General features: G+C 62.6%; 46 protein-coding genes and 6 pseudogenes. 30 read left to right on the top strand and 22 right to left on the bottom strand.

Annotated elements, in window-relative coordinates:
- The 6 genes and pseudogenes from LPA44_RS15250 to LPA44_RS15225 form a co-directional block, all read left to right on the top strand.
- A pseudogene (locus LPA44_RS15250) lies at nucleotides 1–106 on the top strand (IS5/IS1182 family transposase); the annotation flags it as partial.
- A 209-nt stretch (nucleotides 107–315) separates the two neighbouring features.
- A complete protein-coding gene (gene acs, locus LPA44_RS15245; protein ID WP_230890379.1) occupies nucleotides 316–2,313 on the top strand; it encodes an acetate--CoA ligase in 1,998 nt (665 codons plus the stop codon).
- Nucleotides 2,314–2,368: 55 nt separating this feature from the next.
- Nucleotides 2,369–2,776, top strand: coding sequence for a DUF4212 domain-containing protein (locus LPA44_RS15240; RefSeq protein WP_230890378.1), 408 nt, complete (start codon nucleotides 2,369–2,371; stop codon nucleotides 2,774–2,776).
- Nucleotides 2,773–4,467: a sodium:solute symporter family transporter gene (locus LPA44_RS15235; protein WP_230890377.1), complete on the top strand. Its 1,695-nt coding sequence runs from the start codon at nucleotides 2,773–2,775 to the stop codon at nucleotides 4,465–4,467. Before LPA44_RS15240 ends, LPA44_RS15235 begins: the two co-directional genes overlap by 4 nt.
- Nucleotides 4,468–4,935, top strand: coding sequence for a universal stress protein (locus LPA44_RS15230; protein WP_230890376.1), 468 nt, complete (start codon nucleotides 4,468–4,470; stop codon nucleotides 4,933–4,935).
- Nucleotides 4,932–5,147 (top strand): hypothetical protein, encoded by a 216-nt coding sequence (locus tag LPA44_RS15225; protein ID WP_230890375.1) that lies wholly within the window; start codon nucleotides 4,932–4,934, stop codon nucleotides 5,145–5,147. Before LPA44_RS15230 ends, LPA44_RS15225 begins: the two co-directional genes overlap by 4 nt.
- Before the next feature lie 19 nt (nucleotides 5,148–5,166).
- Here the strand turns inward: LPA44_RS15225 and LPA44_RS15220 are convergent, their stop codons facing one another.
- On the bottom strand, nucleotides 5,167–5,721 hold the full coding sequence (locus tag LPA44_RS15220) for a DoxX family protein (RefSeq protein WP_230890374.1): 555 nt from the start codon (nucleotides 5,719–5,721) through the stop codon (nucleotides 5,167–5,169).
- Nucleotides 5,722–6,237: 516 nt separating this feature from the next.
- Nucleotides 6,238–7,410, bottom strand: coding sequence for an acyl-CoA dehydrogenase family protein (locus LPA44_RS15215; RefSeq protein ID WP_230890373.1), 1,173 nt, complete (start codon nucleotides 7,408–7,410; stop codon nucleotides 6,238–6,240).
- Between the two features lie 137 nt (nucleotides 7,411–7,547).
- On the opposite strand from LPA44_RS15215, the gene LPA44_RS15210 reads away from it, so the two are divergent.
- The 7 genes from LPA44_RS15210 (at nucleotide 7,548) to LPA44_RS15180 (ending at nucleotide 16,640) form a co-directional block, all read left to right on the top strand.
- On the top strand, nucleotides 7,548–8,336 hold the full coding sequence (locus LPA44_RS15210) for an SDR family oxidoreductase (protein WP_230890372.1): 789 nt from the start codon (nucleotides 7,548–7,550) through the stop codon (nucleotides 8,334–8,336).
- Nucleotides 8,337–8,457: 121 nt separating this feature from the next.
- Nucleotides 8,458–9,864 (top strand): SLC13 family permease, encoded by a 1,407-nt coding sequence (locus tag LPA44_RS15205; protein ID WP_230890371.1) that lies wholly within the window; start codon nucleotides 8,458–8,460, stop codon nucleotides 9,862–9,864.
- Between the two features lie 73 nt (nucleotides 9,865–9,937).
- Nucleotides 9,938–13,003 carry an FAD-binding and (Fe-S)-binding domain-containing protein gene (locus LPA44_RS15200; RefSeq protein WP_230890370.1) on the top strand — a complete coding sequence of 1,022 codons (3,066 nt, stop codon included), beginning with the start codon at nucleotides 9,938–9,940 and terminating at the stop codon, nucleotides 13,001–13,003.
- Nucleotides 13,004–14,211: 1,208 nt separating this feature from the next.
- Complete coding sequence (locus LPA44_RS15195) at nucleotides 14,212–15,087, top strand: ParA family protein (protein ID WP_230890369.1); 876 nt, start codon at nucleotides 14,212–14,214, stop codon at nucleotides 15,085–15,087.
- Nucleotides 15,087–15,509, top strand: a complete 423-nt coding sequence (locus tag LPA44_RS15190) for a hypothetical protein (RefSeq protein ID WP_230890368.1) — start codon at nucleotides 15,087–15,089, stop codon at nucleotides 15,507–15,509. Before LPA44_RS15195 ends, LPA44_RS15190 begins: the two co-directional genes overlap by 1 nt.
- Before the next feature lie 42 nt (nucleotides 15,510–15,551).
- Entirely contained in the window at nucleotides 15,552–15,899 is a 348-nt protein-coding gene (locus LPA44_RS15185; protein WP_230890367.1) for a hypothetical protein, read from the top strand.
- 102 nt (nucleotides 15,900–16,001) lie between these two features.
- Complete coding sequence (locus tag LPA44_RS15180) at nucleotides 16,002–16,640, top strand: NAD(P)-dependent oxidoreductase (RefSeq protein ID WP_230890366.1); 639 nt, start codon at nucleotides 16,002–16,004, stop codon at nucleotides 16,638–16,640.
- Here the strand turns inward: LPA44_RS15180 and LPA44_RS15175 are convergent.
- Nucleotides 16,637–17,395, bottom strand: coding sequence for a potassium channel family protein (locus LPA44_RS15175; protein WP_230890365.1), 759 nt, complete (start codon nucleotides 17,393–17,395; stop codon nucleotides 16,637–16,639). The genes LPA44_RS15180 and LPA44_RS15175 overlap by 4 nt on opposite strands.
- A gap of 210 nt (nucleotides 17,396–17,605) precedes the next feature.
- Nucleotides 17,606–18,613, bottom strand: a complete 1,008-nt coding sequence (locus LPA44_RS15170; protein WP_230890364.1) for an aldo/keto reductase — start codon at nucleotides 18,611–18,613, stop codon at nucleotides 17,606–17,608.
- A 124-nt stretch (nucleotides 18,614–18,737) separates the two neighbouring features.
- On the opposite strand from LPA44_RS15170, the gene LPA44_RS15165 reads away from it, so the two are divergent.
- Nucleotides 18,738–18,938: a hypothetical protein gene (locus LPA44_RS15165; RefSeq protein WP_230890363.1), complete on the top strand. Its 201-nt coding sequence runs from the start codon at nucleotides 18,738–18,740 to the stop codon at nucleotides 18,936–18,938.
- A 35-nt stretch (nucleotides 18,939–18,973) separates the two neighbouring features.
- On the opposite strand, the gene LPA44_RS15160 is transcribed toward LPA44_RS15165, so the two are convergent.
- Entirely contained in the window at nucleotides 18,974–20,035 is a 1,062-nt protein-coding gene (locus LPA44_RS15160; RefSeq protein ID WP_230890362.1) for a zinc-dependent alcohol dehydrogenase family protein, read from the bottom strand.
- 262 nt (nucleotides 20,036–20,297) lie between these two features.
- On the opposite strand from LPA44_RS15160, the gene LPA44_RS15155 reads away from it, so the two are divergent.
- From LPA44_RS15155 to LPA44_RS15145, 3 genes are all read left to right on the top strand, one after another.
- On the top strand, nucleotides 20,298–20,711 hold the full coding sequence (locus LPA44_RS15155; protein ID WP_230890361.1) for a DoxX family protein: 414 nt from the start codon (nucleotides 20,298–20,300) through the stop codon (nucleotides 20,709–20,711).
- 70 nt (nucleotides 20,712–20,781) lie between these two features.
- The gene (locus tag LPA44_RS15150; RefSeq protein ID WP_230890360.1) at nucleotides 20,782–21,747 is read left to right on the top strand and encodes an NADPH:quinone reductase; all 966 of its coding nucleotides are present in this window, start codon (nucleotides 20,782–20,784) and stop codon (nucleotides 21,745–21,747) included.
- Nucleotides 21,748–21,793: 46 nt separating this feature from the next.
- Entirely contained in the window at nucleotides 21,794–24,190 is a 2,397-nt protein-coding gene (locus tag LPA44_RS15145; RefSeq protein WP_230890359.1) for a hypothetical protein, read from the top strand.
- A gap of 96 nt (nucleotides 24,191–24,286) precedes the next feature.
- Here LPA44_RS15145 and LPA44_RS15140 read toward each other — a convergent pair whose 3' ends face one another.
- Both LPA44_RS15140 and LPA44_RS15135 read right to left on the bottom strand, forming a co-directional pair.
- Complete coding sequence (locus LPA44_RS15140) at nucleotides 24,287–24,760, bottom strand: redoxin domain-containing protein (protein ID WP_230890358.1); 474 nt, start codon at nucleotides 24,758–24,760, stop codon at nucleotides 24,287–24,289.
- 613 nt (nucleotides 24,761–25,373) lie between these two features.
- On the bottom strand, nucleotides 25,374–27,701 hold the full coding sequence (locus tag LPA44_RS15135; RefSeq protein ID WP_230890357.1) for a receiver/sensor box histidine kinase: 2,328 nt from the start codon (nucleotides 27,699–27,701) through the stop codon (nucleotides 25,374–25,376).
- Between the two features lie 125 nt (nucleotides 27,702–27,826).
- Here LPA44_RS15135 and LPA44_RS15130 point away from each other — a divergent pair, with 125 nt between their 5' ends.
- Entirely contained in the window at nucleotides 27,827–28,315 is a 489-nt protein-coding gene (locus tag LPA44_RS15130; RefSeq protein ID WP_230890356.1) for an Lrp/AsnC family transcriptional regulator, read from the top strand.
- The gene (locus tag LPA44_RS15125; protein ID WP_230890355.1) at nucleotides 28,312–29,457 is read left to right on the top strand and encodes a pyridoxal phosphate-dependent aminotransferase; all 1,146 of its coding nucleotides are present in this window, start codon (nucleotides 28,312–28,314) and stop codon (nucleotides 29,455–29,457) included. Before LPA44_RS15130 ends, LPA44_RS15125 begins: the two co-directional genes overlap by 4 nt.
- A 24-nt stretch (nucleotides 29,458–29,481) precedes the next feature.
- On the opposite strand, the gene LPA44_RS15120 is transcribed toward LPA44_RS15125, so the two are convergent.
- On the bottom strand, nucleotides 29,482–30,504 hold the full coding sequence (locus tag LPA44_RS15120; protein ID WP_230890354.1) for an NADP-dependent oxidoreductase: 1,023 nt from the start codon (nucleotides 30,502–30,504) through the stop codon (nucleotides 29,482–29,484).
- 190 nt (nucleotides 30,505–30,694) lie between these two features.
- On the opposite strand from LPA44_RS15120, the gene LPA44_RS15115 reads away from it, so the two are divergent.
- The 3 genes from LPA44_RS15115 to LPA44_RS15105 are packed head-to-tail and all read left to right on the top strand — an operon-like array spanning nucleotide 30,695 to nucleotide 33,470.
- Nucleotides 30,695–31,852 (top strand): aminotransferase class I/II-fold pyridoxal phosphate-dependent enzyme, encoded by a 1,158-nt coding sequence (locus tag LPA44_RS15115; RefSeq protein WP_230890353.1) that lies wholly within the window; start codon nucleotides 30,695–30,697, stop codon nucleotides 31,850–31,852.
- A 9-nt stretch (nucleotides 31,853–31,861) separates the two neighbouring features.
- A complete protein-coding gene (locus LPA44_RS15110) occupies nucleotides 31,862–32,947 on the top strand; it encodes a M24 family metallopeptidase (protein ID WP_230890352.1) in 1,086 nt (361 codons plus the stop codon).
- A 52-nt stretch (nucleotides 32,948–32,999) separates the two neighbouring features.
- Nucleotides 33,000–33,470, top strand: a complete 471-nt coding sequence (locus LPA44_RS15105; RefSeq protein WP_230890351.1) for an FKBP-type peptidyl-prolyl cis-trans isomerase — start codon at nucleotides 33,000–33,002, stop codon at nucleotides 33,468–33,470.
- Nucleotides 33,471–33,509: 39 nt separating this feature from the next.
- Here the strand turns inward: LPA44_RS15105 and LPA44_RS15100 are convergent, their stop codons facing one another.
- Nucleotides 33,510–34,259, bottom strand: coding sequence for a pirin family protein (locus LPA44_RS15100; RefSeq protein ID WP_230890350.1), 750 nt, complete (start codon nucleotides 34,257–34,259; stop codon nucleotides 33,510–33,512).
- 119 nt (nucleotides 34,260–34,378) lie between these two features.
- On the opposite strand from LPA44_RS15100, the gene LPA44_RS15095 reads away from it, so the two are divergent.
- Complete coding sequence (locus tag LPA44_RS15095) at nucleotides 34,379–35,065, top strand: hypothetical protein (protein ID WP_230890349.1); 687 nt, start codon at nucleotides 34,379–34,381, stop codon at nucleotides 35,063–35,065.
- Nucleotides 35,066–35,560: 495 nt separating this feature from the next.
- On the opposite strand, the gene LPA44_RS15090 is transcribed toward LPA44_RS15095, so the two are convergent.
- The 4 genes from LPA44_RS15090 to LPA44_RS15075 form a co-directional block, all read right to left on the bottom strand.
- Nucleotides 35,561–37,507, bottom strand: a complete 1,947-nt coding sequence (locus LPA44_RS15090; RefSeq protein WP_230890348.1) for an archaea-specific SMC-related protein — start codon at nucleotides 37,505–37,507, stop codon at nucleotides 35,561–35,563.
- Nucleotides 37,508–37,559: 52 nt separating this feature from the next.
- The gene (gene rdfA / locus LPA44_RS15085; RefSeq protein WP_230890347.1) at nucleotides 37,560–38,168 is read right to left on the bottom strand and encodes a rod-determining factor RdfA; all 609 of its coding nucleotides are present in this window, start codon (nucleotides 38,166–38,168) and stop codon (nucleotides 37,560–37,562) included.
- A gap of 405 nt (nucleotides 38,169–38,573) precedes the next feature.
- Complete coding sequence (locus LPA44_RS15080; protein ID WP_230890346.1) at nucleotides 38,574–39,458, bottom strand: fumarylacetoacetate hydrolase family protein; 885 nt, start codon at nucleotides 39,456–39,458, stop codon at nucleotides 38,574–38,576.
- Between the two features lie 224 nt (nucleotides 39,459–39,682).
- On the bottom strand, nucleotides 39,683–40,921 hold the full coding sequence (locus tag LPA44_RS15075) for a mandelate racemase/muconate lactonizing enzyme family protein (RefSeq protein WP_230890345.1): 1,239 nt from the start codon (nucleotides 40,919–40,921) through the stop codon (nucleotides 39,683–39,685).
- A gap of 202 nt (nucleotides 40,922–41,123) precedes the next feature.
- On the opposite strand from LPA44_RS15075, the gene LPA44_RS15070 reads away from it, so the two are divergent.
- On the top strand, nucleotides 41,124–41,522 hold the full coding sequence (locus LPA44_RS15070) for a hypothetical protein (RefSeq protein ID WP_230890344.1): 399 nt from the start codon (nucleotides 41,124–41,126) through the stop codon (nucleotides 41,520–41,522).
- A 16-nt stretch (nucleotides 41,523–41,538) separates the two neighbouring features.
- Here LPA44_RS15070 and xacR read toward each other — a convergent pair whose 3' ends face one another.
- Nucleotides 41,539–42,294: an HTH-type transcriptional regulator XacR gene (xacR, locus tag LPA44_RS15065; RefSeq protein ID WP_230890343.1), complete on the bottom strand. Its 756-nt coding sequence runs from the start codon at nucleotides 42,292–42,294 to the stop codon at nucleotides 41,539–41,541.
- Nucleotides 42,295–42,452: 158 nt separating this feature from the next.
- On the opposite strand from xacR, the gene LPA44_RS15060 reads away from it, so the two are divergent.
- Together LPA44_RS15060 and LPA44_RS15055 are read left to right on the top strand one after the other, a co-directional pair.
- Nucleotides 42,453–43,034 carry an IS6 family transposase gene (locus LPA44_RS15060; RefSeq protein WP_230890342.1) on the top strand — a complete coding sequence of 194 codons (582 nt, stop codon included), beginning with the start codon at nucleotides 42,453–42,455 and terminating at the stop codon, nucleotides 43,032–43,034.
- A gap of 88 nt (nucleotides 43,035–43,122) precedes the next feature.
- Nucleotides 43,123–44,352, top strand: a complete 1,230-nt coding sequence (locus LPA44_RS15055; RefSeq protein WP_230890341.1) for an RNA-guided endonuclease InsQ/TnpB family protein — start codon at nucleotides 43,123–43,125, stop codon at nucleotides 44,350–44,352.
- A gap of 152 nt (nucleotides 44,353–44,504) precedes the next feature.
- On the opposite strand, the gene LPA44_RS15050 is transcribed toward LPA44_RS15055, so the two are convergent.
- The 3 genes and pseudogenes from LPA44_RS15050 to LPA44_RS15040 all read right to left on the bottom strand — a co-directional run.
- Nucleotides 44,505–44,747, bottom strand: coding sequence for a MarR family transcriptional regulator (locus LPA44_RS15050; RefSeq protein ID WP_230890340.1), 243 nt, complete (start codon nucleotides 44,745–44,747; stop codon nucleotides 44,505–44,507).
- Nucleotides 44,748–44,924: 177 nt separating this feature from the next.
- Nucleotides 44,925–45,560, bottom strand: coding sequence for an RraA family protein (locus tag LPA44_RS15045; RefSeq protein ID WP_230890339.1), 636 nt, complete (start codon nucleotides 45,558–45,560; stop codon nucleotides 44,925–44,927).
- A gap of 161 nt (nucleotides 45,561–45,721) precedes the next feature.
- Nucleotides 45,722–45,898: pseudogene (locus tag LPA44_RS15040) on the bottom strand (copper-containing nitrite reductase); the annotation flags it as partial.
- Nucleotides 45,899–45,946: 48 nt separating this feature from the next.
- Here LPA44_RS15040 and LPA44_RS15035 point away from each other — a divergent pair.
- Both LPA44_RS15035 and LPA44_RS15030 read left to right on the top strand, forming a co-directional pair.
- Nucleotides 45,947–46,936 carry a WD40/YVTN/BNR-like repeat-containing protein gene (locus LPA44_RS15035; protein ID WP_230890338.1) on the top strand — a complete coding sequence of 330 codons (990 nt, stop codon included), beginning with the start codon at nucleotides 45,947–45,949 and terminating at the stop codon, nucleotides 46,934–46,936.
- Nucleotides 46,937–47,825: 889 nt separating this feature from the next.
- The gene (locus tag LPA44_RS15030; protein WP_230890337.1) at nucleotides 47,826–49,340 is read left to right on the top strand and encodes a phosphoenolpyruvate carboxykinase (ATP); all 1,515 of its coding nucleotides are present in this window, start codon (nucleotides 47,826–47,828) and stop codon (nucleotides 49,338–49,340) included.
- Between the two features lie 246 nt (nucleotides 49,341–49,586).
- Here LPA44_RS15030 and LPA44_RS15025 read toward each other — a convergent pair whose 3' ends face one another.
- On the bottom strand, nucleotides 49,587–50,660 hold the full coding sequence (locus LPA44_RS15025; protein WP_230890336.1) for a M24 family metallopeptidase: 1,074 nt from the start codon (nucleotides 50,658–50,660) through the stop codon (nucleotides 49,587–49,589).
- Nucleotides 50,661–50,895: 235 nt separating this feature from the next.
- Nucleotides 50,896–51,309, bottom strand: a complete 414-nt coding sequence (locus LPA44_RS15020) for an enolase C-terminal domain-like protein (RefSeq protein WP_230890380.1) — start codon at nucleotides 51,307–51,309, stop codon at nucleotides 50,896–50,898.
- Here LPA44_RS15020 and LPA44_RS15015 point away from each other — a divergent pair.
- Nucleotides 51,280–51,786: pseudogene (locus LPA44_RS15015) on the top strand (IS6 family transposase); the annotation flags it as partial. The gene LPA44_RS15020 and the pseudogene LPA44_RS15015 overlap by 30 nt on opposite strands.
- A gap of 195 nt (nucleotides 51,787–51,981) precedes the next feature.
- Here LPA44_RS15015 and LPA44_RS15010 read toward each other — a convergent pair.
- Both LPA44_RS15010 and LPA44_RS15005 read right to left on the bottom strand, forming a co-directional pair.
- A pseudogene (locus LPA44_RS15010) lies at nucleotides 51,982–52,254 on the bottom strand (transposase); the annotation flags it as partial.
- A 109-nt stretch (nucleotides 52,255–52,363) separates the two neighbouring features.
- Nucleotides 52,364–52,936: pseudogene (locus LPA44_RS15005) on the bottom strand (transposase); the annotation flags it as partial.
- Between the two features lie 45 nt (nucleotides 52,937–52,981).
- Here LPA44_RS15005 and LPA44_RS15000 point away from each other — a divergent pair.
- On the top strand, nucleotides 52,982–53,614 hold the full coding sequence (locus LPA44_RS15000) for an IS6 family transposase (protein WP_230890335.1): 633 nt from the start codon (nucleotides 52,982–52,984) through the stop codon (nucleotides 53,612–53,614).
- 12 nt (nucleotides 53,615–53,626) lie between these two features.
- On the opposite strand, the pseudogene LPA44_RS14995 reads toward LPA44_RS15000, so the two are convergent.
- Nucleotides 53,627–53,753 (bottom strand): annotated as a pseudogene (locus LPA44_RS14995) (IS4 family transposase); the annotation flags it as partial.

Genomic DNA, 53,753 nt, shown 5'->3' with positions numbered 1-53,753 from the left:
CCACGCACGAGCGCAGGTGTTTCTTGCCCTGTGCCTTCGCCTTGTCGTCGCTATCACCAACTACGAACGCGGAGACAATCCGGGAAGCACGATCATCACGGTGTGAGAAGAGTTCTATGACACCCTCATTTAGTGAGTAATTTCTACGACGCCAGCTGCGGAGTGCTTTGTGGCCGGCGGAATCTCACGTAGAGACGACTAATGGGCCGAGTTGGCGCTCTTTGGCCGGGTTTCCGCGTTGCTCTCTCATATGGCGGGTGTTGGCATAATTAGCGCCGGTACTTAACACGGATGTCGTGAACGATTGTGATGGATATGCCAGACCAAGACGCTGACCCGGAACTCGAAGCCCGCCTCCCCGAGGGCGAGGTCTTCGAGCCGCCGGAGTCGTTCGTCGAACAGGCGAACGTCTCGGACCCCGACATCTACGACGAGTTCGAACAGAACTGGCCGGAGTGTTGGGAGCGCGCCGCCGACCACCTCTCGTGGGACGAGGAGTACGACACCGTACTCGACGACTCGAACCCGCCGTTCTACGAGTGGTTCACGGGCGGCGAGCTGAACGCGAGTTACAACTGCATCGACCGCCACGTAGAGGAGGGCCGCGGCGACGAGGAAGCCCTCGAATGGGTCGGCGAACCAACCGACGAAACGCGCACGTACACGTACGCCGAACTTCAGCGCGAAGTCGAGGAGTTCGCGGCCGCGCTCCGGGACCGCGGCGTCGAGGAGGACGACATCGTCACCCTCTACATGCCGATGATTCCGGAGCTCCCGATTGCGATGCTGGCGTGCGCTCGCATCGGCGCGCCGCACTCCGTCGTCTTCGCTGGCTTCTCCGCGGACGCGCTCGCGACGCGGATGAACTCCGCGGACTCGGAGTACCTGGTGACCTGCGACGGCTACTACCGCCGCGGCGACCCCCTCGACCACCTCGAAAAGACCAACGAGGGTCTCGAAGGCGTCGAGCACGAGGTCAGCGACGTGGTTGTCGTCGACCGCCTCGGTGACGACGGCTTCGGGCACGACCTCGCGGCCAACCAGACCGACTACGACGACCTCGTCGCGGAGTTCGAGGGAGCGGAAGTCGACCCCGTTCCGCGGGACGCCGAGGACATGCTGTTCCTGATGTACACGTCGGGGACCACCGGTCAGCCGAAGGGCGTCAAACACACGACGGGCGGCTACCTGTCGTACGCGGCGTGGACGAGCCACGCTGTCCTCGACGTCAAGCCCGAGGACACCTACTGGTGTTCGGCGGACATCGGCTGGATTACCGGCCACTCGTACATCGTCTACGGGCCGCTCGCGCTCGGTACCACGTCAGTGATGTACGAGGGTACTCCGGACTACCCGGACAAGGACCGCCTCTGGGAAATCGTCGACGACTACGACGTCAACCAACTGTACACCGCGCCGACCGCTATCCGCGCGTTCATGAAGTGGGGTAAGGAGTACCCCGACCAGCACGATCTCTCCAGTCTGCGGCTGCTGGGGACGGTTGGGGAACCCATCAATCCGCGCGCGTGGAAGTGGTACTACACGCACATCGGCGACGAGGACTGCCCGGTGGTGGACACGTGGTGGCAGACCGAGACCGGCGGTATGATGATTACCACGCTGCCCGCCATCAACGACATGAAGCCGGGCTCGGCGGGTCCGCCGCTCCCCGGCATCGACGCCAACATCGTCGACACCACGGGTGAAGAAGTCAGCGCCGGCGAAGCCGGCTACCTTACGGTCAACAATCCGTGGCCGGGCATGCTGCGGACGCTGTACGACAACGACGAGCGCTTCATTGAGGAGTACTGGACGGAGTACTCGGACACCGAGAGCAGCGACTCCGAGGACTGGGTCTACTTCCCCGAAGACGGCGCAAAAATCGACGAGGACGGCTACATCACCGTACTCGGGCGCGTGGACGACGTCATCAACGTCTCCGGCCACCGCCTCGGCACAATGGAAATCGAATCCGCCATCGTCGGTGTCGAGGGCGTCGCCGAAGCCGCCGTCGTCGGCGGCGACCACGAACTGAAAGGCGAAGCCGTCTACGCGTACGTCATCACTGAGGACGGCTACGAGGGAGACGAGGACCTCCGCGAGCGTATCATCGCCGGTGTCGAGGACGCCATCGGCCCCATCGCGCGCCCGGAGGAAGTCGTGTTCACGACCGAACTCCCGAAGACCCGTTCGGGGAAGATTATGCGGCGGCTCCTGGAGGACATCGCCAACGGCGAGGATCTCGGCAACACCTCCACGCTGCGGAATCCGGAGGTCGTCGAAGACATCCAGTCGAAAGTCTCCGACGACTAACGCCACCCCGACTTTTCACAACCGCCACACGGAATGAACTAACAGACCACTAACTATGACAGACAACAACAACCACGATCCGACGGACGAACCGCCCGCCGAACCGGACGGCGGCGCTGTCGCCGGCGTCGCGCAGTCCGAGGACAGCACCGACTACCTCACGTCGGAGGTGAACCTGCTACGGCCGAGCACGCCGTTCATGCGGGATCACCTCCGCATCATCTGGACGGGATTCGCCATTTGGGCAGTCGTCGTCTTCGGCCCGGTGACGCTAACCGCGATTATCCCGGACGTGATGACGTCGACGATGCCCGTTCTCGGCTTCCCGCTGCACTACTTCCTCGTCTCGATCGGTGCGCCCGGCGGCGCGCTGATTCTGGCGTTCTGGTACGCGCGAAAGCGCGACGCTCTCGACGAGAAGTACGGCATCGACCACTCGCCTGACGGGGGTGTCTCGGAATGAGCGCCCTCCTCCCGTACCTGACCGGCGCAGTCGCACAGTCTGGACTGCTTCCAGAAGGACTGAACGTCTCGTTCAAGGCGCTGCCCGCCGTGCTCGTGACGGCGATGCTGCTGTTGTTCCTCGTCATCGGCTTCGTGTTCAAGGTCGCCGATACCGAGGGCATGTGGGTCGCCGGCCGTTCCATCGGGAACGTCGAGAACGGTATGGCAATCGGTGCGAACTGGATGTCCGCCGCGTCGTACCTCGGCATGGCCGCGCTCATCGCCACCTCCGGTTTCTACGGGCTGGCGTTCATCGTCGGCTGGTCGACCGGCTACTTCGTGCTGCTAATCTTCATGGCCGCTCAGATGCGGCGGTTCGGGAAGTACACCGCGCCCGACTTCGTCGGCGACCGGTTCAACTCTGACACCGCCCGCGCCATCGCCGCGCTCACGACGTTCCTCATCGCGTTCGTGTACGCCATCGGGCAAGCCCGCGGCATGGGCCTGGTCGGCCTCTACATCTTCGGCGACCTCGGTATCCTCGGGCTCACCGGCTACCAGTCGATGGTCGTACTCATGATGACCATCACGGTGGGCTACCTCACGCTGTCGGGGATGCTCGGCGCGACGAAGAACATGGCCGTCCAGTACGTCATCCTCATCGTCGCGTTCCTCGCGGGCCTGTACGTCGTCGGGTTCGTGAACGGCTACTCGACGATTATCCCGCAGATCGAGTACGGAGCGCTGTTCGCCGAACTCGGCAGCGAGTTCAGCGAACCGTTCGTCAACGGCGGCTACTACCTCTGGATTGCCACCGCGTTCTCGCTGGTGGTCGGTACGTGTGGCTTACCGCACGTGCTCGTGCGGTTCTACACCGTCGAGAGCGAGCGCACCGCGCGCTGGTCGACGGTCTGGGGGCTCGGCTTCATCCTCCTGCTGTACCTCGCGTCGCCCGCGTTCGCGGCGTTCGGTACCGACCTCTACGCGAACAACATCGGTCCCGTCTACGGTGACCCCGGCATGACGTCCGCAGCGGGCGACGTCATCGTCGTGCTCGCCGCGCAGCTGTCGAATCTCCCAACGTGGTTCGTCGGGCTCGTCGCCGCTGGCGGTATCGCAGCCGCCATCGCGACGACCGCCGGCCTGTTCATCACTGGGTCGTCGGCCATCTCCCACGACATCTACAAGAACCTCATCAACGAGGACGCGACGCAGCGCCAGCAGGTGTTCGTCGGCCGTATGAGCATCATCGCGCTCGGCGTCATCACGACGCTGGCCGCGCTCGACCCGGCAGCGCCCATCGCGGCGCTCGTCTCGTACGCGTTCTCGCTGGCCGGTGCCGTGCTGTTCCCGATGTTCTTCCTCGGCCTCTGGTGGGAGAACACGAACCGTCAGGGCGCACTCGCCGGCATGACCACCGGGCTCGTCATCTGGACGATTCCGATGATCAACGAAGTGGTGCCGAACTACGGGCTGCTCAGCGGGGCCGCGGGCTCGGACGGCATCATCTCCGCGACGCTCGCACAGTGGCTGCCCGCTATCGGCTCCGCGCTCGTCGCCGTGCCTGTCGTGTTCGTGGTGACCATCGTCGTCTCGATGGTGACCGCCGAACCCGACCTCGAAACGAAGAAGCTCGTTCGGCAGTGCCACAGCCCCGAACCGATGAGCCAACAGCAGAGCGCCGAAGACGTCGTGAGCTCTGACGACTAAATGTACGACAACATCCTCGTTCCGACCGACGGCAGCGAAACCGCCCGCAGTGCGGTCGACCAGGCGGTCGACCTCGCGGCGAAGTACGACGCGACGGTCCACGCGTTGTTCGTCTTCGACGTCGACGCGACGACGCTCGCGCTTGGCACCGAGCAGGTCGAACGCATCCGTCGGGGGAAACTCGATGAGATGCCCGAAGTGAAAGCCGAGGCCGACGAGGCCACCGGCTACGTCGCGGACGTCGCCGCCGAGCACGGTGTCTCCGTCGAGGAGCACGTCACGGCAGGCGAGCCCGCGCGTGCCATCCGGAAGTTCGTCGAGGACAACGACATCGACCTCGTCGTGATGGGGAGCCACGGCCGCTCCGGGCTCTCCCGGGTCGTTCTCGGTAGCGTCGCCGAGAAAGTACTCCGGCGCACCCGGCTGCCGGTGCTCGTCGTCGACGCCCACGGGGAAGACGAATCGTGAGCCTGCTCGACGCTGTCCGCGACCACGTCGTCGAACACCACGACGGAATGCTGTTCGACCTCGCGTTCGCGTTCGCGTGGGTCATCGTCGTCACCCTGCTGTTCGAGGCGTTCGGTGCACCGCAGCTGGTGTACTACGGCGCGCTCGCGAGCGGCGTCGTCGCCTACTACGGGTTCGTCTTCTCGCTACAGCACGCGAAAGAATCGCAGTAGCGGTCTCGGACCGCTTCTTCTAGCCGAGCAGGTAGCGCATCCACGGATAGCGCTCGACGAGCGCCTCGCCACCGACCTCGTACTGTTCGATGTACGAGTCCAGCCCGAGGATGCGGCCGGCACCGAACGCGGCGACCGCGAGGAACACGAGCATGTACGCGAAGTCGCCGTTGATGTAGCCGTGGCTGATCTCCCAGTTCCCGAGGTAGAACATGAGCATCATGAACGCGCCCCAGAACGCGGCGAGACGGGTGAGACAGCCCACGAGCAGGCCGAGACCGATGAGTACCTCACCCCACGGGACGGCGATGTTCACGAAGTCCACGAACCACGGTGTCTCCCCCATCGCAACGAAGAGGTCGGCGACCGGACTGTTGTTCGCGGGCGGTGCGTTCTGGAGATAGCCGGCCGCGCTGAAACTCCCGGAAAGAACCTTATCGACGCCGCTCTGGAGGAACGCTAGTCCCATCATCAGGCGTAACGCGAGGATGAACCAGACGCTCAGCGAGTGGAGCTTCCCGACGGCAGTGAAGCCGGCAACGGTGCTTTCGAGACGGTGTTCTTGAGTGGACATACCTACCGTCAGAGATACCACCTACCTCCATTAGAATGGTGGCTGGTTCTCGGAAGCTTAGAAGTTCTCGCCAGGAACCAAGGAATTTCCACCCCACTCGAAACACGGCCGCGCTTTTTCGGCCTGCATTAAGTAGCGTGCTCGTCACGACACTACGAGACAGCATACCACTCCGTAAAGTCAATAGTATTTATTACTTCGAAAATTGGTAATTATGGGGGTTAGTTGTTGAGGTGGGGAGCTATACCTCATATTCGGACCATCATCGAAACCTGTTTCTCGATCGTATCTGGAATTTACTGAAACCGCTGTAATAGTAAATGACCGGATATCGGACCTCTAAAAAAGTAATAGGCACCTAAACTACCTATTGTAACTAGTATTAGGATATACTGGACGGGTTGAATGACGCCCGCGGGGGCTGTCGATATACAATCCCCACTCACAATCACGATTCACTGACTGGCAAAAGAAATATAAAAATAGATATAGGACAATCAAATTACCAGATATCAGTTAGTTGTATGCGGCGATGCCAGTGAGGTCTTCGCCGAGAATCAGCGTGTGAATGTCGTGGGTACCCTCGTAGGTGTAGACAGTCTCCATGTTCGTCATGTGGCGCATCGGCGAGTAGTCCGTGGTGATGCCGTTGCCGCCCAGCATCTCCCGGGCGATGCGGGACTGGTCGCGGGCCATCCGGACGTTGTTGCGTTTCGCCATTGAGACGTGCTGGGGGCGCATGTCGCCGCGCTCCTTCAGATCCGCGAGACGGTGCGCGAGCAACTGCGCGAGCGTAATCTGGGTCGCCATCTCCGCGAGCTTCTGTTGTTGCATCTGGAAGCCGCCGATTGGTTTGCCGAACTGCTCGCGGTCCGTAGCGTACTCGCGAGCGGTCTCGAAGCAGTCCCGGGCCGCGCCGACCGCCCCCCACGCGATGCCGTAGCGCGCCTGCGTGAGACACGACAGCGGCCCCTTCATCCCGGAGACACCGGGAAGCCGGTTCTCCTTCGGGATGTGTACGTTCTGCAGGCTGATTTCACCAGTGATGGACGCACGGAGGCTGAGCTTGTCGTCGATCTTGTTCGTCGTAACGCCGTCGCGGTCGGTCTCCACGAGGAACCCCCGGACGGGGTTGTCGTCCTCGCTGTGGTCTTTCGCCCAGACCACCGCGACGTCCGCAATCGGGGAGTTCGTAATCCACGTCTTCGAGCCGTTCAGGACGTACTCGTCGCCCGCGTGCCCGCCGGCACGTTCGGCGCGCGTCTCCATCGCAGAGGGGTTCGACCCGTGCTCGGGTTCGGTGAGGCCGAAGCAGCCGACGGCCTCACCCGTCCCGAGTTTTGGCAGCCACTCCTCGCGCTGCTCGTCGCTACCGAACGCGTGAATCGGGTACATCACGAGCGCGCCCTGCACGCTCGCCATCGAGCGCAGCCCCGAGTCACACGCCTCCAGCTCCTGCATCAACAGCCCGTAGGACTTCTCGCTGACGTTCGCTAGACCGTACCCCTCGAGGTTCGGAGCGTAGAACCCCATCTCACCCATCTTCGGGATGAGTTCCTCGGGGAAGGTGCCGTCTATCCAGTGCTGGCCGATGTCCTCGACTTCTCCGTCGACGAAGTCGCGAGCGGACTCTAACAGCAGTCGCTCCTCCTGGTCGAGGTCCGCTTCCAAACCGAAGTAATCGAGCATACGCCGGCGTACAGCCCGAACGGATAAATAACTCGCCCGCGCCCCAACGGGCAAGCCGTCGATGCTCGACGCCACCCGTCGCCACGCTGGTTGCCTGTACGGAAACGCTTTCGAACGGGACTCCGATTGGCTACGACATGGACCTGGCAATCGACGGCAACGCAGCGCTCGTGACGGCGTCCTCCAGCGGCCTCGGCAAAGCGTCGGCGAAAGCACTCGCCCGCGAGGGCGCCGACGTCGTCATCAACGGCCGCGACGAGGACCGACTCGCGGACGCCCGAGAGGAAATCGCGGACGTGGCGACTGGCGAGGTCGTCGCCCAGCAGGGCGACCTGACCGACGCCGACGACGTCGAGGCGCTCGTGGAGACGACCGTCGAGGAGTTCGGCACCATCGACCACCTCGTCACCAGCGCCGGCGGCCCGCCGTCCGGCGCGTTCCTCGAAACGACCGACGAGGACTGGTACGAGGCCTACGAGTTGCTCGTGATGAGCGTCGTCCGGCTGGCCCGCGAGGCCGAACCTCACCTGACGGAGGGCGACGGCGGCACCATCGTCACCATCACTTCCCGTAGCGTCAAGGAAGCCATCGACGACCTCGTGCTGTCCAACTCCGTCCGCATGGGCGTCGTCGGCCTGGAGAAGACGCTCTCGAAGGAGTTCGCACCCGAGGTCCGCGCGAACGCCGTCCTCCCCGGGTCGCACGAGACCTCGCGCATCCGCGAGCTCGTCGACCAAGCCATCGAGCGCGGCGAGTACGACAGCTACGAGGAGGGGCTGGCGGACTGGGCGGACAACCCCCTCGAACGCATCGGCGACCCGATGGAGCTCGGCAACACGGTCGCGTTCCTGAGCTCGCCGAAGTCCGGCTACGTCAACGGCGCCGCAGTCCCCATCGACGGCGGCGCCACGGCGTCGAATCTCTGAGGCTGCGACTGCTCGACGAACCCACATGCCCGTCGCGTTGGCGCCGCTACCGGCCCTCACGGCCCCTTCCGCAAGATGAATGCGGTCCGTGTCCCTGTTTCCCGACGAATGGTGTTCCGACGTGTCGACTGAACCGACGCGGCTGGCCGTCCTCCGGGAGGAGTTCGACCTCTCGTGGCTCTCGCTGCCGGTCGGCGCCGCAGCCGCCGCCGGCGTCTTCCTGTACGCACCCGTCGCCGCCGACGCGGCGACGATGCTCGCCATCACCGTCTTCTGCGTCAGCCTCTGGGTCGGCGCGCCCGTCGAGCCGTGGCTCACCGGCCTGCTCGCGGTTGGACTCGTCGGTGTCGTGTTCTCGACGGACCTCGCGCTCACCGGCTTCCAGTCGCCGGCCACGTGGCTGGTCGTCCTCGGCGTGCTGCTCGGGGAGGCTACCCGACAGAGCGGGCTCGCCGCCGTCGTCGAACGCGCCGCGCTGGGCGTGCTCCCCGGCGACGCGACCGCGGACGCGGCCACCACGTACCGCCACCTCCTGGTCGTGCTGTCGGCTGCCGCGCTCGCGTTTGTCGTGCTCGTCCCGTCGGCGCTCGTGCGCGTGCTCATCCTCGGTCCCATCCTCGTCTCCATCGGGACGAGCTTCTCCGAGCGCCGCGCCCGCGTCGGCCTGTTCCTCGGCCCACTGTTCGTCACCTACTTCGCCGGCACGGGCATCCTCACGGGGTCGCTGGCGAACATCATCATCGCCGGGCTGGTCGAGACGAACGCCGGCGTCTCCATCGGCTGGGTGGAGTGGGCGGTCTGGCTCGCGCCCGTCATGACGGTCGGTCGCGCCGCCGTCGTCACCGCCATCGCGTACGTTCTCTACCGGCCGACGGACGCCGACGCCGTGGATACCAGCGTCGAAGGGACCACGGGAGCGTCCGCGGAGGCGCGCCGCATGATGGCGTTCCTGCTGGTCGGCGTCGCCATCTGGCTGACTGACTCGGTCCACGGCCTCCACCCGCTGTACGGTGCGCTCGTCGTCGTCGTGCTCGCGTTCACGCCCCGCGTCGGCGTCGTCGGCGCGGACGCCGTCGAGCAGGCGAACTTCTCCATCGTGTTCTTCCTCGGCGCCATCTTCGCCATCGCTGCGGGCCTCCAGCAGACCGGGTTCACGGAGGTCGCCGCCGACGTCATCCTCGCGACGTTCCCGCAGGACGCGTCGCTGGCGGTCGCGCTCGGGTTCCTCGCGGTCGCGTCCATCGCGTTGACGTTCCTCATGGAGGGGCTGGCGGTCGCGAGCGTGCTGACGCCCGTGCTCGTGGCGTTCGCCGAGGGCGCCGGCCTCCCGCTGGTCCCGGTCGCGATGACCGAAGCGGTCGCGCTCAACACGTACTTCTTCCCCTACCAGTCGGCGGTCCTCGTCGCGATACTCGGGCTCGACGTCGTAGACACGATGGAGCTCGTCAAGATGGCGGCGCTGTGCTCGCTGGCGACGCTGCTCGTCCTGCTCCCGATTCAGATCGGCGTCTTCGCGCTCGCGTTCTGACGGCGGCTCCCGAAGCTCGTTCGAGGCATCCGAAAACACAAGGAGGGCGTCCGCCGTAGTCGCTCGCAATCAGATGGCATCCCACGAACGCGGCCTGCCGGGGCGCGAGGCGACGCCGGCGGCGGACGACCGTGCGGAGTACGACTACGTCGGCGGCGACGTCGAGCGGCCCGGACTCGTCGACGACCTGGCCGACCGCGTCGCCGGCGACGTGCGCTTCGACACGTACACGCGCCAACTGTACGCGACCGACGCGTCCGCCTACGAGGTGACGCCGGTCGGCGTCGTTTTCCCGACCGACACCGAGGACGTCGCGGCGGTCGTCGACTACTGCGCCACCCGCGAGATTCCCGTGCTGCCCCGCGGCGGCGGCACGAGCCTCGCGGGCCAGGCGGTCAACGAGGCCATCGTCCTCGACTTCACGCGACACATGGACGGCGTCGTCGACGTCGACCCCGACAGCCAGGAAGCCCGTGTGCAGGCGGGCACGGTCCTCGAAGACCTGAACCAGCGACTCGCGCCCCACGACCTGAAGTTCGCGCCCGACCCCGCTGCGGGCAACCGGAGCACCGTCGGCGGCGCTATCGGGAACAACTCCACGGGCGCGCACTCCCTGAAGTACGGGAAGACCGACGCGTACGTCGAGTCGTGTGAGGTCGTGCTCGCGGACGGGTCGACCGCGACGCTCGGCGTGATGGCCGTCGACGAGTTGCGAGAGCGCGCCGACGCGAACGCCGACGACCCCCTGTCGCGCGTCTACGCGGGCGTCGTCGCCGTCCTCGACGACCACGCCGACGAGGTCGAAGCGCGCTTCCCGGACATGAAGCGCAACGTCTCCGGCTACAACCTCGACCGGCTCGTCGACGAAGCACGAGATGGCACCGTGAACCTCGCGCGCCTGCTCGCGGGCAGCGAGGGAACGCTGGCCATCGTCACCGAAGCGACGGTCTCGCTGGAACCGATTCCGGAGACGAAGTCGGTCGCACTATTGACGTACGAGAGCGTCGTCGACGCCGTCACTGACGTCACGCACGTCCTCGACCACGACCCCGCGGCGGTCGAGCTCATCGACGACACGCTCATCGACCTCGCCAGCGAGACCGCGGAGTTCGAGGACGTCGTGGCGCTGCTTCCCGAGGGAACGCGGGCCGCGCTGCTCGTGGAGTTCTACGCCGCCAACGACGAGGACGGCCGCGAGCAGACCGCTAGCCTCGTCGCCGACCGCGTGGAGGGCGGCCACGACGGCGGCGAGCCCGACGCCAGCGGCGGTGGCGACCGGTACGCATTCGACTCGCTCGTCGCCCACGACGACGAGGAGCGCGAGACCTACTGGAAGCTCCGCAAGTCCGGGTTGCCCATCCTCTTGGGTCGCACGAGCGACGCGAAACACATCTCGTTCATCGAGGACTGTGCGATTCCGCCCGAGCACCTCTCGGAGTTCGTCACGCGCTTCCAGGCGATTCTCGAAGACAACGACACGTTCGCGTCGTTCTACGCGCACGCTGGCCCGGGCGTTCTCCACGTCCGCCCGCTCGTGAACACCAAATCTGAGACCGGGCTCGCGGCGATGGAGGACATCGCCGACCGCGTCACCGACGTGGTCGTGGAGTTCGGCGGGAGCGTCTCCGGCGAGCACGGCGACGGTCGCGCGCGCACCCAGTGGAACCGCAAGCTGTACGGCGACCAGCTCTGGGGCGCGTTCCGCGACCTCAAGAGTGCCTTCGACCCCGACTGGATACTGAACCCCGGACAGGTCTGCGGGGACGTCGACATGACCGAGAACCTCCGCTTCAGCCCCGACTACGAGTTCGACGCGGGCTTCGACGCGAACCTGAACTGGGACAACGAGAACGGCCTCCGTGGGATGGTCGAACTCTGCCACGGCTGTGGGGGCTGCCGCACCGAGCAGGAGACCACGGGCGGCGTGATGTGTCCGACCTACCGCGCCGCAGACGAGGAGATTACGTCGACGCGGGGCCGCGCGAACATGCTCCGGCAGGCGATGAGCGGCGACCTCCCCGACGACCCGACCGGAGACGAGTTCGCCGAAGAAGTGCTGGACCTCTGCGTGGGCTGCAAGGGCTGCGCGAAAGACTGCCCCAGCGAGGTCGACATGGCGAAGATGAAAGCCGAGGTCACTCACGAGCGCCACCAGCGCGAGGGCGCCAGCGTCCGCGACAAGCTGTTCGCGAACGTCGACGCGCTCGCCGCGCTCGGTAGCGCGACCGCGCCCATCTCGAATCTCGTCTCGAAGGTGCCGGGCGCTCGCACGGTGCTGGAGAAGACCGTCGGCATCGCCAGCGAGCGCTCGCTCCCGCGCTTCGAGCGCGAGACCCTGCAGGACTGGTTCGACGCGCGCGGCGGCACCACCGTCCCCGCCGGCGACGCCGACCGGAAGGCCGTGCTGTTCCCGGACACGTACACGAACTACGCCCACCCCGAAATCGGGAAAGCCGCCGTTCGTGTCTTGGAAGCCGCGGGCGTCCACGTCGACCTCGCCGACCGCACCGATAGCGGCCGGCCCGCTCACTCGAAGGGCTTCCTCGACAAGTCCCGCGAAACCGCTCGACAGAACATCGCGGCGCTCGAACCGCGGGTCGCCGAGGGCTGGGACGTCGTGCTCGTCGAGCCCTCCGACGCCGTGATGTTCCAATCCGACTATCTGGACTTGCTCTCGGGTGACGCCGTCGAGACGCTCGCCGCGAACACGTACGGCGTCTGCGAGTATCTGGACGCGTTCCGGCTGGACGACGCTATCGCCTGGAGTACGCCCGACGCGTCGCTGTCCTACCACGGGCACTGCCACCAGAAGGCGACGAAGAAAGACCACCACGCGGTCGGCGTGCTGCGCCGCGCGGGCTACGCCACCGACCCCGTCGACTCGACGTGCTGCGGGATGGCCGGGACGTTCGGCTACGAAGCCGAACACCACGCCATGAGCGAGGCCATCGGCGACATCCTCGTCGACCAACTCGACGACAGCGACGGGGAACTTGCGGTTGCTCCCGGCGCGTCCTGTCGCACCCAGCTCGGCGACATGCTCGACGAGGACGCCCGCGACGCTGCCGACCTCGTTCCCGAGGACCGCGCGAGTCCGCCGACGCCTGTCGAACTGCTCGCGGCTGCCGTCCAGAACTAACCGCTCGCACTCCGGACGCTCGTCGTCACCCCCCTCTCGTGGTTTCTCGCCGGCTGCTCGACTGCCACCTCGCGACGATAACTCTATATCGCAGAATAGGATTTACAGACTTGGTTTGCAGTCGACAACGCGCGTGCGTGCGTGAACCCACAACGGCCTACCGAAGGCTCCGCTGGTCGGTGAGCGAGTCACGCGGACAGCGTACGGCTGCCCTACCGCGGTAGGGCAGCCGACGGTGGCGAGCGCTGTGCGTGGCAGCGACGCGCGATCGAGTCCTCGACCCATTGACACCCACTAGCACGAGTAGCTAGCTCGTTCGCTCCAGTTGATCGGTACGGCCGATTCCCAGTCCGGCAACCGACCGTATCCAGAGCGCCCCACTCTTCAGCTGCGGGGGATGCGCCTCCGACGCACGAATTGGTCGAGGTCGACGTCGCGTCGGTGGTCGACGCCCCGGCAGTAGTCTGGTTGACTGGCTCGATTCACCGTGCTCCACGGAGCACAGCCGCCCGGTTACTCTGGCCTTCGTCCTGTTACTCCCTGTTCCGGCGACGACTCGCCCACTCAGCCGGTCTATAAACTACATTTCGCGATATTAATTCTGTAGGTGGCCCTGTGGTTGTCGCCACTGCGTCGCTTCCGCTGACGCGCCGTTCGACGCCGCCGTGGGGCGGCGGCGCTGATTCAGCACACGGCCGCGCGGAGCGCCTCCTCGAACACGAGCAAAGCCACAGTAGCCCGACCCTGACTGGTGGAGTCTACGACCTAGACGGCCGACGGAATGGGTGGTGCACCACCGGCTTCCGGCAATTGACGGTGAGAACCACGTCGAAGCCACCGAAAGGCGTCGCCTTTCGAGGCCTCGACGAGCGAACTCCGCAGGGTGAGCGAAGTAGTGTGGGGGCGGTTACGAGTGATACCGGGGCGGCTTCGTCACCGTCTCGCAGACTTGTGGCGTTCGTCGACGAGTCGCACGCCGAGCGCTGGCGGAATCTGTGGGCGACTCTCACCACCCACACGTGCAGGCAAGGGAGGTGAGATACCTTAGGTACCTATCCCACCTGAGCTAGTTGGTGTATCTAGCTCACCTCGTCCAGCTACCTGGGCTACCTATTCCCGTTGTTTTATGCCGGACGACGCGGAATCCTCGCCTGACTCAGCGTAGGTACCTCAGTTACAATAGGTACCTATCTCTGACGAGGTAAACAATGCAAACGGAACCACGCGCTGTCAGCGTCGGCATCCTGAAGGGAGGCTTCGCGAAAACGACCACCGCGCTCAACCTCGCGCGCGAGCTCGCACACCGCAACGAGCGCGCGCTCGTCGTCGACCTCGACGACAACGGGCACATGACGCTCAACCTCGGGTTCGACGACGAGTACAACAGCACCGACGGCGACGGCGGCAACCACGCCGAAGCTGTACTGCTCGAAGGGGAGGACCCACGCGAGTACGTCGTCGACGTCGCGGAGGGACTGGACCTCTTCCCCGCGCACGAGGACCTAGAGAGCGTGCAGTCCGCGCTCAAGGAGGCGACCATGGGGACGACGCGGCTGAAACGAGACCTCGTTGACCCACTGCTCGGCGAGGAGTACGACTACATAGTCATTGACTGTCCCGCCAACCGCGGGAAACTCAACGACAACGCGATGTACGCCACCGGAAACCTCATCATTCCACTTCGCCCGGAGAACGGCTACGAAACCGGCCTGACGAACACGCTCGACCGACTCGTCCAAGAAGCCCGCGAGTACTTCGAGTTGAACATCCTCGCAGTCGTTCCCTCCGACCTCCGCAAGCGCATCGACCAGTCGACCCGAGACCGCAAACTCCTCCGCGAGATTACGACACGGGACGCCATCGACCACCTCGTCCCGAACTTCGCGTACCTCTCCGAAGAGGACTGGGCGGCCATCGACGATGGGGACTACGACGGTGACCTCCCGGGTATTCGATATCGTGCGGCCATCGACGACGCCCACCAGGAGGGCGTGCCGCTGCGCGACTACGACCCCGGGTGCGACCAACTCGGGGCGTACGATGAACTTGCGGCCATCGTCGAACGTGGGGAGGTGACTCGCTAATGGGATTCGACGACCTCGAAGCCGCCGAACAGGAGCACATGGACCGGGACGACACGGCGAATGAGCACGACGACGAGCCAGCAGCAGCCGAGAACGAGGCCGACGAGGGAGTGGACGTTAGCGGTGCCGCGTCCGAATCTTCGACCGATCAGGACGGAAAATCGGACGAGACGTCCGAGGACACGACTAGCGAGACGCCGGCGTTCGAGTACGGCGACGTTAAGCAGGCGCCGATGTACGCGCGGCCGGAGGCGTGGACCGCGCTCGAAGATACCCTCGACTTGGATGTCGTGCGCACGCTGCGTGAGGCTGGCGTCCGCAACGAGGAGAAGCGCGAACTCCACGACGCTGTGCTCCGTGTCGCTGCCGACCATCCCGACGAAATCGCCGAGGCAGTGCAGGAAGCGCGCCGCGAGGACTGAGTCTGCCAGAAAACACAAGCCACAGCCGTCGGTTGCGAACGTATGGCGCCGTCCTTGCCGGCGGAGTGGCACGAGGTAGAGAATCCCGACTACATCACCGAGAAGTATCGAGCGACGAATCCGACGCTGTTCGTGCGAGAGGACCAGGACGTCGGCGTGCACGTGCTCCCGGTGTCGACGTCCTCGCCTCACGACGAGGACCAGTATCGGGCCGGTGCGATTCGTGGGAATCGCGACGAGTTCGATCGCGAAGAACCAATCGAGACGTTCGACGAACGGGAGCCAGCGTTCGAGCGTGCACTGGAATTCGCAAACCGCTATGAGACCGCCTACGACGACCTCGGGGATGAGGAGGCGGCAATGGAAGCTGCCGTCAAAGCCGTACAGTAGCCGCGTCGTCCAATTTCGCAGTCACTATTCGTTGCTTCGCAATCCCGTGGAGTGCCCCTTCACAAAACCCTATGTCGCTCACTGTACAATATTGGAACTGACATGGACGTACTCCTCCTCGGTGCGAGCGGTCGAATCGGCCAGCGAATCGCGAATGAACTCCTCGATCGCGGGCACAACGTCACTGGCGTCTCGCGGAGCGGTCACGTCGACGGTATCGACGATCCCGACTTCGAGGCGGTCGCCGGCGACGCGACCAACCATATCGATATTGCGGACCTCGCGGAGGGCCATGATGCAGTCGCGTCCGCACTCGGTCCTAGCGAGGACGAAGACCCAGGGGTGCTCGTCGAGATGGCGGAAGCCGTCGTCGAGGGAATGCGAGACGCGGGCGTCGACCGGCTCGTGTGGACGGGCGGCGCGGGCGGTCTCCACGTCGCTCCTGACACCCGCCTCATCGAGACGGAAGAGTTCCCCGAGGAATGGGAGCCGGTGGCGCGTGCGGCCATCGAAGCCTACCAGGTATTCGAGGCTGCTGACGACCTCAACTGGACGTACGTCGCCCCCGCGGCACTCATCGAACCTGGCGAACGAACGGGCGAGTACCGGACAGCGGAAGGCGAACTCGTCGCCGACGAGGACGGCGAGAGCTACATCTCGATGGAGGACTTCGCGGTGGCGTTCGTCGACGAACTCGAATCCGGGGACCACGTCCACACCTACCTCGGCACCGGCTACTAGAGCGTCGACGTGACCTGTTCGGCGCTAGCGACCTCTGGGATGATGACGCGATCAGCGCCCGCGCGGCGCGCGAGTTGCTCGTAGGTTTCGTCGCCGACGCGCACGACGAGTCGAACAGTCGGCGCGATTTGGCTGGCGTTCATCGCAATCTGAATGTTCGCGTTCGAGTCGTCGATAGCACCGACGACGACGCCGGCCCGCTCGACGCCTGCGTCTGTCAACGTCTCCTCGCGGCGGGCGTCGCCCTGAATCGCGAGGAGGTCGTCGTCGAGTGCGCGCTGGAACTCGGCGTCCTGTGACTCGATGACGACGACGTCCCGGTCGGTCTCCTGGAGCGCCCGCGCGATGGTTTTCCCGAACGTGCCGTACCCGCAGATGATGACGTGGCCGCGGAGGTCCGCGACTGCTTGTTCGATTTGCATGTGTTTCAGTTCCGTTTGGATTTGGCCGCCGAACGCCGCCGACAGCACGGTCTCGCCGATCCAGAGCCCGGCGACGACGAGCCCGGAGAGTACGACCACGGCGTATGCTTTCACGAGCGTCTCGGGGCCGTCGTGGGCCTCGAAGTGGAGTTCGATGCTGGTGGGGTCGAGCAGCCAGAACAGCGCGTCGACGACACCGATTCCGCCCAGTGAGCTGAACCCGGCCACACCGATTGCGACGACCGTGGCGAACGCTGCGACGGGGCGCAGCAGCTGACGGAGGAGTTGCCGGCGGACGACAGCCCGGAGCGGCGTGTCCAACGAGTGCTTCACAGCACGACCCCTTCGCTAATGCCGCCCAGTATTTTACTCGACGGACGTAAACTATTACACTCCATAATTGTCTTTAACCGAGTCTAATTCTACGAAGAAGAATACATATGCGGGCGTAATAGTGTTTACTACACAACGATTAACCAAACATATCTAGTGAGGCGCTGCCGTCTCGAAAAATAGCGCGTCAGAAGCCGCGAGTCGCCGAATTCAGAGGCCGGCGTACGGACCTCCCTTGGCTTCGGTGAGTCGGTCGACCTGCTCGTCGGAGAGGTCGATGGCCGCGGCCGCGAGATTCTCCTCCAGTTGGTCGACGGTGCGTGCGCCGACGATAGGTGCGGTAACGCCGTCGCGATGAGTCAGCCACGCGAGCGCGACCTGCGCGGGCGACGCGTCGACCTCGTCGCCGATCTCGTCGAGCACGTCGTGGACTGCGAAGTTCTCCTCGGTGAGGTAGTTCTCCTCAAAGCGCGAGGACTCGCTCGCACGGGATTCTCCGGTGAGTCCGTCTTCGCGGTCGTACTTTCCGGTGAGGAAGCCCTGGCCGAGCGGGCTCCACGGGCAGACCGCCAGCCCCTCGCTGCGCGCCATCTCGAGGTAGTCCCCCTCGATTTCGCGGTCGACGAGGTTGTACCGCGGCTGGAGCACCGTGAACGGCTCCCAGCCCTCGCTGCGCGCGAGTTCGTTCGCCTGCGCGACCTTCCATGCGTTCGGCCGCAGCGTCGACGCGCCAATGTAGTGGACCTTCCCAGCCTCGACGAGGCCGTTCAGTGTCCGCATCAGCTCGCGTGTCGGCGTTTGGTCGTCCCAGCGGTGGATGTACAGGACGTCGATGTAGTCCGTGCCGAGACGGTCGAGGATGGCGTCCACGCGGTCACGAATGTTCTTTCGGTTGTTCCCGCGGCTGTTCGGGTCGCCCTCTCGAATCTGCCAGTAAATCTTGGAGGCGATGGTGTAGCGCTCGCGGTCGCGGTCGGCGAGCCAGTCGCCAATCCACTCCTCGCTCTTCCCGCCACCGTAGACGTCGGCTGTGTCGATGTAGCGCCCGCCCGCGTCGGCGTACGCGTCCAGCAGTTTCTTCGCGCGCTTCTCGCCGATTTCGACGTTCCCCTCCTCGGTTTCTTTGCCGAATCGCCACGTCCCGAACTGCAACTCGCTGGTCTGGAGGCCGGTGTCGCCGAACTGGACGAACCCGAGCCCGTCGTCGGAGTCGCTCATATTCGTTGTACGATACGTCCACCGCCCGAAAAAGCGTGCGGCAAGCGGCAAGCCCACTCGGTTCGGGCTGGCACGAGTGTCTCACAGAACGAACGCTTATGCCCCATCTCCGGTCAGTAACCATATGAGAGAGACGCTTGTGGGACTCTACCAGCGAAACGAGGTGTTCTGGGTTGGGTTGTTCATCGTCGCGCTCGGCGTGTTGGTCCCCGAATCTCTCTTCGTCGCCATACTCGACCTGTCGCGACTGCTCGTCGTCACCGGGGGCGGCCTCCTAGTGACGAGTTTTTTCGTCGGCCTGTACAGGCTACTCGCGCCGGCGTGACGGCTCTGAGCGAAGAAACCGAGTGGACACGCTCGTTAGAACTCCGTGACGAGTTCGATGCCGCTAGTCTCGTAGTCGGTCATCGCTGCCAATCGGTTGGAGACGTTTTCGAGGGGGACACGCTCGGTGACGAGTTCACTCGGGCGAAGCCGGTCCGAGGCAATCATCCGCAGGAGCTCGTCGTACCTGGATGGCGGCATCCCGCGTGACCCGAGGACGGAGATGTCCCAGCGCGTGATTTCGTCGACGGGGAGCGAAACTTCGCCCTTCTCGGCTTCCGACGTCAGGCCGACTTGGACGTGCGTGCCGCGCGTGCGGAGGCAGTCGACGCTGTTTCGGCAGGTCTCCGCGCGTCCAAGTGCGTCCATCGAGACGTGCGCGCCGCCGTCGGTCAACGCCGCGATGCGCTCGGGCACCGACTCGACAAGATCCGAGCGTACGGTTTCTACAGCGCCGACCTGTTCGGCGAGTGCGAGTGGTTCCTCGCGCACGTCGACGGCGACCACGCCGGCCCCGAGGGCCGTCGCAATCTGAACCCCAGCGAGCCCGAGGCCGCCGCAGCCGTGGATGGCGACCCAGTCGCCGCCCGCAACGTCCGCACGGTGGGCGAGCGCGTGAAACGCCGTGGCGTACCGACAGCCCAGCGCCGCCACTGCCTCCATCGGTACGTCCTCGGGGACGACGGTCGCATTAAAGTCGGCGTGTGGGACGTGAACGCGCTCGGCGAACGCGCCCTGCGCGTCGTGTTCGAACCCGAGGGCATAGCCGTCCTCGCAGACGTTCCCGTGGCCGCGCCGGCACTGCGGACACGCTCCCTCGCCGAGATTGAAGGGAACAGCAACACAATCGCCGACGGCGACGCTGTCCACGTCGTCGCCGACTTCGACGACTGTGCCCGCAGGTTCGTGGCCGAGAATCTGTCCGAAGTCAACCTGGTCGTCGGCCCACTCACCGTGCCCCTTCCATGCGTGCCAATCGCTCCGACAGATACCACACGCTTCGACCGAGACGACGACCCCGTGGGGGTCCAAATCGGGGTCCGGCACCTCCTCGACAACCAACGGTTCACCGTACTCCTGTAGGACTGCTGCGCGCATACGCTTCGTACGCGGCGTCCAGAACTTAACAGTAGTCGTCGCCGCGATTCACATCCGGAAGTATCCGAAGCTAAAACCGGTACGAGCATACTCGTGGTGGGAACGGCTCCCAGAACCGGCTTTTCTCAGTACGGTTCAACCCGTCGTTTACCATCTGGTCAACGAACGTATACCTCTCACGACCCCGGTATAGTATGATGACGAACCCTCCGCACGCTTCCGCTAGTAGTGTACGCCGAACGCCGACACGGGTGAGTGCCTGATGGCGCTCGCACTCGACGCAGTCCTCCTCATCGTCGGTCGCATCCTCTTCGGTGGCGTCCTCGCATTCACCGGCTTCAGTCACTTCACGCAAACCGAACAGATGGCTAGCTACGCCGAGTACAAGGGCCTCCCCGCACCGAAGCTCTCCGTCCTCACCTCCGGTGCACTCCTCGTCCTCGGCGGCTTGGGCGTCATCGTCGGTATCTTCCCGGTCGTCGCCGCAATCGGGCTCGCAGCGTTCCTCGTCGTCTCGGCAGTCGTCATGCACGACTTCTGGGCGGTCCCCGAGGACCAGCGACAGGACGAAGTGAACAGTTTCTTGAAGAACGTCTCCCTCGCCGGCGGGTCGCTCGTCGTCGCAGCGGTCGCCAGCGGCGGCTGGACGCTCAGCATCGGCGTCGGACTCTTCTAGAGGCTCCACTCGGCCGTCCGTTCCGCCGGAGGCCGTAGTCTTATCCCCCCGTGTATCGTGGCCACGCAGTATGCGAGCAGTCCGCTTACAGGAACACGGCGACCCGGATGTCATGCACGTCGAAGACGTTGATCGGCCATCTCCCGACGCGGGAGAACTCCTCATTGAGGTAGCGGCTGCGGGCGTCAACCCCGTAGACACGTACTTCCGTGAGGGGTCGTACGAGCCGGTTGGGCTTCCGTTCACGCCCGGCGTTGACTACGCTGGCACCGTCGCCGAGGTCGGTGAGGGCGTCGACGCGTTCGAGGTCGGTGACCGTGTCTACGGCACGGGCATCGGGAACGGAGCGCATCAGGGCGCGTACGCAGAGTACGCGACCGTTCCAACTGACCGCACTGTCGCGCTGCCAGACGGCGCGGACGCCGTCGAAGCTGGCGCGGCAGGTGTCGCGGCTGTCACGGCGTGGCGCGCGCTCGTCGATCACGCTGCTCTCGACCCCGCGGAGTACGCACTGGTCCACGGCGGCTCCGGTGGCGTCGGGCACGCTGCGGTCCAGATTGCTGACGCGGTGAGCGCGCGCGTGCTCACGACTGCGCGACCAGAGTACCACGACGACGTCAGCGCGCTCGGTGCTGACACCGTCCTTGACTACACACGTCACGACCTTGAGGGCGCCGTCGTGTCGGCCTCCAACGGCGGTGTGGACGTCGTGCTCGACCACCGTCTCGACGATTACCTCCAGTTCGACGCGAACGTCGCCGCGCACGACGCTCGCGTGATCGGCATCGGCGAGAACAGCCCTGACCCGGGCTTTACCGACGACGGTGCTGCGCGCTCGAAGGACGTCACCTACCAGTTTATGAGTATGTTCAACACGCCAGACCTGCGCGTGCCGCTGCGCGGCGTTGCGCACTTGATGGCGACCGATGAACTCTCCATCGAGCTCGCAGAGACGTACAACCTCGACGAGGCCGCCGCCGCTCACCGCGACGTGCTCGCGGAGAGCTACCTCGGGAAGCTCGTCGTCACCCCCTGAGTTCGAACGAAACCTATTACGGGGTTGGCGACGACGTTCCCGACGCATGCACCGACGATTGGTCCTCGCGTGCGTGCTCGTCGCCGTCGTCCTCCTGACCGCCGGCTGTGCCGGCGGTCCGTTCACCGGCGGCGAGCAGACCCCGACGGCGACCACTGGCCAGCCCAGTGGCACCGTCGACGGCACGACGAGCACGCCGACCGAGTCGAACAGCACGGACGACGCGCCCGGCGTGGGCGACGTCGTCGAGAACGCCACCGCCGACGCCTTCTCCGTCACCGCGCTCGCCGACGCTGGCGACGGCGGCACGCTCGTCGGCGGGGCGAGCGGCCTGCCCGCGTCCAACGCGACCGTGCTCCGCATCGGCGCGAACGGCACGACGAACTGGACCCGCGAGTACGCGTCCGCGAACCGGACGAGCATCGCGGCCGTCGCGTCCAGTGGCGACGGCGGCGCGTACGTCGTTCGGACCGAGCGACGGCAGTCCGAGAACGCCTCGCAGTGGAACGTCAGCGTCTCGATCGCCCGGCTCGGTCCCGACGGCGAGCGACAGTGGGCGGACTCGCTGAACACCACCGGCTACGTCTCGCGCGGCCTCGCGCTCGCGCAGGCCGACGACGGCGTGGCCGTCGCGTACACGCACGCGGACAGCAACGTGCGGCTCGCGCGCTACGACGACGCGGGCAACGCGACGCTCGAACGCACCTACGGCGTCGACGCCGCGCCGACCGCGCTGCAGACGACCGGCGACGGCTTCGTCCTCGCGGGCAGTGGCTCGTTCGACACGCCGTGGGTGGCGCGCGCGAACGAGACCGGCGCGCTCGTGCTGAACGAGACGTACAGCGACGCCACCGGCGGCCGCGTCGTCGGCGTGAAGCCAACCGGGGACGGCGACCTCATCGTCGCCGGCTCGATGCGCCCGGGGTTCATCGGCGGCCAGTCCACGCCGTGGGTCGCGCGCGTCGGCCCGGACGGCGTCCCCGAGTGGAACCGCGTCTACCCGACGGCGGGCGAGACGCGCGTCAGGGACGTCCTCGACACCGAGGACGGCGTTGTCCTCGTCGGGTCGGACCGCACGGAGTGGAGCGACAACACCACGACGCGGTTCGTCGGCGTCGCGGCGAACGGTACCGAGCAGTTCCAGACGACTCACGCGGACACGGCCCGCGTCGTCGCCGCAGTCGGCGACGGCGACGGGGCGATCGCGGCGACGATGAACTTCCGCGCGCGGAACGTCTCGACGAGCGTCTGGTCGGTGGAGTTCCCCGACGCCACCGCCCCGACGACGCTCGACGCGGAGGCCGCGCCGACGTCCAACGAGTCGGTCTACCGCGGACAGGCGCTCGGCTTTGCGTACCCGAACGCGAGCGCCGACGCGCTCGACCTCGTCGCGGTGCCCGGCGAACACGACGACTTCCAGCGGCACGTCGAGCGCCGCGTCGCCCTCGACGCGGACGGCGAGGCGGTCGTCGAGTCCGCGACGCTCCCGCTCGGCGAGTACGTCCTCGAACCCCCGGGCGGTGACGCGCTCGCGGTCGAGAACGGCACGCTGACGCGCACGACCGAAAACGAGACCGCTGCCTTCGAGGTAACCAGTCACGACCTCGACGCCGAGACGAACTCGACGTACGTCGACGCGACGACCGGGGACGCGGACACTACCGTCTCGCTGTTCTCGGAGCGCGCGAACTTCTCGGTGTACGTCGGCGCGGACCGCTTCCGCGGCGACCGAGCGGGCGCCGACGCGCTCCGCGACGCGTTCGCGAACACGCCCGGGTTCGCGGGCGTCGAGCGCGTGGACGGCCGGCCGGTCGCGCGCGTCGACCTCGGGCCGTCCCACGATGTCGAGATGGACGACCGCTACACCCGCTGGAACAAGGAGTTCTCGCTGTCGGCCGACGCGCTGGACGCCGGCCTCTACCGCGTTCGCGTCACGGGCGTCGACACCCGCGACGGCGGCGCGACCGCGACCACGCGGCTCGTCGTCGGGAAGTCGACCGGCGAGCCGCTGAACGTCACGCTCGAAACCGACTCGCTGAACGTGTCGGTCGGCAACGAGTCCGCGACGAACGTCACGGTGTCCGGGCTGGACGACGGCGTCGGCGCGATGTCGATGAGCGCGCGGCGCAGCGGCGAGCCCGCCATCAGTCTTGGAGCCGACGTCGGCATCGACGCCAGTCGCGGCGAGGGCCACGGGATGTGGTCCGACCGGCGGTCGACCGCCAGCGCCGCCGCGTTCGACGGGAACACCAGCGACGGGACGGTCACCGTCGGCGAACTCGCCGTGCGTACCGACGAGCGCACGGTCGACGTCAAGGGCGACGCGACCCAGACGGTCACGTTCGGCCTCGACTGGGTCGTAGACGAGGACGGCACGCCGTACGCGATACCGGACGAGCGGACGATTACGGTCGAGGTGACCAATGAGACCGCGCCATCGTAGGCGGGCTCGTAGCCCGCCCCGCGGTCGTAGTTCCGCCGCTCCTCGTTCTCCTTCAGGGTGCGTGCGCACCGAAAAAGCGCGGCGTGTCTGCGCCGGTCAGGCCGACCGAACGGCGTCCAGCACGGCGTCGTAGTCGGGTTCGTTGGTGGGGTCGTCGGCGACCCACGCGTACGTTACCTCGCCGTCGTCGTCGAGGACGAACACCGCGCGGTTGGCGATGCCGTACAGCCCGAGGTCCTCGATGTCCATCTCGAGGTCGTACGCGCGAATCGCGTCGCCGGCCATGTCGCTGACGAGGTCGAACTCGATGCCGTGCTCCTCACGGAACGCGCCCTGCGAGAACGGCGAGTCCGCGCTCACGCCGAAGACGGACGCGCCCGCGTCCTCGAAGTCGTCAAGGCGGTCCTGTAGTGCGATCATCTCGTTCGTGCACGGCGGCGTGAACGCGCCCGGGAAGAACGCCAGCACGACCGGCCCGTCACCGAGCTGGTCTTCAAGCGCGAAGTCCTCGTGGTCGCTCGTTCCAACTGTCGCCTCGAACCGCGGTGCGGAGTCACCTGTAGATACCATGTCAGTCAATACGTTGTACTGGCACATTAAGTTAGGTTCGAACACGGTCGAGTTCGCTGAATCACTCACACCATGCGGGTCGACAGCCTACACGAGTTGGACGACGATCATTGATCGAATCACCGACTCACCCCCGATACATCGAGATAGACACCTATTCCAGGATAGGTACCTATCTTTCTTCGAGGAGAGAATCCCGCCGTTCACGGCGTTGACGAGACGCGTTGGGTCTCGTTCGCACACCAGAACGCTCTGCGTTCTGGGGACGGGTGTGAATCCGACAACGCCTCCACAACCCACGTTCAGCAGCAATACGGATATTTAAGTGATAATGTATCGTAGCATGGCGTACACCGAGGCGGTCACACCGCCACTCAAATGCACAATATCGGTTCTGCGAGACCCAGGATGTTCGAGACACACTCTCGAACCGCTGTGGTGTCTCACCCAAGATAACTCCGAGTCCCCTCTGGGGATAGGAGTAACGGCGTTGTGGCCCCGCAATCGGCCTGTCATGCCGGTCGGTCGTCAACCAGCAAATAGCCCAACTCAGCGGTGCGGTGCCGTGGGAAGCCTCGCCGTTTACCGCGAGGAGGAGGTCACTCAAGGCGACCTACTGGCTGTCGGCCTCGACGTCTGTGACCTCGAAGCGGGCACCACCAGCGTCGCTCTCGGTAACGCTGACGGTCCAGCCGTGGGCGTCCGCCACCTGTTCGACGATGTGCAAGCCAAAGCCGGTGCCGGCGTCGCACGTCGAGTAGCCGTACTCGAAGACAGTCTCGCGTTCCTCGTCGGGAATCCCGGGTCCGTCGTCCGCCACGTAGAACCCACTGTTGTCTTCCAGCGTGCCGACAGTCACGGTGACGCCGGGAGCAGTGTGCTCGACGGCATCCTGCCGAGCCTGCGAGGTAGGGCTCGTCGAACCATGTTCCACAGCGTTCCGTAAGAGGTTCTCGAACAATTGGCGGACGCGGCTCTCGTCGCCATGAACCGAGGCCGTCGCGTCGGCGACCAGTGTCGCGTCCTCGGTGTCGACGGTCGCCCAACAGTCTTGCACGAGCGCATCCAGTTCTATCGTGTCGACGTCTGTGGCGTCGGTTCCGTCCCGCGTGAGCGCAAGCAGGTCGTCTATCAGTGCCTGCATTCGTTCGTGGGCTGTCGCCACTTTGTCGAGGTGTTCAGTTTCGCCGGTTTCCTGGACCAACTCTAGCCGTCCCTCCGCGACGTTCAGGGGGTTGCGGAGGTCGTGGCTGACGACGCTCGCGAACTGGCTTAGGCGGTCGTTCTGCTTGGAGAGCTCGCGCTCGCGTGCTCGCAACTGCGCGGTTTGTTGGACTTGCTCGAGCGCAGTGACGATGTTCTCTGCCAGTACGTCGCCGAGCGCGAGGTCCTGTTTGTCGAACGCCGCGGGCTCGGTCGACCCTGCCGTGAGCACACCGTGCTCGCCCAGCGGGAGGAACATCTCGCTGCGCACGGGCGTGTCAGGCCGGTAGACGTCAGGGTCGGCCTGCACGTCATCCAGCGCCAGCGACTCGTTGTCCTCGTAGACGCGCCACGCGATAGCGTCTCCTTCGGTGAACGTAGGCGGGTCACCGATAATATCCCGGGCGGGCTCGGAAACCGCGACCGGGACGAGCGCAGACGCCTCGTCGTCGTAGAAGTGAATCCCGTTCGCGTCGAGGCCGAGCACTTCCCGAGCAGCGGTTACACCGATTTCCGCCACCTGCTCGCGGGTGTCGGCAGCCATCAACTCGCGAGTCGTCTCGCTGAGCGTCTCTAGGCGCTGCTCGTGGTCGACGCGCTCGGTGACGTCGCGGTACGTCCAGAGGTGGCCGCCCGGCAACTCGATTGGATGGTGGCTTCGTTCGAGCGTCCGGCCGTCCGCTAATCCCCACACCTCGCCCTGCACGCGTTCGCGTTCGGCCACCAGTTCCGTGGTCCGCTCGATAAACGCGTCCGGGTCCTCGAACTGTTCACTGACGATAGCCGCCATCTGTTCGGTGTCTGCGCCAACCAGTTCCTCGGGGTCCTCCGGACGCCCGAAGATGTCGAGGATGCGCCGGTTGACGGCGAGCACGTTCCGGGATTCGTCCTCTGCCATGACGCCGAGGGGGAGCGTGTCGACGAGCGTCGAGAGTACGGCGTTCGTCCGTTCGAGGTCACGCTCGTGGTCTTTTCGTTCGGTGACGTCGCGGGCGAACCCGACGACTCGGAGGACGTTTCCGCTGTCATCGGTGATTGGCGTTCCCTTCACCCAGACCCACCGGCCGTAGCTCTCAGCTTCGTTGACTCGGAACTCGATGTCGACCGGGTCGCCGCCGGAGAGCTGTTCCATTCCCGCGCGAGCGCGGTCACGGTCGGCCGGGTGGATGCCTTCGAGGAAGTCGTGCGGCTCCGCCTCTAGCGCGTCCACGGAGCGTCCCCAGACGTCCTCGTACGCGTCGTTGATGAACAGTAATTCGTCCCAGTCGCCGGAGAACGTCCAGAAGACGTCGTCCGTGTTGTCGGCGAGTTCGGTCAACTGCTGCTGGGTGCGTTCGGCGACCTGCTCGGTCCGGGACTGAGCGACCGCGTTTCGCACACGGTTCGCGAGCAGCGCGTAGTGGTCGGTACCGCGCTGCTTCTGGAGGTAGTCGGTGACGCCCGCCGAAATCGCGTCACTGGCAACCTCCTCGCTGCCCTTCCCCGTGTACAGCACGAACGGGAGGTTGGGATGGTCCTCGCGGACTGTTTCGAGGAATTCGATGCCGTCCATCTCCGGCATGTCGTAGTCGCTGACGACGCAGTCGAAGGGGTCGGCAGCAAGTGCGTCCAGCGCCGCCCGCGTGCTCGTCGCCGTCTCCACGACGAATCGGTCGTCCTCGCGGACGAGGAAATCCGCGCTGAGGTCCGCGAACCCCGGCTCGTCGTCGACGTGGAGCACGCGAATCGGGCGGTCCATTCACTACTGGTAGGGGACGGGTTTGGAAAGCCGTTCTGGTGATGACTCAGTAAACAGTCTCGGGAGCGTGTCAGTTTCTGCCGTGGGTGAGAAATCCTTTTGTCGTGATGCCGTGGAGAGTAGGCATGAGCAGTCGCGAGAAGATACTCCCGTTGTTGCGCGAGAACGCGCGCTACTCGAACGAAGATCTGGCCCGGCAGACCGGCCTCGACGTCGAGGAGGTCGAAGCGACCATCCGGGAGTTAGAGAGCGACGGCGTCGTGCGCGGCTATCGCGCCATCGTCGACCGGAATCAAATCGAGCCCGAGCGCGTGCGGGCGTCCGTCGAGTTGAACGTCACGCTCGACCGCGAGACGGGCTACGACGACATCGCCGAGCGCCTCGCGAAGTTCCCCGAAGTGGAGGGGCTGCGGTTGGTCAGCGGTGACTACGACTTCGCGATGGACGTTGAGGGCGATTCGATGAGCGAGGTGTCGAACTTCATCAGCGAGCAGGTCGCGCCCGTCCCCGAGATTACGCAGACGGTCACCCACTACATTATGGAGACGTACAAGGAGGGTGGCGTGGAGTTCGAGGACGGCGATGACGACGACCGGCTCTCGGTCTCGCCATGAGCTTCGAGGAGTCCGAGCGCCTCGAAACCGTCCCGCCCAGCGGCATCCGGCGGTACTTCGAACTCGCTGAAGAGCAGGATGACATCATCTCGCTGGGCGTCGGCGAACCCGACTTCGCGCCGCCGTGGGCGGCCCGCGACGCCGCTATCACGTCGCTGGAGCGCGGGCAGACGTCGTACACGCCGAACCGCGGGCTGCGCGAACTCCGCGAGGAAATTGTCGAGCACGTCGACGACAACTACGACCTCGACTACGACGCCGACGAGGAAGTGCTGGTCACCGCCGGCGCGAGCGAAGCGGTCGACCTCGCGTTCCGCGCGTTCCACGACCCCGGCGACACGGTCGCGGTCGCACAGCCGTCGTATCTCTCCTACGTGCCGGCGGCGCGGCTCGCAGGTGCTGACGTCCTTGACGTGCCGACGCGCCGCGAGGACGAATTCAAGCTTACGCGCGACGTCCTCGAAGCATCAGGTGCCGCCGACGCGGATACGCTGGTGCTGTGCTACCCGAACAACCCGACCGGCGCGACGATGACCCGCGAGGAACTAGAGCCGGTCGCGGACTTCGTCCGCGAGCACGACCTGCGCGTGTTCGCCGACGAAATCTACGCCGCGCTGTCTTACGAGCACGACCACACGTCCATCGCGACGCTGCCAGGGATGCGCGAGCGAACGGTCGTGTTCAACGGGTTCTCGAAGGCATACGCGATGACGGGACTGCGGCTGGGCTACGCGCTTGCCCCGCCGGAAGCCATCGAGTCGATGAACCGCATCCACCAATATACGATGCTGTCCGCGCCCACGACCGCCCAGCATGCTGCTATCGAGGCGCTGCGTAACTGCGAGGACGAGGTCGCGGAGATGCGCGAGCAGTACGACCGCCGCCGCAACTTCGTGCTCTCGCGCTTCGAGGAGATGGGCATCGAGTGCTTCTCTGCGTCGGGCGCGTTCTACGTCTTCCCCGAGTGCCCGTGGGACGACAGCAGCGAGTTCGCCGAAGCGCTCATCGAGGAACAGGGCGTCGCAGTCGTCCCGGGCGACGTCTTCGGCACCGGTGGTGAGGGCCACCTGCGGGTCACGTACGCGACGGGGCTCGGTGACCTCAAGGAAGCGCTCGCACGCATCGAAGAATTCATCGATTAATCGGGACGCGGGCCGCGTGCCGCGCTATTCGGATTCCGAGTCGGCCACGCTGACGACTTGCTTGCCGATGTTGTCCCCGGAGAACAGGCCGAGGAACGCGTCGGGCGCGTTTTCGAGGCCGTCGACGACGGTCTCCCGGTGAGAAATCTCGCCGGTCGCGACCCACTCGCCGAGTTGTTCGCTTGCCTCACCGAATCGCGTGGCGTAGTCGCCGACGAGCAGTCCCTGTACTTTCGCGCGCGGTGCGATGAGTTGCGGGAGCTTCCGTGGGCCCGTCGGCACGCCCTCGTCGTTGTAGTGGGCGATCTGACCGCAGACGGCGACGCGGGCGTCGAGGTTTAGCTTCGTGAATACGGCGTCGGTAATCGGGCCACCGACGTTGTCGAAGTAGACGTCCACACCACCGGGTGCGGCGTCGTCGAGTGCACTGCGGTAGTCGTCGACGTCCTTGTAGTTGATTGCGGCGTCGAACCCGAGGTCGTCGGTGAGCCACTCGACTTTCTCATCGGACCCCGCAAACCCGACGACGCGACAGCCGTTGAGCTTCGCGATTTGGCCGACAACGGAGCCAACCGCGCCCGCTGCCCCGGACACGACGACCGTGTCGCCGGGCTTGGGTTCGCCGACTTCCAACAGTCCGAAGTACGCGGTCCGGCCGGGCATCCCGAGCACACCGAGATACGCCGGCAGGTCAGCGATCGAAGGGTCCACTGGGGCGACACTGTCGGCGTCGAGGACGCTGTAGTCCGCCCACGTTCCGTTGCCCGTCACGAGGTCGCCGACATCGTACGCGTCGCTCTCGCTCTCGACAACCTCACCGACGACAGCGCCCTCCATCGGATTGCCGACGTCCCACGGTTCTGCGTACGATTCGGCATCACGCATCCGGCCTCGCATGTAGGGGTCCACGGAGAGGTTGTGGACGCGCACGAGCAGTTCGCCGTGCTTCGGACTCGGCACGTCACTTTCGCGGAGTTCGAAGCTATCCATGTCTGGCTCGCCCTCGGGGCGTTCGGCGAACACCCACTCGCGGTTTGAATCACGCATACCTTGTCTTCTCGCTGCTCCCGGAGGATGGTTGCGCTTCCAGCAGGGCGTTCCGGTGCAGCGACTCGCCCAATGACGTAGCCGCACGCAAAGCCGACGCAATTCACCTAGTTTGCTGCCACAGAGCCTCCGTCAGTCACAGGTCGCCGCAACCGCCAGCCGTATGCCGTCGGGTGGTGTCGGTGCGAGCATGCCCGACGTCACGGAGCGGGTGCGGGGCGTCGAACGCTCGCGCATTCGCATGATGTTCGACCGCGCGGAGCAACACGACGGCGATCTCGTCCGACTGGAGGTGGGAGAACCGGACTTCGACACGCCTGAACACATCGTCGAGGCGGCCGCCGACGCGGCTCGGCGTGGCGAGACGCACTACTCGCCAAACGCCGGGACGTTGGAGTTCAGAGAAGCCGTCGCGGAGAAGTTCGAGCGTGAGCGGAGCGTATCTTTCGACCCCGAGTCCGAAATTATGGCGACTGTTGGTGGCATGGAGGCACTACACCTTGCGCTGCTCGCGACCGCCGAAGACGGCGAGGAGGTTGTCATTCCGTCACCGGTCTACCCGAACTACGAGGCGCAAGCGAAGCTTGCGGACGCGACGCCGGTCAACGTCCCGCTTGACGAGGACGAAGGGTACGCACTCGATGTAGACGTCGTTCGCGACGCCATCACCGAGGACACCGCTGCAGTTGTCCTGAACTCGCCGGCGAACCCGACCAGCCAGGTGTTCGACCGCGACGCCGCGCTTGAGGTCGTCGAGGCTGCCGCTGAGCACGACGCGTGGGTCATCTCCGACGAGGTCTACATGGGACTGACGTACGACGGCCCGACACGCAGTCTCGCCGCTGATGCGGAGACTGACAACGTGCTCGTCGTCGACTCCGTCTCCAAGCAGTACGCGATGACCGGGTGGCGCGTCGGCTGGCTCGCCGGCCCCGAACACCTGATTTCGGAGACGACGAAGATTCACGAGGCGACGACTGCCTGCCCGTCCAGCGTGGGACAGGCGGCCGCCACGGAAGCGCTCACCGGCGACCAAGAACCAATCGAGGCGATGTACGACGCGTTCCTCGAACGCCGTAACTACGTCGCTGACCGAATCGCCGACATTGACGGCGTCACCGCGCCCACGCCCGACGGCGCGTTCTACGCGTTCATCGACGTCTCCGAGCTCGGCGACGACTTCGAAATCGCCAAAGAACTCTGCGACGACTACGGCGTCGTCCTCACGCCCGGTAGCGGCTTCGGCCCGGGCGGCGCGGGCAACCTTCGGCTCTCGTTCGCCAACAGCCTTGAGAATCTCGAAGAAGGCCTGGACCGCTTCGAGAAATTCGTCGACGACAACCAATAAGTGGATAATATGACCGTAATGAAGCGTCTCGACGCGTATCTGGCGTCCACCGACTACGAAGCGGTATGGTTAGCGCGACCGAACTCGTTCGCGTGGCTCACCGAGGGCGGGGATAACATCGTCGACCGAACGGGCGATATCGGCGAGGCAGCAGTAGGATACGACGGCGACACGGTGACCGTCGTCACGAATAACATCGAAGCACCTCGGCTTCGCGCAGAGGAACTTCCCGAGGACATCACGATCCAGACGTACCAGTGGTACGAGCGCGACCTCGCGGCCGCCGTCGCCGCCGTCAGCCCAACACCGGCGGCCGCGGACTTCCCTGTCGAAGGATTCGCAGCCGTCGACGCGTCACCGCTCCGCCAGCCACTCACGGCCGACCAAATCGAGACGTACCGCGACCTCGCTCACGACGTGGCGGACGCAGTGGAATCGGTCGCTCGCTCCCTCTCGCCGGAAACGACGGAGCGCGACGCGGCAACGACGCTACGGACCCGACTCGAATCGCAGGGTATCGCGGCGCCGGTCGTCCTCGTCGGGGGAAACGAGCGCGCGCAGGCCTACCGGCACTACACCCCGAAGGACAAACCACTCGGCAGCTACGCGCTCGTCTCGGTCACTGCTCACCGCGACGGCCTCTTCAGTAGCTGCACGCGAACCGTCGCGTTCGACGACGCGCCAACGTGGCTCACGGAACGCACCCACGACGCAATGCGCGTCGAGGCTAGCGCGCTCGCCGCGACCCAGGAAGTGGGCCGCACGGGTGGCACGGCCGGCGATGTCTTCGAGGCGATTCAGGACGCGTATGCGGTGCTCGGCTGGGCTGGCGAGTGGGAACACCACCATCAGGGGGGTGCCGCCGGGTTCGCTGGCCGCGAGTGGATTGCGACGCCGGAGAGCACCGAGTCAGTCGAACTACCGATGGCATACGCCTGGAACCCGACAGTACAGGGCGCGAAGAGCGAAGATCTCTTTCTCGTGACGGACGAGGAGATAGAACCGCTGACTGTTACTGGTGACTGGCCGACGACAACGGTTTCAGCCGTCGACTCCTCAGTAGCGCTCGAACGACACACAGTCCTCGAACGGTAGTCGCGCGTCCGTCGATGAAAGGGATTATTGGTGCGTCGATACTTATTCGGGTATGACAATCGCTACCGGCGATTCTGTGACCCTGGAGTACACTGGTCGAATGGACGACGGTACCGTCTTTGACACCTCGCGTGAAGCCGTCGCCGAGGACGCGGGCCTGACCGAGGCAGAGGGCGAGCGCGAGTACGCGCCGCTGACGCTCGACGTCGGCGAACAGCAAGTCATCGAGGGCATGGAAGAAGGCCTCGTGGGCCTCGAGCAGGGCGAGTCCACGACCATCGAAATCCCGCCCGAGAAGGGCTACGGCGAGTGGGACGAAGAGAACGTCCAGTCCTTCGAGACGGCCGAACTCCGCGAGATGCTCGGCGGGCAGACGCCCGAAGAGGGCGCGTACCTGGAAGCTCAGAACGGCCAGGTCGGCGAAATCGTTCACGCTGATGAGGAGGAGATTCGCGTGGACTTCAACCACGAACTCGCCGGCAAGACGCTGGAGTTCGACGTCGAAATCGTCGACGTCAACTGAACGCCAAACGAGTCAGCGATCGCGTCGTTTTGACCGCTCCTAGCGACCGACTGTTCCCTGTCGCGTGACAGGGGCGTCGGGGTCGACGAGGAATGCGACGAGAACTGCGTCGGTTTCTGCCGTGACTGTGACCGTGTCGTCGTCGACGAGCAGGCCGCTTTCCGTCGTGTCGAAGTGGGTGCTGTCGGCCGTGACCTCGCCATTGAAGATGTAGAAGTAGACGTCTCGCCCCGCCTTCGAAGGGAGGTCGACACTACTCTCCGCGTCGAGGCGGACGTCGTAGAAGTCTACCGTATTGCGCACTGTGAGGGGCGCGTCTGACGTATCGGGGCCGAAGAGGTGACGCCACTCGTTGGCCACGGGGTCGGGGATAGGTTCGTGTTGGATGGTCGCTGGGAGATCGAGGCTGTGGGGCCGCACGAAGATTTGGAGCATGCGCAGCGGCGGGTCGTCGGTGAGCGTGCGCTCCTCGTGCCAGAAGCCGCTGCCGGACCCCATCACCATCAGGTGTTCGGGGTCGGTGACGAGTTTGTTGCCCTCGCCGTCATCGTGGCGCATCACGCCCTCGGGCACCCACGAGATGATTTCCTCGTTGCGGTGTTGGTGCATCGAAATCAGTGTATCCGGATCCATAAACGACTCTACGACGGTTGCGAGCGGTCCGTAGCCGTGGTCTTCGTGGTCCCGAAGGTTTCGCCCGGGGAAGTTGAGGTGGATGCGGAACTTCCCCTGATTCTGGGAGACGTTCGTTCGGGGTGCCTTGTAGAGACTGGCGGAGTCCGAGTGCAAGATACGTCATCATAGGTGCCGCAGCCCCATATACGCGTGGCGTCGGCGGGTGGATGGATATGGTCCAAAGAGTCTTATCGGACTGACGCCATCTTCCGCGCATCGGTGTTCCGAATTCCATGAACAGCGCTGCGATTGCACTCTTGACCGCGCTGCTCGGCGCGATTGCGTTCGTGCTCGCGCTCGCCGTACGTCGTAAAAACGTCGCAGCAGCCGTCAACGCCGCCGTCTCGCTCGGCGTCGCCGGAGTCGCGGTCGCCGCTGCTGCCGGATTCGAGTTCGGCCAGCGTGGCTTCGTCGCCCCGGAACTCGCGTTCTGGACGGCAGTTGCCGGGCTCCTCCACTCTATCGGGATGCTCGGCCCCTACGACTCGGTTTGGTGGTGGGACCACCTAACGCACGCCCTTTCGGCGGCGCTTTTGACGGCGCTCGTTTACGCCGGCCTGCTCGTTACTATCGGTGACACTGTTTCCACCGCTGTCGTCGCCGTCGCAGCAGTCGGCTACACTGTCGTCGCCGGCGTCTGCTGGGAACTCGGTGAGCTCGTCGCGCGAGCCCTCGGCGACCGCTACGACGTCGAACCTGTGCTGGTATACTATGGCTGGCAAGATACTGCCTACGACCTCGTCTTCGACGTCGTGGGTGCAGTGCTCGTCGTGGCGGTCGACGTCCGAGTGTTCGTCGACCTCGCCGCTACTGCTCCCGGCACGACGCAACAACTACTCGTCTGGTCCAGCACCACCATCGTCGCGGGGTCCGTACTGATGGCGATTGCGTTGTTCGCACGACCCGGCGGGCAGTCTTGACGAAGAAAAAATACCAGAATTAGATATATTCTCTAATTATGGTTGTTCTGCTATTTTGAAAGAGGTTTCGCGGTTCGTAATTGGTATCAGACATTTATCGGGCAATAGTGACGATTCACTCGGCGAGTAGCCAGTATAAGGGAGTTAAATGCCTAATAACTCGATTTCTGGCTGATAACGGAAATCAATCCGGTATTGAGATATAGAAAACTACCACACACTTCCGACAAAGCGAAACCCATAGATGCACTCGTATGGGGTTGGTATGGCTAATTCGCACGAAACTGGTCTGTCTAAACTCTGAACCACGGTCTCGAACCTTCGTCCGGAATACGCGACACGATGTCGAAGTAAGGCAGATAATAAAATTTATAGAAACAATGAACTACCAGTCTCATATAACAGCAATAGCCAATTCGAATAGCGCCATTCGAACAGGTGGCGAACGCGGATTTTCCGTCCCGATCACGAAGCCGTCGAACGGGGATGCGACCGTTAGTCGATCTGCTCGACGTAGGCGTAGTCGTCGTCGAGCGCCTGGGCGTCCTCCGGGAGCAGTGCGACGGTGAGGTAGTCAGCGTAGTCGCTGAAGTACTCCACGACGCGTGCGATGCGGTCGGAGTCGATGGCTTCCAGGGAGTCCAGCACCATGAACGGGACGTCTTCGTAGACTTCGTGGACGAGGTAGCCTGCCAGCGCGAACACGAGTCCAGTCACTTCGCGCTCACTCTCGGAGAGGTGGTCGATGGTGTCCCGGTAGGATGTACCGTCGTCGGTCGCGCGGATGATGTGGAGGTCGAAGGTGGTCTTCTCGACCTTGCGGCGGCCCTCGCGGACCTCGCGTTCGCGGCGCTCGACCCAGATGCGCTCGATGTTGTCGTACTCCAGCACTGCGAGCACGGACTCCATGTGGTCATTGAACTCCTCGACGGCTTCGGCCTCGATGCGGTCGACTTTCGTCCGGAGGTCGGTGAGTTCGTCGTCGATTTCGTCGCGGCGCTCGGCCAGTTCGTCGCGCTCGCCCAGCGTCTCCTCGTGGTCGGCGATACTGGATTCGACGTCCGCGAGGTCGCTCTCCAAGCGGTCGACGCGGAGTTCGACTTCGTTGGACTTGCGGTGGAGTTCCAGCACTTCGTCGTAGTCGCCGCCCGTGCCGGCGTCCTCGGTCTCGGCTTCGAGGCGCTGGACTTCCTCGCGCTGCTCTTCAAGGGAATCCTCCAGAGAGTCGATACGCTTCTCGGTGGCCTCGATTTCGTTCTCGACCTCCGAGAGGCGTCGCTCCGTGCGCTCGCGTTCGCGCTGCTGTCGCTGAATCTCCGAGCGAGTCGACGAGAGCTCGTCGATTTGCGCGTCGAGGTCGCTACGCTCGTCGAGTTTCTCCGCACGGAGGTCCCGGAGGTGGTCGACAGTCCCCTCGATGCTGTCGCGCTCGACCTCGGAGCCACACGTCCAGCAGACGACGTCCTCGGCCTCACCGAGGAGTTGTTGGGTCGGGTCGGCATCGGTATCGTCACCGAACTCGTCGAGGTCTAGGCCTTCTCCATCGAGCATCTCCTCGTTGAAGCTGATGACGCTGCCGAGCTGGCTGATCGTGTCGTCGAGCGCTCGCTTGCGCTCACGGAGTTCGTCGATGCGACCGGCGAGTCGGTCGGGGTTCTCATTGTGCTCGTCGACGTCGTCAAGTTCGGCTTCAAGCTGGTCGCGCTCGTCACGGAGGTCTTCGAGGGTCTGCTGTTCGGTTTCGAGTTCGAACTCGACATCTTCGAGGTCGGATTGGGCGTCCCGCAGTGCCTCGAAGGCCTCCTCGATGGCTTCCTTCTGGGAGCGGCTCTGTTCGAGACTGACGTCTTTTTCCTCGATTTCGGCCTCGACGTCGGCGAGCTCTTCGCGCGCTTCTTCGAGATCCGCTTCGAGGGTTTGTTTTTCGGCTTCGAGTTCCGGGAGCTCGTGCTCGATTCGCTCGAGCTCCTTGATCTGGTTGTCGAGGTCGCGTTTCTCGTTTTCGAGTTCGCGGATCTGGGACTCGATTTCCTCGGTGTCAACCGGGTCCATGATGATCTCACGGAGATCGTCGCCGCGCGCGACGGCGCGGCGGACTTCGGTGTTTTCGAGGAGGAACGCGAACTGGTCGGCGACGAGCGGGTCGTCGAGGTAGGGGTCGCCGCCGTAGACGACGGTGTCGCCGCTTCGCGTGAGTGTTCGGGTGTAGGTTTCGTCGCCAACCTGCAGTTCGACTTCACCCTCGTCGGCGTCGCCTTTCAGGGAGGCGCGCTCGCTACCCAGACCCGCCATAATCGCCTGGAGGAACGACGTTCTGTTGGTCGCGTTTCGGCCGGTGAGCACGGTCACACCCGGGGGGAGCGAGACTTCGGCCTCGTCGATACCACCGATGTTGCGAGCGTGAACGCGGACGTCACGTTCGACAGGCTGCTGTGATGCCATTAGTTACGTATGATAAGGGGCTACGGCTTAAGTGTTGTCACCCTCAGGTTCCTCACGCCTCGCCACAGTCGCAGCCGCCCTGCCGGAGCAGTTCGCCGGCGGCATAGTCGGTTCCACAATCCCCACAAAACACGCGCACGTCGACGATAACGTCGTAGTCACGCTCGCTGAGTTCGCCGCTGGACACTAACCCTTCGATGGTCGAGTCAGTGACGGCTGAGGTGCGGCCCTGGAGGCGTTCGAGCATCTCTGCTTTCTGGTTGGGGTCACCAGACTGGTCGGGAAGTTCGGCCTCGCGGTACTCCGTGAGGTACGTGTGGATTGCCTGGTGCGTGACGAAGTCGGACTGGACGGCGTCGGCGTCGACGCCCATCGCTTCGAGTTCGCGCTGCTTCCGCATCCGGTCGCCGCTGGAAACGTCGTTTCCCGTGAGTGTCTGGTAAGCACTCTGGAGGTCTGTCTCGGAGATACTGCCGTCTGAGCGCCGGATGGCTGCGTCCAGTACTGCGCGGTTGAACTCGTCGGCGAGGTCGCGTAGGCTCGTTCGCTCGCCGTGTTCGCCCGTCCAGGCTACTTCGAGTTGTTCGCCCATGCCGCCAAGGTCGTACTTCTCGATGACGCGTGCGACCTTGCTGTTGGGCCGCGATGGAGAGTCACTCATGCAACGAACTACTTGCCCGATCATTACAAATGTATTGGTGTAATCGCCACCGTCCAGTTGGAGGCGTTAGTCTCGTTGTCTATGGTACCATACTCAGCCCCAATGATTAATAATTCCGGCTAGTGCGATCTCGGCAGATAGTACCTTTCTAAGGTCGAATTTACATTATATTATCAAATAACTGGTTGTATTCGGTAATCTTGGCCACAACCCTCAAGCATCATTCTCTATAGTAGAATCCTTTCGGGCGTTCGATTTCACGGATTTCGGGCTTCATTAAGCAACATTACGACTTAGCAGACCACTACAGTCGTTTTCTGCGAGCAGCTTTTGTTATCTCTGCTGGATATAACGTTCTCTATTCGAGAACATTCTGATCTAGTTCGGGAACCTTCTCACAGTGAGTTAGACGACAATGGTGTCGTTGACGAGTTCGCCGATATGGTCGATGTCGATAGTGACCTTGTCGCCCTCCCTAAGAGTGAACGTGTCCGGCGGCACGAGCGCAGTGCCGGTGAGCAACACCAGCGTCTCCGGGAGATTATTATGGCGGCGAAGGTACTTCACGAGCGTCTCGCAGGTCGTCGCCATCTCCGCAGTCGTGGTCTCGTCCTCGAAGACGACCTCGCCGTCGCGCTCGATGGTCAGCGACATCCCCAGGTCGTGTGGGTCCTCGATGACGTCGCCGGTTGCGACGCAGGGGCCCAGCGAGCAGCAACGGTCGTACACCTTCGCTTGCGGGAGATACAGCGGATTCTCACCTTCGATGTCCCGGCTGGACACATCGTTGCCGATGGTGTAGCCGACGACTTCCTCGCGGTGCAGGACGACGCCGAGTTCGGGCTCGGGGACGTTCCAGTCAGAGTCACCGCGCACCCCAATGGCTTCGTTCGGGCCGACGGTCCGGGAGGGTGTCGCCTTCAGGAACAGCTCCGGTCGGTCGCTGTCATAGACGTCGATGTATACCTCTGGTTTCCCGCTCTCGGCCTTCCGCGCTTCCTCGCTGATGCTGTACGTGACGCCCGCCGCCCAGACCTCGTCGGGGACGACCGGGAGTAGCGCGTCCCGATCGGTGCGGTCCAGTTCGAACTGGTCGGCGTCGGGAATGCGATCGCGCGCGATGGCGTCGATGGTTCGGTCGCTGGCGTTTGCCGCGCGTGCGAGTTCGGTGAACGAACCGAGGTCGTCGGACGCCGTCGTCAGGTTGTATGCGTCGTCTTCCCCGTCGACGACGACGAGCGAGTCCGAGTCCGTTCTCTGCTCTCTACTAGGGAGTCGGTAGTACCGCATACTCGTTGATACACCGATGTAGTTAAAAGAGTAACGCCGCCCTGCCCGTGAACTCACTGATAATACTCGGTTGTCGGACAGACGCGATCGCACGATGAAGTGGCGTATTGCGAAGTCCACCGAACGGGCTTCAACGCGTTACCGATCCGAGTCATGGGCCGGTCGCGTGAGTCAGAGGGTTACGTGTCGGCCGCTCGGGATCCGGTGTCCCGTGCTCGACGAATCTAGGCCTCGTCGAACAGCGTTTCGCCTTCGACCATGTGGTCCTCGATGGCGTCGAAGTTGAGCGTCAGGCCGAGACCCGGCTCCTCGGGAATTTCCATGCGGCCCTCTTCGATGAGTTCGTCCTGTTCGACCAGATCCTCCCACCAGCCGAGCTCGTAGGAGTGGTACTCCAGCGCCAGCGAATTCGGGATGGCAGCGCCGACGTGCGCGGACGCCATCGTCCCGATGGGCGAGGAAACGTTGTGCATCGCCACGGGGATGTAGTACATGTCCGCGAGGTCTGCAATCTTGCGGGTCTCGCGCATCCCGCCGACGCGCGGCAGGTCCGGCGCGACGATGTCCACGGCCTGGGGCTCCAGCAGCGTCCGCTGGCCGTGCTTCCGGTAGACGTTCTCGCCGACCGCGATGGGCGTCGTTGTGGACTTCGTCACCTGCTCTTGGACCTCGTGGTTCTCCGGCGGGACGGGGTCTTCGAGCCACCAGACGTCGTACTCCTCGAGTTCGCTGGCGAGGCGCTTCGCCGAGCCACCGGTGAACGCCCAGTGGCAGTCGAAGGCGACGTCCGCCTTGTCGCCGACGGCCTCGGTGGTCGCTTTGACGATTTCGACCTTATGGTCGATTTCGGGGTTGCGAAGGTGGCGATTCGCGCGGTCCTTCTCGTGGCCGGAGGGGACGTCGAGGTCGAATTTGATGGCGTCGTAGCCGAGGTTCTCGACGACGCGTTCGGCTTCGGCGGCGCACGCCTGCGGGTCGGCCTCGTTCTCGGTGTGGAGGTCACAGTAGACGCGGACCTCGTCGCGGTACTTCCCACCGACGAGCTGGTAGGCCGGAACGTCGAGGAGCTTGCCAGCTGCGTCGTGGAGCGCGATTTCGATGCCGGAGATGGCGGAGACGACTTTCCCCGAGATGGAGCCCTCGCCACTCATCTTCTGGATGAGGTGTTCGTAGAGCCGGTCGATGTCGAGGGGGTTCTCCCCGACGAGGAACGGCTTCATCCGCTCGATGATGGCGGTGTCGCCTCCACCCCAGTAGGATTCACCGGTGCCGACGACGCCCGCGTCGGTGTAGACGCGAACCAGAATCCACGGGTAGTTGCCGTCAACCATTGTCGTCTGTACGTCCGTAATCTCCGCGTCGCGGACACCGCCCCGCTCGTTGGAGATGCCCATCGTCTCTGCGGAGAGGTCCCGCATGGTGTACTCCGCGTTCGGGTCGCGGAGCTTCGCGTGATCGACCATTTCCATCCTTATATTTCGCAACCCGGTAGTAAAACTTTGGATGTGTTACTGAATCTCGCCCCAAATCCCGCAATTACCGGTAATCGGTCGTCGTTGCCAGCGGCCCGCTCGTCGTGGCTAACGCGGCTGTACTAGCGGGTCGCGGTGACGACCGATGCGTATTTTTCAGCGCCAACAGGAGCGAGCAGGCTAACGTCGGGATATGACACGTTACGAGCCGGTCGTCGAGGACGACACGCTCTTCCTCGTCGCCGAGGACGCTGTCGACCACGTCGAAATCGGGAGTGTCGATGACGTCGTCGCTGCGATGGGTGGCGACACGCATCCAATCGAGTACGACCAGAAACAGCGCAAGCAGCCGTGGCTAGATACAGACGAGGGCGTGCTGGAAATCGACGTTCGCGAGACGGCGACGACGCTTCCGCACACACCGGAGACGGTGGCGGAGCTGCGTGACTACGACTTGGGCACGGAGCGATACGGGCTCCCGCGGCGGACCGTCGAGTTCGCAAACGAACTCTCGATATCCTCGAACAACAGGGCGACCACGCTCCCGAAACGCCCAGGTAACGACGCAGAAAAGAGAGAGAAAATATTCTAATACCTATAATAATTATTTAGTAGTTGATATTTAATTCGATGACGTTCGCTGCGCTGAGTACGCGTTCGGGGAATTCCCCGTGCAGGTCCTCGTCACTGACGCGGCTTGCAGGCGCAGAGACGCTGATGGCACCAAGCACCTTGTCCGTGGAGTCCTTGACCGGGGCCGCGATACAGCGCAGTCCTTCGAGACGTTCGCCATCGTCGATGGCGTACCCACGGTCACGAACCACGTCCAGTCCCTCAAACAGTTCCTCGCGCGACCCAATACTGCGCGGCGTTTTCCGTTCCAGTCCGCGGTGCTCGATAATTTCCTCGACTCGCTCGTCGGGGAGGTGAGCGAGAATCGCCTTCCCCAGCGCGGTCGTGTGGAGGTTCGTCCGGCGCCCGGCATAGGTGTCGAGATCGACGGCTTCCTCGCCCTTCGACCGCATCAGATAGACGCCCATTCCTTGCTCCTCGACGAGCAGGTTCGCGAGTTCGCCGGTCTCGTTCGCGAGCGACTTTACCTCGGGCTCGGCAATCTGATAGAACTCCATGGACTTCCGCATGGAACCCCCGACTTCGAGGAACTTCAGGCCGAGTTGGTACTCGTCTCCGGTTTTGAGGACATAGCCGTGTTTCTGGAGAGTTGTGAGATGGTTGTGGACCGCGCTCTTCCCCATATCTAGGCCCTGAGTGAGCTCCGTCACGCCGCAGGGTCCCCGGTTCCTCAATTCTTCGATCAGGGCGAGGGTCTTCTCGGTCGTCCGCACCGGATGTTTGACGTCCATACTAGGTACTAACTACGTATTTCGGGTAAAATGTTCTGGATGGGAGAACGGGGCACTGTTCAGATTAGGATTGAAGGACGAGGCGGCAGAATTTTTTGGTGCCTATGCCAGAAATCAGCCGCCTCAGCGGTGGTAATGACTGGATTGAGTGAGCGTTTGTGGAGCGTGAGGAGACACCGCGCGAGCTGATGAAGCTCGGTATCCATCTCCATGCGGCTGGATTATCACTTTCGGATACCGTCTCAATTCTCGATACGTTCGGTGTCAAGCGCGCTCGGTCAACCGTCCATAATTGCGCTCAGAAAGCCGGCTTACAGCCGACTGACGGAAAGAACCCGGATCACGTTGCGATCGACGAAACTGTAATCGGACTCAACGGACAGCGCTACTGGCTGTATGCCGCTGTCGACCCAGCAACCAACCAATACCTCCACGTCAGACTGTTTACGACACGAACACAAGCTCTTACTGAGATGTTTCTCCGTGAACTCCGCGAGAAACATCACGTCGAGGAGGCAACATTCTTGGTCGATGGAGCGCCGTGGCTGCAAGCTGCACTCCATCGCCACGGCCTCCGCTTCCGACATGAAACACATGGGAAGCGGAACGCTGCAGAACGTATCTTCAAAAAATTAAAACGAAGAACCAACCAGTTTAGTAATCATTTCCGGCACGCTCAGCCAGCAACCGTCGAAACATGGCTCCAAACCACCGCCTTCATCCAAAATCACTCAATCTGAACAGTGCCCCTCACTCTTCATCCTTATCTGAACACCGCCACAGGGCTGACTCCCAGCATTTTTGAACCATCAAGCAGACATATGAGGTATGGAGAAGCGGCGTACTGTTCCCGTCAAACTCGACGTGGACAGCCATAGCGCCGCACTCCTCGAAGACACCGTCGACGAGTTCCTGTGGGCCGCTAACTACGTGACGCGCCACGCCTTCGAGGGCGATTTCGTCACGACGAGCAAGACCACGCTCCACGACGACACCTACGAGGACGTGCGCGAGGAAACACCGTTACACAGCAATCACGTCCAAGCCGCTCGCAACAAGGCCGCTGACGCCGCCAAGAGCGTCCTCGCGAAGTGGAAACGGGGCAAGAAGGCATCGATGCCCTACTTTACCAGTCCCCACCTCGTCTACGACCACCGCACTGCGACGTTCCACGACGACTACGTGTCGCTGGCAACAGTTGACGGTCGCATCGAAGCCGACTACGTGCTTCCCGACGAGGAACGAGAGACGCCCCACGCTGAATACTTCTTCTCCGAGGAGTACGAAACCACGGGCGCGGAGCTACACTACACGAACGGCAACTGGATGCTTCACATCCACTGCAAAACGGACGTGGAGTCTGACACGCCAGAACAGGAAACCACCGAGAACAGAACAGTTCTCGGGGTTGACCTCGGCGTAACCAATCTTGCAGTTGCTTCAACTGGCACGTTCTGGACGGGTGAGGAGTTCGACCACTGGCGGCGCGAATACGAGAACCGCCGTGGTGACTTACAGGAACACGGCACACGGTGGGCACACGAGAACATCCAATCGGTCGGTCGCAAAGAGGAAGGGCGGTTCAAACTCACACTCCACCGGATTAGCAACGAACTCGTCGCAGAAGCCCGTGAGAACGAGTGCTCAGTAATCGCGTTTGAAGATCTGACCGACATTCGTGAGCGTACCGGCGCGTCCTGGGGGCACAAGTGGGCGTTCAACCGCCTCTACGAATACATCGAATACAAAGCCGAAGAATACGATATCAATGTAGAGCAGGTTGATCCGGAGAACACGAGTCGTCGGTGCTCGGAGTGTGGGTTCACGCACCCGGACAATCGTGAGAGTGAGGACTTCGAGTGTCTGAAGTGTGGCTACGAGAATCACGCCGACTACAACGCCGCGAAAAATATTGGTTTGCGGTATCTCCGCCGGACCCAAACTGGGGCCGGTGGAGGCGCACCCGTAGGCGTGCGCTTGAACAGCGGGACGGTGAACGCGAACGGAGCGTATGACCCTCCTGCCGACAGTGTCGGCCAGAGCGGGAGTCCACGCTGAAAGCCCACCCCTTTAGGGGTGGGTTCGCTTACTCGGGAGTGATACAGACCGATAGCACATACCTCCGTCTTCAGGCGGAGGTCAAGCGGTAGGCTAGTGCGTCAATTCACGAATCCCGGATTATCTCCGAGGGGTTGTTGCGGAGTTGCGATCTAGGCGAGCTTGTATACTTGTTTGCGGGCGTCAGAGAACGAAAAGCGGGATTCAACGATGTCCTGTTCTTCGAGGCGAGTGAGCGCGTACCGAACGGTACGGTCCGGAAGGAGGGTTTCTTCGGCGAGTTCGCTCTGGGTGAGCCACTCGTTGTATTCGAGAACTTTCGCGACGAGTTTTGCGCTTGGTGGAAGATCTTCGAGTGCGTCAATCGTCTCTTCGCCCATGCCAGTTGTGCTCATACCACTACCAATAGAATGCAACAAAATAATTCCTGCGTTTGTAAAAATACCCGATGATTATTAACTTGGTTTGATTTGACAACCTAGAATCGGCGTGAAACCAAAGAGAACCATACAAACCAGCCGAAATCGACCATCCTCTCAAAAATTGCCGCCAGTGCCCTTGTTCCTATAAAATCACAATCCGGCGACCTCAAAGGCCTCTTCGAGGGACCGTCTCTCCCCAATCAACCGTTCGACTTCTCGTTCCGTCTCGGCGATCGCTTCGGCGGCTGCAGCAACCTCCTCAACGACATCGTGTTCGATTACGACCACGCCAGTGTCGTCACCGACGACCACATCACCCGGCGCGACGAGTGCGCCGCCGACTGTCACTTGCTCGTTTTGTGCCGCTTCTTCGTTGCTGCTGGGCCCCCGCGGCGTTACCCCGCCTGCAAAAATTGGAAAGCCAAGATCTCGGACTTCACCTACGTCCCGTACCGCACCATTCGTCACTAGTCCCCGTACGCCGACTTCTTCCGCATACGTCGAGAGCAACTCGCCCCACACCGCTTCCGCAGTACTGCCGGCATCGACTACGATGAGTTCGTCTTCGTGCGCGGCATCGAGCGTTTGTACCGGCGCCGAAAGCGCCGTCGGGTCGAGCGTCACCGTTCGTACTGGTCCGGCAACCGCGCCATCAATACTGACCGGTTCAATTCCAGTGGCCATCACCGTGACGTCCTCGTGTTTCGTGTCGGCAATCGCAGCCGTCGAACACCGCTCCAATCGGTCCAGAACTGTGCTGTCGACTGGTTCAATTGCTTTCGTCATAGCAACCAGATGATTACCAATCCGGAAGATTTCTTCGGTGGCTCACTCCGTTTCCAGCTACGACCCGCAGTGTTCGTTTTGGACTAGCGTGGGCCGCGGACTACGGGCACGGAAATAGCCGGAATATTTACCCGAAGCCTCGGAGACGAGCCCGAGGGGGTTCACCCGCTGGGATTATAGATGGAGTGATCTTCAGGGCCTTCGGCGGTAACGACCGCCATCGCGCCTTTGCGGGCGACGCGTGAGAGGGCGTGGTCGACGAGTTTGAAGTCCCCGGGGACGGGGAACGACATCGTCGCGACGCAAGCACTCCCCGGCAGAACGGGCGTCGTCTGTACGAAGCGGCCACAGAACACTTTTCGCTACGTCGGCAAACCCCATGTGACATGCCCGACCGTACCCGCCGCACGTTCCTTCGTCTGACAGGTGTGGCGGTTGCCCCGACAGCACTCAGTCGAAGCACCGCACAGTCACAAACGCACGAAGATGGTTGGGAAGCCGTCGATACGCCGACACAGCGAACGCTATACGACGTCACTCGGACCGATGCAGGGACGTTCGCGGTCGGTGCTGGCGGCGTCGTTCTCGAACGAACTGAGGACGGTTGGACGCTCGTCACCGAATCCGGACCAGCAGGAAACGGGAACAATCTCTCGAGTGCCACGACTACACAGAATGGAGAGCGCCTCTGGGTCGCTGGTGCCAGTGGAACAGTCGCCGAATACGACCCGTCGACAGAATCGTTCACCTCACGGAATGCTCCCGACGACGTGACGAACGCGTTCACCGATATCGCCATTACTGGGTCTGCGGGGGACGCAACCATCTACCTCGTCGATGCATCCGGGAAAATCCACATCTCCGAACAGAACGGCGAACCTGGCACGTGGACGCACACGACCCCTGGGAGTGGGGCAGAAATCTCTGCCGTGGCCGTGTCTGGCTCGACCGGCTTCCTCGTCGATCAGAACGGCTCGATATTCAAGACAACTGACGGCGAAACGTGGCCCGAAGTTGACACACCTTCGTTTGACGAGACACTCACCGATATTGCGATGCGGAGTTCTGAGACTGTCGTGCTCGTGGGGTCTAGTGGAATGGTCGTTATTGGCTCAGATGGCGAGTGGGAGCAGGAATCAGCGGCGAATACAGCGCTACATGACGTTGAAGTTGAGGCGTGTGGCTGTGTCCATGCAGTCGGCGCGAGCGGGACAGTCTTACACCGAACGGGCTACGACACACCGCCGCTCCGGACGCTTGCGCGCTGGTTCGACTTGTGGACCCAAACTTGGCCCACTGGCCAAAACCTCCACGCGATTGCACTCGGTCACCCGCACATCGCAGTCGGGGCGAGCGGAACGATCCTTGAACGCTAGAACTAGACACAGCTGGAGTCCATACTGTATAGTATAAATTATACTATACAAGGATAGTCTTCTTGCTGAGTTATTGGCGTATTCGAGGTTGGGAGTATGGTTGGTTTAGCGCTGATACCTCTTTTCTTACTAAGACATTAATGGAATTATCCGGCCGTAGAGCGCTTTTATGGCACTTCCGAGTATAATATTTCGAGTGATTGTCATAATCTACATTTGCGGTTGTGGCAATCTGGCGTTCTTAATTGACGAAGAGATTAGCAAACCTGTTAGCACAGTATTGAGTATATTATACAATATATCTTGGTCAAGATCGAGTTTATCGTTGCACTGTTTGGCTGGAACCGGCTTGAGTCAGCAGATGGCTTTCATGTCCCCTTGAAACGATATACGACTTCTCAAGTGTATCGTCTTTCGCTGCTAAAACCCGACTTGAAGAATCTATTCCACGAATTTACTTATTCAAACCGGATACTCCCCGCCCCCGCTACTCCGCCGAGAGTTGGGTCTACATGCGCAAAATATGGAATATTGTTCCCACAAAGTAGGCGTCTAATAGGTTACCAAAATACCGCAAGAATATTGTAATATTAGTACAATTCAGGGTGTGTATAGCAACAATTCCGTATCTCCGGTGGCAGAATAGACAGATAATGGATGAAAAATATATTATTAAACATATATTAACTGCATGTTCGGGGTCAATGCGTAGTGCGTGACGAGTCCCACGGCCCGGTAAAATGATGGTATCCTGGAAACCTGTCTCGGCACGCCGGAGGACGTGCCCGCACACGACGAAGTAATTGTACACGGATGTGAGTGAACCATGCCGGTATCCGCCATCAGGTTCAACACACTTATGAAACAATCCGACTGAGTACCTCGTAGAATGGTGGGAGTTAGTGAATGGCCGACACCAGCGGCGTATCCAGATCCAGAGTTAGCTGAGCACATCACGTATAATCCGTCACTGGACGCGCTTCGCGAGTTCTCCTCGTCGTTGGAGTCGACCACCGAGTACGGTTCGGCGTCGTATGTCAGCGAGTACCGCTCGCGCAGTGCTGACCGAACCAAAAACGTCGTCGACGCCAACTTCGGCGAAGACGACTTCACCGTCTTCGAGCAAGGCCTCGACTGGGTGAACGACCCCAGCAACGACGTGATTTGTGTCGATCGGGTGGTCGGCCGCCATCCTGATTCCTCGTACGTCTGCCGGCTGTTCCTCCCCAAAGAATATGGTCGCATCGCGCTCTCTTGGGCGAAACTCCTCGAACCCGCCGAGGGAAAAGAGCCGGACTTCGTCACCGTCCAACTCCCCGACGCCACCAACGAGCCCCGTATCCGGGTGCTCCCGGACGAAGGACTGACGACGGTCCTGGGAAGCGACTACACGGGTGAGGCGAAGAAGTCGTTCCTGCGGTTGTTCATGCTGCGCGCGAAAGAACAGGGAGGACTCGGCCTCCACGCTGGGAGCAAGCGCGTCACCCTCGACGACGATCAGGGCAGCCGTGAGGTCGGTCAACTCTTCCTCGGGCTCTCTGGAACGGGGAAGTCGACGCTGACCAGCCATGGATTGTGGCTCGATGACCCGGAGGGCGTCGAGATGATTCAGGACGACGTCTGCGCGCTCCTTCCTTCGGGGACGGTTGCGGGCAGTGAGGGCGGCGGTCTTTACATCAAAACGATTGGTCTCGATAGCGACGAGCAGCCCGAACTCCACGACGCTGCAACCGACGAGAGCGCGGTCTTAGAGAACGTCGCTGTCGACGACGACGGCACCGTCCACTTCGAGGAACCGCGCTACGGCCGCAACGCCCGTGCGGTCGTCAAACGCGACCATCTCGAAAGCTCCGCTGACGGCATCGATCTCGAACGCGTCGATCAAGTATTCTTCATCACGCGCAATCCGCTGATGCCGCCGGTCGCACGCCTCAGCGACGAGCAGGCCGCCGTTGCGTTCATGCTCGGTGAATCCATCGAAACGAGCGCTGGCGACCCCTCTAAAGCAGGTGAATCGATCCGTGTCGTCGGCACGAATCCCTTTATTGTCGGCTCGGAGGGCGCGGAGGGCAACCGCTTCCGGGACCTCATCGCGGACCTCGATGTTGAGTGCTATGTCATCAATACCGGCGCTGTCGGCACCGACGACCCTGCGGACGTTGGCGTCGAGGAAACGGTCTCCATCCTTGAAGGGGTCGCTCGCGGGAGCATCGAATGGACCTACGACGACGACCTTGACCTTACTGTGCCCAGTGACGTGCCGGGTATTGAGATTGAGCAGTTCTGCGTGCCCGACCGAGTCGATGACTTCGTCACTGCGCAGGCTGGGCTACGCGAGGAACGGCTGAGTTATCTCGACCAATTCGACGATCTCGACGACGACATCCGCGACGCAACCTACTGATTACCCCATAGATCAGGCTGTGGATCCTCAGTAATCTGCCGTCGTCGGCTCCACTGTCGGGATAGGATTTTCGTAGACCGTCAAATTAGTCGGCACCGTGTCGCGGGGCGTAGCCGCAGTCTCGGCAGACAAGTGAGCCATGTTCTCGTGTAACGTTGCTGCTGCACTGAGGGCACTTCCAGCGCATGTGCCCCGGTTGTTCGACAGTCGACTAAAGATTTGTCGTTGTTTGTCTATCACTCGAGGTTATTCGACTGGGAGCGGGTCATGGAGGGTTACAGTGTTGTCGTACCCAATCGCCTCGTACTTCGTCGTTGGCCAATCACTGGTCTCGGTCAACACTTTAGTGTCCCCTTCGGTAACGAAGACCGTATCTTCGCACTTCGCGCCCTGTACTGTCGGATTCCACGCGAACGGCATCGGAACCTCGACAGTTTCTGATGCGTCCGGCGTGGCGACCCACTCACGAGTCGCATAGCCAATGGCACCGCCCTGGTGGTGGGCCTGCCACTCGCCCTCGAACCCGACTTCGTCGTACGCCTCGACAATCGCGTCGAAGACGTCGCCCGCAGTCGCCTCCGCCACACCCGCTTCCCGCGTCGCTGCGATCGCCGTCGCTGCGACACGGCCAGCAGCGTCGTGACGCTCCCGTAACCAGGTCGGCGGGTCGAACGTTACGGTTCGCGTCACCGCGACGTCGTGGCCCCCGCGCTCCGACACGACGGTCAGGTGGGCGAATTCACCGAGTCGGTCGTCACGGGGCGTGTAGTGGCGATAGCGCTGGGAGCGTTCACCACCACCGACGAGGACCACCGGTGCACGGAACCCACGTTCGAGGAGCGCCTGCGAGAGGTCGGCAGCGGCTTCGCGTTCGGTCGTCTCCGGAGTCAGCGACCGAGCGACTGCCTCCACGGCTGCCGTCGTCTCCTCGCAAGCGTCCTGATACCGTTCGCGCTCCTCGGCTGGCATCGGCGCACGCATACTTATTGGTTCGAATCGGTTGAGCCCGGCGATGTCGACATCCGCGGCGGCCGAGCCGCGGTGGTGGAAGGCTACGGATTCTCGGAGCGACGCCTCGTACCACTCGTACTCCGTCACGTCAGGGTCGACACCAGCCTCATCGAGCGCGGGGAGTTCTTCGTCAAGGATGCGGCGGCATTCGTTGTTCGGCGCGATCACACGCACGCCGTCAGGGCCAACGCCGACCGCTGTGACGCCGACGTCGCTGGTCGCGTCGACGACCGGGTCGCCGCCAGTCAGCCAGCTATAGTTCGCCGGTCGACAGAACCACACTTCGTCAAGGCCGCGCTTGGCCAACATACCATCGATTCTTTCGATCTTTGTCGCAATTGCAAATCCCATATAACCCCCTCCACGCCGACGACTATAACTCTCAGCATCGAGGTGGGAATCAGGAACCACCATATTTCGTCCGACAAAATTTAGGCCTACTAGATGGAGGGCAGAACAGGCCGAGTGCATCGAGGCTTTACTTTGTAGATCAGTAACAATTACCACTCCGCGACACTACTATCCGGATGTGACCACTGTGGTACTACCCACGTGTCACAAGCTTCTGCTTCTTCAATTTCATTAAGAACGGGGAAATACCCAGGCCTGGTGCATCTTGGAATTCAATATAACCTTCTGAATCATATTCGAAATAAGAACTGTCTTGAAGATAATTTGGAGCTTCAGGACGATAGAGTAGTTGTCCCTGAACAATTGCGTTCGGTGCGACAGCGTCAATATGAAGACTGGCTGCCAGAGAAATCGGCCCGAGCGGAGAGTGGGGAGCCAACGCGATATCGTAAGCGTCTACCATCGAAGCAATTTTTATTACATCAGTTATTCCGCCGGCATGTGATACGTCTGGTTGGGCACTGTCTAGTTGAGTGAGTTTGAGAAGTGAGCAGGTCGTTGAGCTTCTTGTCCAAAGATGCTCGTAGACCTGCTCAGCGAGCGCTATGAACGTATTTCGAAGAAACTTGGGAGAATGAGCGGACGGCGACGCCCGTCACGGCGTTCGCCGTCCGCCTCCACCAAACCGGTTGTTCGCTCAGAGAAACAACAACGATCTTAGAAGCATTAGGTGTTCAACGCTCTCATGGAGCGTTTTGGAACTGGGTGCATCGGCTTGCTGACAGTGGCTGCGACCCGCCTGAGGCGCAGCCGAAGCGGGTCGCCGTCGACGAGACTGCTGTCAAGATTAACGGTGAGTGTTCTTGGTTATACGCTGCAATAGACATCGACACAAAGTTGATCCTCGATGTCGCGTTGTTTGGGCGGTGGGACTGATCCGGCCGCTACGTTTCTGCATCGACTCCGCGAGAAACATGATCTCTCGGAGGCTGAGTTTCTCGTCGATCAGTTCGGCTATCGGACTGCCCTTGCTCGATTAGGATTGAGCGGTCGGGTCAACTATACCAACCGAAACCTCATCGAAAACTGTCCCGCTTCGAGTTGATAAAGTCACCGCGTAGTCGTAGTGACGGAATTGGCTGATTGTCAGTCCCGTATCCGAACTAGACGAGAATCCCTCGAGTCGGACCCTGACAAAACCTTAGATCGGGCAGCTTACGCGTTCACTGGAGAACGCTGTTGCTCACGGCGCCGGCGTACCCGCCGCCGTGAGCCACGCTCAACCGTAGCTGCGAAGAGCCGTATTCCACCGCGTCCGAATTGCTTCCGGCACGCCACCCACTGTGGGGTGGCGTTGCCGGAACCACTCAATCAACACATATCCGATCGACGTACAGAACAGTTCAAAGAGGACGCCATTCAGCGATTTCGAGTGAAAATTCTCGATACTCGTGTACTGCTTGAGCTCCCGAAAGAGAATCTCGATCATCGTGCGAAGCGTGTAGATACTCATCACCTCGACAGGAGCGTATTCTGACGACAATAGTAGTTCACAGAAGTTTTGGGTACTCCACGTGCCAGAGATAAGGTAGAGAGGCTTTCTTCGACTGAGTCCTCATCCCAGTTCACCCAGAAGTTTCGTTGATCACTACGTCGACAGAATACGCCAGTTCCTCACCATCGACATCCTTGAAGACGATACGGCGGAATTCTTCCCCAGTCTCCGCCAGTTCGACCCGTTCATCACGAATCTGTCGTGTTCCTCCTTCGTCGGTGATCTCGACGTTCTGGATCTGTTCCAGAACGTCGACACGCGCGTCTGCTTGGAGGAGACAGATGAAATCCCGTCCACGGGTTTTCAGCGTGCAAAACCGCTCATAATCGAGATAGCCCCGATCAAAGACCTGAATTGGGGAGTCGAGGTCTGCAAAGACCTCGACATCGCTGTGGAGGTGGTCGAACTGTGTCGGCTCGCGCATTACGCCTGGCGTGATGGTGACGCCAAGCGGGTGCTTGGCGTCGCCATCAACGCGTGCAGAGACATTGAGATGGAGGCCTTTCTCACCCGGTTGAATGACTCGTCGAGTTTCAGTGTCATCGCTTTCGCTGGAAATCTTGATCGAGCGAGAAACGGTCAGATTCGTCGCATCAGTAGCCACAACTGCTCGTTGAAGCCAATCGAGTCGTTTGCGTTGGACGCTACGTTGGTGATAGAGCTGGGGTGAATGAAGCACGCGGTGTTAAGTTAAGGAAGAGGCGGTCGGTAGTTCGAATGTTCCATGTCCGAATCCAACCGCCTCAGCGAGTCTACCGAGTGGATCGACTTGGAATTTGTGGAGCGAGAGCGGACACCCCGCGAGATTATTGAAACGGGTATTCGCCACCATCTTGCTGGATTGTCACTTTCGAATACAGTTATTCTTCTTGAGGAGTTGGGTGTCAGTCGAAGTCGTGTTGCTGTTCACAATTGGGTGCAGAAAGCCGATTTACAGCCAGCTAACGGTGAGAGCCCGGATCGCGTTGCGGTCGATCAGAAAGCGATCCGGATCAACGACGAGCAGCACTGGCTGTACGCTGCTGTCGATCCGGAGACGAACAGAATCCTTCATTTGCGGCTGTTTCCGACGTATACGATTCCGGTCGCACGAGAATTTCTCACTGAATTAGCCCAGAAACACGATGTCGAAGACGCTCTGTTTCTCGTCGATGACGCAGACGATCTGATCGGTGGTCTCCGCCGAGAAAACTACAGCTACCGCGTCGAACAACACGGGTTCAGAAATTCTGTCGAACGTGTCTTTAGAGAAGTAGAACGACGGACCTCTTCGTTTTCAAACTGTTTCAGTCATGTCGATCCACCGACTGCGGAAACGTGGTTGCAAGCCCACGCCGTCTGGTGGAATCATGCTTAAGTTAACACGGCGATGAAGCAACTCGAAGAAGAGACGAACGACCGCGCGGTAGTCGCGGTCGTTCGTCAGCCGAGAGAACGTCGAGCCAGCCATATGCGCCAATTCATCGTGGGTGTTGGTTTTCTCGGCGAGTTCAGCG

Origin of the sequence: Halobacterium sp. KA-4, assembly GCF_021028995.1 — an archaeon.
GTDB lineage: Archaea > Halobacteriota > Halobacteria > Halobacteriales > Halobacteriaceae > Halobacterium.
The sequence above is the reverse complement of the archived record's forward strand: the minus strand, read 5'-3'. Positions and strand labels throughout refer to the sequence as shown.

Bases quoted from the DNA above. Each gene is read 5' to 3' on its own strand.
- LPA44_RS15215 (WP_230890373.1), bottom strand. From the start codon at position 7,410: ATGCTCGATTACTTCGGTTTGGAAGCGGACCTCGACCAGGAGGAGCGA.
- LPA44_RS15105 (WP_230890351.1), top strand. From the start codon at position 33,000: ATGACAATCGCTACCGGCGATTCTGTGACCCTGGAGTACACTGGTCGA.
- LPA44_RS15160 (WP_230890362.1), bottom strand. From the start codon at position 20,035: ATGCGCGCAGCAGTCCTACAGGAGTACGGTGAACCGTTGGTTGTCGAG.
- LPA44_RS15210 (WP_230890372.1), top strand. From the start codon at position 7,548: ATGGACCTGGCAATCGACGGCAACGCAGCGCTCGTGACGGCGTCCTCC.
- LPA44_RS15035 (WP_230890338.1), top strand. From the start codon at position 45,947: ATGCCCGACCGTACCCGCCGCACGTTCCTTCGTCTGACAGGTGTGGCG.
- LPA44_RS15185 (WP_230890367.1), top strand. From the start codon at position 15,552: ATGGCGCCGTCCTTGCCGGCGGAGTGGCACGAGGTAGAGAATCCCGAC.
- LPA44_RS15045 (WP_230890339.1), bottom strand. From the start codon at position 45,560: ATGACGAAAGCAATTGAACCAGTCGACAGCACAGTTCTGGACCGATTG.
- xacR (WP_230890343.1), bottom strand. From the start codon at position 42,294: ATGGACGTCAAACATCCGGTGCGGACGACCGAGAAGACCCTCGCCCTG.
- LPA44_RS15095 (WP_230890349.1), top strand. From the start codon at position 34,379: ATGAACAGCGCTGCGATTGCACTCTTGACCGCGCTGCTCGGCGCGATT.
- LPA44_RS15090 (WP_230890348.1), bottom strand. From the start codon at position 37,507: ATGGCATCACAGCAGCCTGTCGAACGTGACGTCCGCGTTCACGCTCGC.
- LPA44_RS15150 (WP_230890360.1), top strand. From the start codon at position 20,782: ATGCGAGCAGTCCGCTTACAGGAACACGGCGACCCGGATGTCATGCAC.
- LPA44_RS15110 (WP_230890352.1), top strand. From the start codon at position 31,862: ATGACCGTAATGAAGCGTCTCGACGCGTATCTGGCGTCCACCGACTAC.
- LPA44_RS15155 (WP_230890361.1), top strand. From the start codon at position 20,298: ATGGCGCTCGCACTCGACGCAGTCCTCCTCATCGTCGGTCGCATCCTC.
- LPA44_RS15135 (WP_230890357.1), bottom strand. From the start codon at position 27,701: ATGGACCGCCCGATTCGCGTGCTCCACGTCGACGACGAGCCGGGGTTC.
- LPA44_RS15120 (WP_230890354.1), bottom strand. From the start codon at position 30,504: ATGCGTGATTCAAACCGCGAGTGGGTGTTCGCCGAACGCCCCGAGGGC.
- LPA44_RS15145 (WP_230890359.1), top strand. From the start codon at position 21,794: ATGCACCGACGATTGGTCCTCGCGTGCGTGCTCGTCGCCGTCGTCCTC.
- LPA44_RS15125 (WP_230890355.1), top strand. From the start codon at position 28,312: ATGAGCTTCGAGGAGTCCGAGCGCCTCGAAACCGTCCCGCCCAGCGGC.
- LPA44_RS15190 (WP_230890368.1), top strand. From the start codon at position 15,087: ATGGGATTCGACGACCTCGAAGCCGCCGAACAGGAGCACATGGACCGG.
- LPA44_RS15030 (WP_230890337.1), top strand. From the start codon at position 47,826: ATGGTGGGAGTTAGTGAATGGCCGACACCAGCGGCGTATCCAGATCCA.
- LPA44_RS15130 (WP_230890356.1), top strand. From the start codon at position 27,827: ATGAGCAGTCGCGAGAAGATACTCCCGTTGTTGCGCGAGAACGCGCGC.
- LPA44_RS15235 (WP_230890377.1), top strand. From the start codon at position 2,773: ATGAGCGCCCTCCTCCCGTACCTGACCGGCGCAGTCGCACAGTCTGGA.
- LPA44_RS15075 (WP_230890345.1), bottom strand. From the start codon at position 40,921: ATGGTCGATCACGCGAAGCTCCGCGACCCGAACGCGGAGTACACCATG.
- LPA44_RS15140 (WP_230890358.1), bottom strand. From the start codon at position 24,760: ATGGTATCTACAGGTGACTCCGCACCGCGGTTCGAGGCGACAGTTGGA.
- LPA44_RS15200 (WP_230890370.1), top strand. From the start codon at position 9,938: ATGGCATCCCACGAACGCGGCCTGCCGGGGCGCGAGGCGACGCCGGCG.
- LPA44_RS15195 (WP_230890369.1), top strand. From the start codon at position 14,212: ATGCAAACGGAACCACGCGCTGTCAGCGTCGGCATCCTGAAGGGAGGC.
- LPA44_RS15070 (WP_230890344.1), top strand. From the start codon at position 41,124: ATGACACGTTACGAGCCGGTCGTCGAGGACGACACGCTCTTCCTCGTC.
- LPA44_RS15050 (WP_230890340.1), bottom strand. From the start codon at position 44,747: ATGAGCACAACTGGCATGGGCGAAGAGACGATTGACGCACTCGAAGAT.
- LPA44_RS15000 (WP_230890335.1), top strand. From the start codon at position 52,982: ATGTCCGAATCCAACCGCCTCAGCGAGTCTACCGAGTGGATCGACTTG.
- acs (WP_230890379.1), top strand. From the start codon at position 316: ATGCCAGACCAAGACGCTGACCCGGAACTCGAAGCCCGCCTCCCCGAG.
- LPA44_RS15080 (WP_230890346.1), bottom strand. From the start codon at position 39,458: ATGCGGTACTACCGACTCCCTAGTAGAGAGCAGAGAACGGACTCGGAC.
- LPA44_RS15240 (WP_230890378.1), top strand. From the start codon at position 2,369: ATGACAGACAACAACAACCACGATCCGACGGACGAACCGCCCGCCGAA.
- LPA44_RS15230 (WP_230890376.1), top strand. From the start codon at position 4,468: ATGTACGACAACATCCTCGTTCCGACCGACGGCAGCGAAACCGCCCGC.
- LPA44_RS15165 (WP_230890363.1), top strand. From the start codon at position 18,738: ATGAGAGAGACGCTTGTGGGACTCTACCAGCGAAACGAGGTGTTCTGG.
- LPA44_RS15025 (WP_230890336.1), bottom strand. From the start codon at position 50,660: ATGTTGGCCAAGCGCGGCCTTGACGAAGTGTGGTTCTGTCGACCGGCG.
- rdfA (WP_230890347.1), bottom strand. From the start codon at position 38,168: ATGAGTGACTCTCCATCGCGGCCCAACAGCAAGGTCGCACGCGTCATC.
- LPA44_RS15180 (WP_230890366.1), top strand. From the start codon at position 16,002: ATGGACGTACTCCTCCTCGGTGCGAGCGGTCGAATCGGCCAGCGAATC.
- LPA44_RS15220 (WP_230890374.1), bottom strand. From the start codon at position 5,721: ATGTCCACTCAAGAACACCGTCTCGAAAGCACCGTTGCCGGCTTCACT.
- LPA44_RS15170 (WP_230890364.1), bottom strand. From the start codon at position 18,613: ATGAGCGACTCCGACGACGGGCTCGGGTTCGTCCAGTTCGGCGACACC.
- LPA44_RS15055 (WP_230890341.1), top strand. From the start codon at position 43,123: ATGGAGAAGCGGCGTACTGTTCCCGTCAAACTCGACGTGGACAGCCAT.
- LPA44_RS15115 (WP_230890353.1), top strand. From the start codon at position 30,695: ATGCCCGACGTCACGGAGCGGGTGCGGGGCGTCGAACGCTCGCGCATT.